Annotated in this window: 46 protein-coding genes and 1 other annotated feature (2 of these 47 running past the window's edge); of the genes, 8 read left to right on the top strand and 38 right to left on the bottom strand. The window is 43.1% G+C overall.

All coding sequences use genetic code 11. The features are described from left to right. From MKZ26_RS19920 to MKZ26_RS19875, 10 genes are all read right to left on the bottom strand, one after another. Window positions 1–82, bottom strand: the beginning of a protein-coding gene (locus MKZ26_RS19920; protein WP_340767319.1) for a nuclease-related domain-containing protein. It extends 839 nt beyond the left edge of the window; 82 of the gene's 921 nt are visible here — the first part of the coding sequence; the start codon lies at window positions 80–82; its stop codon lies off the left edge, out of view. 514 nt (window positions 83–596) lie between these two features. Further along, on the bottom strand, window positions 597–2,414 hold the full coding sequence (pepF, locus tag MKZ26_RS19915) for an oligoendopeptidase F (RefSeq protein ID WP_340767318.1): 1,818 nt from the start codon (window positions 2,412–2,414) through the stop codon (window positions 597–599). Window positions 2,415–2,468: 54 nt separating this feature from the next. Continuing rightward, entirely contained in the window at window positions 2,469–3,614 is a 1,146-nt protein-coding gene (locus MKZ26_RS19910; protein ID WP_340767698.1) for a competence protein CoiA, read from the bottom strand. A gap of 97 nt (window positions 3,615–3,711) precedes the next feature. Next, window positions 3,712–4,374 carry an adaptor protein MecA gene (gene mecA, locus MKZ26_RS19905; protein WP_338655626.1) on the bottom strand — a complete coding sequence of 221 codons (663 nt, stop codon included), beginning with the start codon at window positions 4,372–4,374 and terminating at the stop codon, window positions 3,712–3,714. Window positions 4,375–4,626: 252 nt separating this feature from the next. Beyond that, window positions 4,627–5,022, bottom strand: coding sequence for a transcriptional regulator SpxA (gene spxA / locus MKZ26_RS19900; protein WP_186669618.1), 396 nt, complete (start codon window positions 5,020–5,022; stop codon window positions 4,627–4,629). Window positions 5,023–5,569: 547 nt separating this feature from the next. Beyond that, window positions 5,570–6,493, bottom strand: coding sequence for an ABC transporter ATP-binding protein (locus MKZ26_RS19895; protein WP_067211875.1), 924 nt, complete (start codon window positions 6,491–6,493; stop codon window positions 5,570–5,572). Continuing rightward, complete coding sequence (locus MKZ26_RS19890; protein WP_340767317.1) at window positions 6,493–7,557, bottom strand: ABC transporter ATP-binding protein; 1,065 nt, start codon at window positions 7,555–7,557, stop codon at window positions 6,493–6,495. The genes MKZ26_RS19895 and MKZ26_RS19890 overlap by 1 nt, the downstream gene beginning before the upstream one ends. Window positions 7,558–7,571: 14 nt before the next feature. Then, on the bottom strand, window positions 7,572–8,591 hold the full coding sequence (gene opp3C, locus MKZ26_RS19885) for an oligopeptide ABC transporter permease (protein ID WP_067211880.1): 1,020 nt from the start codon (window positions 8,589–8,591) through the stop codon (window positions 7,572–7,574). Continuing rightward, window positions 8,591–9,520, bottom strand: coding sequence for an oligopeptide ABC transporter permease (gene opp3b / locus MKZ26_RS19880; RefSeq protein ID WP_067211883.1), 930 nt, complete (start codon window positions 9,518–9,520; stop codon window positions 8,591–8,593). Before opp3b ends, opp3C begins: the two co-directional genes overlap by 1 nt. Window positions 9,521–9,690: 170 nt before the next feature. Then, window positions 9,691–11,403, bottom strand: a complete 1,713-nt coding sequence (locus MKZ26_RS19875) for a peptide ABC transporter substrate-binding protein (protein WP_340740490.1) — start codon at window positions 11,401–11,403, stop codon at window positions 9,691–9,693. 238 nt (window positions 11,404–11,641) lie between these two features. Between MKZ26_RS19875 and MKZ26_RS19870 the strand changes: the two genes are divergently transcribed. After that, entirely contained in the window at window positions 11,642–11,986 is a 345-nt protein-coding gene (locus MKZ26_RS19870) for a DUF3899 domain-containing protein (RefSeq protein ID WP_340767316.1), read from the top strand. Window positions 11,987–12,045: 59 nt separating this feature from the next. Then, window positions 12,046–12,300, top strand: a binding site (T-box leader). A gap of 249 nt (window positions 12,301–12,549) precedes the next feature. After that, window positions 12,550–13,536, top strand: a complete 987-nt coding sequence (gene trpS / locus MKZ26_RS19865) for a tryptophan--tRNA ligase (RefSeq protein WP_340767315.1) — start codon at window positions 12,550–12,552, stop codon at window positions 13,534–13,536. 601 nt (window positions 13,537–14,137) lie between these two features. Here the strand turns inward: trpS and fabF are convergent. Together fabF and MKZ26_RS19855 are read right to left on the bottom strand one after the other, a co-directional pair. Further along, the gene (gene fabF, locus MKZ26_RS19860) at window positions 14,138–15,373 is read right to left on the bottom strand and encodes a beta-ketoacyl-ACP synthase II (RefSeq protein ID WP_340767314.1); all 1,236 of its coding nucleotides are present in this window, start codon (window positions 15,371–15,373) and stop codon (window positions 14,138–14,140) included. A 79-nt stretch (window positions 15,374–15,452) separates the two neighbouring features. Continuing rightward, window positions 15,453–16,385 carry a beta-ketoacyl-ACP synthase III gene (locus MKZ26_RS19855; RefSeq protein WP_340767313.1) on the bottom strand — a complete coding sequence of 311 codons (933 nt, stop codon included), beginning with the start codon at window positions 16,383–16,385 and terminating at the stop codon, window positions 15,453–15,455. 186 nt (window positions 16,386–16,571) lie between these two features. On the opposite strand from MKZ26_RS19855, the gene MKZ26_RS19850 reads away from it, so the two are divergent. Continuing rightward, complete coding sequence (locus MKZ26_RS19850) at window positions 16,572–16,754, top strand: DUF2929 family protein (protein ID WP_067211898.1); 183 nt, start codon at window positions 16,572–16,574, stop codon at window positions 16,752–16,754. 836 nt (window positions 16,755–17,590) lie between these two features. On the opposite strand, the gene MKZ26_RS19845 is transcribed toward MKZ26_RS19850, so the two are convergent. From MKZ26_RS19845 to MKZ26_RS19830, 4 genes are all read right to left on the bottom strand, one after another. Next, on the bottom strand, window positions 17,591–19,726 hold the full coding sequence (locus MKZ26_RS19845) for an ATP-dependent Clp protease ATP-binding subunit (protein ID WP_340767312.1): 2,136 nt from the start codon (window positions 19,724–19,726) through the stop codon (window positions 17,591–17,593). A gap of 155 nt (window positions 19,727–19,881) precedes the next feature. Beyond that, complete coding sequence (rraA, locus tag MKZ26_RS19840; protein WP_340767311.1) at window positions 19,882–20,364, bottom strand: ribonuclease E activity regulator RraA; 483 nt, start codon at window positions 20,362–20,364, stop codon at window positions 19,882–19,884. A gap of 845 nt (window positions 20,365–21,209) precedes the next feature. Then, window positions 21,210–21,518, bottom strand: a complete 309-nt coding sequence (locus tag MKZ26_RS19835; RefSeq protein ID WP_067211901.1) for a metal-sulfur cluster assembly factor — start codon at window positions 21,516–21,518, stop codon at window positions 21,210–21,212. 54 nt (window positions 21,519–21,572) lie between these two features. Continuing rightward, window positions 21,573–22,340 (bottom strand): prolyl oligopeptidase family serine peptidase, encoded by a 768-nt coding sequence (locus MKZ26_RS19830; protein ID WP_340767310.1) that lies wholly within the window; start codon window positions 22,338–22,340, stop codon window positions 21,573–21,575. Window positions 22,341–22,475: 135 nt separating this feature from the next. On the opposite strand from MKZ26_RS19830, the gene MKZ26_RS19825 reads away from it, so the two are divergent. The 3 genes from MKZ26_RS19825 to MKZ26_RS19815 are packed head-to-tail and all read left to right on the top strand — an operon-like array spanning window position 22,476 to window position 25,519. Next, a complete protein-coding gene (locus MKZ26_RS19825; protein WP_340767309.1) occupies window positions 22,476–23,285 on the top strand; it encodes a Cof-type HAD-IIB family hydrolase in 810 nt (269 codons plus the stop codon). Window positions 23,286–23,312: 27 nt separating this feature from the next. Next, on the top strand, window positions 23,313–24,179 hold the full coding sequence (locus MKZ26_RS19820; RefSeq protein WP_187045532.1) for a DegV family protein: 867 nt from the start codon (window positions 23,313–23,315) through the stop codon (window positions 24,177–24,179). 14 nt (window positions 24,180–24,193) lie between these two features. After that, complete coding sequence (locus MKZ26_RS19815) at window positions 24,194–25,519, top strand: CoA-disulfide reductase (RefSeq protein WP_340767307.1); 1,326 nt, start codon at window positions 24,194–24,196, stop codon at window positions 25,517–25,519. 203 nt (window positions 25,520–25,722) lie between these two features. Here MKZ26_RS19815 and MKZ26_RS19810 read toward each other — a convergent pair whose 3' ends face one another. The 10 genes from MKZ26_RS19810 to MKZ26_RS19765 all read right to left on the bottom strand — a co-directional run bounded on the left by MKZ26_RS19810 (window position 25,723) and on the right by MKZ26_RS19765 (window position 42,027). Further along, a complete protein-coding gene (locus tag MKZ26_RS19810) occupies window positions 25,723–27,183 on the bottom strand; it encodes an alpha-amylase family glycosyl hydrolase (protein WP_340767306.1) in 1,461 nt (486 codons plus the stop codon). Between the two features lie 1,293 nt (window positions 27,184–28,476). Continuing rightward, a complete protein-coding gene (locus MKZ26_RS19805; RefSeq protein ID WP_255428477.1) occupies window positions 28,477–28,608 on the bottom strand; it encodes a hypothetical protein in 132 nt (43 codons plus the stop codon). Window positions 28,609–28,663: 55 nt separating this feature from the next. After that, window positions 28,664–29,038, bottom strand: coding sequence for a YisL family protein (locus tag MKZ26_RS19800; protein WP_187045534.1), 375 nt, complete (start codon window positions 29,036–29,038; stop codon window positions 28,664–28,666). Window positions 29,039–29,111: 73 nt separating this feature from the next. Continuing rightward, window positions 29,112–30,011 carry a fumarylacetoacetate hydrolase family protein gene (locus MKZ26_RS19795; RefSeq protein ID WP_340767305.1) on the bottom strand — a complete coding sequence of 300 codons (900 nt, stop codon included), beginning with the start codon at window positions 30,009–30,011 and terminating at the stop codon, window positions 29,112–29,114. A 43-nt stretch (window positions 30,012–30,054) separates the two neighbouring features. Continuing rightward, window positions 30,055–31,251, bottom strand: a complete 1,197-nt coding sequence (locus MKZ26_RS19790; protein WP_340767304.1) for a DUF418 domain-containing protein — start codon at window positions 31,249–31,251, stop codon at window positions 30,055–30,057. A gap of 2 nt (window positions 31,252–31,253) precedes the next feature. Further along, on the bottom strand, window positions 31,254–34,961 hold the full coding sequence (addA, locus tag MKZ26_RS19785; RefSeq protein WP_340767697.1) for a helicase-exonuclease AddAB subunit AddA: 3,708 nt from the start codon (window positions 34,959–34,961) through the stop codon (window positions 31,254–31,256). Continuing rightward, window positions 34,939–38,436 (bottom strand): helicase-exonuclease AddAB subunit AddB, encoded by a 3,498-nt coding sequence (gene addB, locus MKZ26_RS19780; protein ID WP_340767303.1) that lies wholly within the window; start codon window positions 38,434–38,436, stop codon window positions 34,939–34,941. Before addB ends, addA begins: the two co-directional genes overlap by 23 nt. Window positions 38,437–39,170: 734 nt before the next feature. Next, the gene (locus MKZ26_RS19775; protein WP_340767302.1) at window positions 39,171–40,145 is read right to left on the bottom strand and encodes a sensor domain-containing diguanylate cyclase; all 975 of its coding nucleotides are present in this window, start codon (window positions 40,143–40,145) and stop codon (window positions 39,171–39,173) included. A gap of 20 nt (window positions 40,146–40,165) precedes the next feature. Beyond that, window positions 40,166–40,975 (bottom strand): alpha/beta fold hydrolase, encoded by an 810-nt coding sequence (locus tag MKZ26_RS19770; RefSeq protein WP_340767301.1) that lies wholly within the window; start codon window positions 40,973–40,975, stop codon window positions 40,166–40,168. A 428-nt stretch (window positions 40,976–41,403) separates the two neighbouring features. Next, window positions 41,404–42,027 carry a TVP38/TMEM64 family protein gene (locus MKZ26_RS19765; protein ID WP_340767300.1) on the bottom strand — a complete coding sequence of 208 codons (624 nt, stop codon included), beginning with the start codon at window positions 42,025–42,027 and terminating at the stop codon, window positions 41,404–41,406. Between the two features lie 157 nt (window positions 42,028–42,184). Between MKZ26_RS19765 and MKZ26_RS19760 the strand changes: the two genes are divergently transcribed. Together MKZ26_RS19760 and MKZ26_RS19755 are read left to right on the top strand one after the other, a co-directional pair. Beyond that, a complete protein-coding gene (locus MKZ26_RS19760) occupies window positions 42,185–42,910 on the top strand; it encodes an AzlC family ABC transporter permease (protein WP_340767298.1) in 726 nt (241 codons plus the stop codon). After that, window positions 42,910–43,218 (top strand): AzlD domain-containing protein, encoded by a 309-nt coding sequence (locus MKZ26_RS19755; RefSeq protein WP_340767297.1) that lies wholly within the window; start codon window positions 42,910–42,912, stop codon window positions 43,216–43,218. Before MKZ26_RS19760 ends, MKZ26_RS19755 begins: the two co-directional genes overlap by 1 nt. Before the next feature lie 480 nt (window positions 43,219–43,698). On the opposite strand, the gene MKZ26_RS19750 is transcribed toward MKZ26_RS19755, so the two are convergent. From MKZ26_RS19750 to hpf, 12 genes are all read right to left on the bottom strand, one after another. After that, the gene (locus MKZ26_RS19750; RefSeq protein WP_067211939.1) at window positions 43,699–43,950 is read right to left on the bottom strand and encodes a CsbA family protein; all 252 of its coding nucleotides are present in this window, start codon (window positions 43,948–43,950) and stop codon (window positions 43,699–43,701) included. Between the two features lie 38 nt (window positions 43,951–43,988). After that, window positions 43,989–45,158, bottom strand: a complete 1,170-nt coding sequence (locus MKZ26_RS19745) for a PDZ domain-containing protein (RefSeq protein ID WP_340767296.1) — start codon at window positions 45,156–45,158, stop codon at window positions 43,989–43,991. Window positions 45,159–46,203: 1,045 nt separating this feature from the next. After that, window positions 46,204–47,652 carry a S41 family peptidase gene (locus MKZ26_RS19740; RefSeq protein WP_340767295.1) on the bottom strand — a complete coding sequence of 483 codons (1,449 nt, stop codon included), beginning with the start codon at window positions 47,650–47,652 and terminating at the stop codon, window positions 46,204–46,206. 73 nt (window positions 47,653–47,725) lie between these two features. Continuing rightward, a complete protein-coding gene (locus MKZ26_RS19735; RefSeq protein WP_340767294.1) occupies window positions 47,726–48,307 on the bottom strand; it encodes a redoxin domain-containing protein in 582 nt (193 codons plus the stop codon). Further along, window positions 48,300–48,947 carry a hypothetical protein gene (locus MKZ26_RS19730; protein ID WP_340767293.1) on the bottom strand — a complete coding sequence of 216 codons (648 nt, stop codon included), beginning with the start codon at window positions 48,945–48,947 and terminating at the stop codon, window positions 48,300–48,302. The genes MKZ26_RS19735 and MKZ26_RS19730 overlap by 8 nt, the downstream gene beginning before the upstream one ends. A gap of 121 nt (window positions 48,948–49,068) precedes the next feature. Further along, the gene (locus MKZ26_RS19725; RefSeq protein ID WP_340767292.1) at window positions 49,069–50,382 is read right to left on the bottom strand and encodes a murein hydrolase activator EnvC family protein; all 1,314 of its coding nucleotides are present in this window, start codon (window positions 50,380–50,382) and stop codon (window positions 49,069–49,071) included. Between the two features lie 34 nt (window positions 50,383–50,416). Next, the gene (ftsX, locus tag MKZ26_RS19720; RefSeq protein ID WP_340767291.1) at window positions 50,417–51,301 is read right to left on the bottom strand and encodes a permease-like cell division protein FtsX; all 885 of its coding nucleotides are present in this window, start codon (window positions 51,299–51,301) and stop codon (window positions 50,417–50,419) included. Then, window positions 51,291–51,974 (bottom strand): cell division ATP-binding protein FtsE, encoded by a 684-nt coding sequence (gene ftsE / locus MKZ26_RS19715; protein WP_067211958.1) that lies wholly within the window; start codon window positions 51,972–51,974, stop codon window positions 51,291–51,293. The genes ftsX and ftsE overlap by 11 nt, the downstream gene beginning before the upstream one ends. A gap of 780 nt (window positions 51,975–52,754) precedes the next feature. Continuing rightward, window positions 52,755–53,096 carry a cytochrome c551 gene (gene cccB / locus MKZ26_RS19710; RefSeq protein ID WP_340767290.1) on the bottom strand — a complete coding sequence of 114 codons (342 nt, stop codon included), beginning with the start codon at window positions 53,094–53,096 and terminating at the stop codon, window positions 52,755–52,757. A gap of 326 nt (window positions 53,097–53,422) precedes the next feature. Further along, window positions 53,423–54,524 (bottom strand): peptide chain release factor 2 gene (gene prfB / locus MKZ26_RS19705; protein WP_156476176.1). Its coding sequence is split into 2 segments (ribosomal slippage): window positions 53,423–54,451 and window positions 54,453–54,524, totalling 1,101 coding nucleotides; the frame shifts between segments, so codons are not numbered across the junction. Window positions 54,525–54,562: 38 nt separating this feature from the next. Continuing rightward, window positions 54,563–57,070: a preprotein translocase subunit SecA gene (gene secA / locus MKZ26_RS19700; RefSeq protein WP_067211966.1), complete on the bottom strand. Its 2,508-nt coding sequence runs from the start codon at window positions 57,068–57,070 to the stop codon at window positions 54,563–54,565. Window positions 57,071–57,293: 223 nt separating this feature from the next. Then, window positions 57,294–57,671 carry the 3' portion of a ribosome hibernation-promoting factor, HPF/YfiA family gene (gene hpf, locus MKZ26_RS19695; protein ID WP_067211968.1) on the bottom strand. Its footprint extends 189 nt past the window's final position, so 378 of the gene's 567 nt are visible here — the last part of the coding sequence; the start codon falls outside the window, past its right edge; its stop codon occupies window positions 57,294–57,296.

Raw genomic sequence — 57,671 nt, 5'->3', positions numbered from 1 at the left:
CAGAATAGCCTGCACTGATCCGATAAAGTTGTTCTTTTAAATGCTGAACTTTCCAATGATCAGGGGGTATGCGGGCAATCAAGCGTGGTATTCCTTTGAGCAGAGCAGGGGTACTCCTTTTAATGGGAATCAGTATTTTATTCACCCCTTAAATATAATTGATTATTCTATTTAATTATACGAAATGCTAACTTATATGGCAATAGTCTGCCGTAAATCCTTTTTTCATCACATTCCATAAAATATTGATTTTGTCATAATTAGTGACCCATTACGCGACTTCCCCTACTATCCATACAAAAGAAAAGAGCATTCGCTCCTGGGGGGGAGGGAATGCTCTTATTCAAAGGGAATGGGAGAAATGTTCACGTTCAAACAAAAGGGGTGTATGTTTGGTATGTGATTTATTTCACATCCTTACCTTATCACAAAATAATAGTAGCATCAAGAATTCACAATGATTTTCACATGACTGTCACAATGATGATTTCACCAATACGCCTTACTTTATATTTATATAGTAATATGTATAGAAGAAAAAGCCCTATCTCGACCAGAAATATGGCGGATAAGGCTTTTTGCTAGGTCAATTTAATTTATTTTTTCAAAAGAAGTGATTCAAGTTCGTTCAACTTTTCTTCGAAGACGCGGCATGCTTCTTCGATTGGAGCGGCACTAGTCATGTCGACGCCTGCTTTTTTCAGTACTTCGATTGGGTAATCGGAAGAACCGGCTTTCAAGAAGTTATTCACATAGCGTTCAACTGCCGGCTCTCCTTCTGTCAAGATTTGATTGCTTAGTGCGACTGCTGCACTATAACCTGTTGCATACTGATAAACATAATAGTTATAGTAGAAATGTGGAATTCTTGCCCATTCCAAGCCAATTTCCTCGTCGACGACTAGATCTTCACCGAAATATTTCTTATTGAGTGCATAGTACTCTTCTGTCAATTTTTCAGCAGTCAGCGCGACACCTTGCTGATCAAGCTGATGAATAAGGTGTTCGAACTCAGCAAACATAGTTTGACGGAAAACAGTACCTCGGAAGCCATCAAGCCAATAATTCAGCAAATAAATTCGTTTCTGCTCATCATCAATCGTTTTCAAAAGATGATCATTCAAAATAGCCTCATTCACAGTTGACGCGACTTCAGCTACGAAAATGGAATAACCGCTATAGACGAATGGCTGGCTTTTCCGTGAATAATAACTATGGACACTATGGCCGAATTCATGCGCGAGTGTGAACAAGTTACTGACGTTATCTTGCCAGTTCATTAAGACATATGGATTTGTTCCATAGGCGCCTGAAGAATAAGCTCCTGAACGCTTCCCTTTGTTTTCACGGACGTCTACCCAACGATTCTCAAGACCCTCTTTTACGATCGATACATACTCTTCACCTAGTGGGTGGAAACTATCAAGCATCGTTTGTTTAGCTTCGTCATATGGAACTTCCATGCCTGCATCTTTCACAAGCGGTGCATACATATCCCACATATGAAGTTCTTCCAATCCGAACACTTTTTTACGGAGCGCCACATAGCGCTGTAGCAAGTGGACGTTTTTATTGATTGTCGAAACAAGATTTTCATAAACCTGTTCAGGGATATGATTATTTGACATTGCCGCCTCGCGCGCAGATGAATAATTGCGGATACGTGCATTAACGTTATCGCCTTTTACATTACCTGAAAGCGTGGATGCGAAAGTATTTTGGAATTCGCTGTATTTCGAATACATTGCTTTGAAAGCATCCTCGCGAACACGCGGATCATCACTTTCCAAAAACCCTACATAACGGCCATGTGATAATTCTACTTCTTCACCTTTTTCATCTTTCACCATTGGGAAAGTTAAATCAGCATTGTTCAACATACTGAATGTTTCTGAAGAATTGCCCGTGACTTCTGATAGTTGTGCAAGCAAAGCTTCTTGTTCAGCAGGCAGCACATGTGGCCGCTGCGTGTTAACTTCTTCGAATTCTTGTTTATAAAGAGCTAGTCCCTCATGCTCAGTAACCAGCTTGTTCAAATCTGTTTCATCAATGGCCAGAAGCTCTGGCAAGAAGAATGATAATGCAGTTGCTACTTTCACGTAAAGTGATTTCACACGGCTATCCATCGCCTGATAGAAGCTGTTTGTCGTATCCTGGTCAGTCTTCAAATGCGCATACGTGTAAAGCCTGCGCAGTCTTTCAGAGAGGGTGTCACGGTATGTCAATGCAGTGTAAAGCGCATCTCCACCACCCGAAAGTGTCCCTTTGTAAGAATCTGCTTTACCGGAGAATTCCTCAACTTCAGCGAATTCTTTTTCCCATGCTTCATCAGTTGCAAATATGTCTTCGAGACGCCAAGTCTCCTCTACCTTTACTTCACCACGAGTTAATACTTTGTTCTTAGTTTCAGCCATCGTCACTTATCCCCCTTCTCCCATTACTTCGGGAAACGAATCAATCCTATTTTCTCAATTTTCATAACGCTTTGCAAGCAATCTTTCTGAAATTAGTTGAATTATTTTTTCTTCGTCAATAACTGTTCTGTTTTGACAAGAATCTACAGTCACGGAAATAAGGAAATCGCGGTAGGCTATGCACGCTTTGCCCTTTTCTTCCGATGGCTCTTCTAACCGAGAGACATATTTTCTAACCTGGCTGCGGGATATAGTTCTAACACTAATCCCCTTTCTTCTCAAATAATAAAGGAATGCTAATTGCCATTCACAGTCATGCTCGCGGAATGACTCGCCGAAAAGGACGGGCACTCCAATCCATTTTGGAAGACTCGTTGGTATCACGCGCAGTTCATAGCACATTCTTAGAAAAGGATTGTTCACCCCCCTTTTATTCAATAAAATACGGGATTGAATAAATTGATTGCGAATGGATAAATAAAGGGTTACATAACGGTAAATTTCTCGCTCTGTCGGGGTTTTTGGCCGAGCAAAAGGAAATATCTGCATCGATAATGGCAAAGTACGATGGATACCAATATAGCGCTTACCTGCGACATGAATAAGACTCGTAAAATAATGGAATCGTTCCGTTTGGGGGTTATATGTGAGTAAGAAATAGCCTTCAGGGGATGTATGTGTCAAGAAGCTTTCGTGGAATCTTGAAAAATCGAATGTACCGACACCTACAGGTAATGAACTAAATTTTGCTGGGGTATGCAAAATCCAGATGGGTTTCATATCTATACTACGATAACCTGCGGATCTAGCCTCTACGTCAGTAATGGGAATCGTACTGCACTGGAATTCAACGGCTAACGATTCAGATTGTGTCGTTATTAGGATATCAGGTCGTTGAGATAACATTCTTAAAAATGGTTCAAGTTCGACAAGCTCGGCATGTTTTTGAAAAAAAGCATACAATTGTTGCTTACCTTGAAGATGGCTGTAAGATTCACCTTCTGAGAATAAAGTAAGACAGGTAGAATCCTTCAGATGTGCGAAATGTGGGATGATAATATCTCCAACTTTCAACTGAACCGGAAAATTACATTGTGGGCAAAAGAATGATCGCAACTTTCGCCATTTGCGCAACCGTTCTCTTTCTAATTCCGGTGTAAGAACAACAAGTTTTCCTTCCTCTGTTTTTGCTGTGAGAATAATATTCAGCTCCTCCCTACATTAATAATACAAATATTCAGATACTAAAGCAAGTAAAAAAACAGCTACCATTTAAGATAGCTGTTTCTACTGTCCTTTATTTTGCCCCAAAGTATCGCTCTATTGTCACGAAAACATCTGAGTCCATGATAAGTTTGCCGTACTCTTCAATTCGATGAATCGTCATGTTTGACGGTTGACCGAATTCTGAAAGTACGCTAAACAGATCTGTCTTGCGAGAATCATCCATAATTTCATCGTCATATAACAAGTGTAAATAAAAGTTATTTTCAAACGAATATAGAGATGTCTTCACTTCATAATCTTTCATCTTCCCTGCTAGAGGAATAAGATCATCAAATTCGCTAAAGACAAACATATTGTCAAGCCATTCAAATGCTGCATCCCCTATACCTGGCATAGTATCATCATCATCGTCGTCATACATTTTGCCATGCTGGAACAGTTTTCTTGGATCATCGTTAGTGAATGGTGATTCAAGTGGTTCACCATCCTCAGACATTTGCGCACGTGTGACCGTCACTTCAATGCCGCCGCTCATCGCATGTACTTGAATCCATAATGGCCCCTCGACTTCAAACTCAGACTCGTCACTGACTTCGTCCATCATCTCCCAGAAGAGTTCCTCGCTCTTGTCGCGATTATACCAAACTTCCTCACGAGTAAAGCCACGCTCTTCGATATCAATATATGAAAGAAAAAACTTAACTGTATTTTCATTAATACGCTCTATTTCCATCCCTTTTCTCTCCCTTCCTATGGAACAGGATTTGTCCGGTTCCCTTCGATGTGTGAAAAAATCCTGCAATGCTTATACTTACTATATGACCGTCCTCTACGTTTTGAAAGGGTTCCGCCTTAGGACGTATAATTTTGATAGTAATAGCATTGTAGAGAACATCCACCCGGAAAGCAAGAGAAACACAAAAAGCCGATAGGTGTACGGCATTTTGCAATGTCAACCCCTATCAGCTTCACACTATTTTACGGATTAGTTTACCATGCGCCGCGCTTCAAGCAGCTGATAGGCTCTTACTTTTCTAGGTAGGAATCGACGAATTTCATCTTCATTGTATCCCACTTGAAGTCTTTTCTCATCAAGAATAATTGGTCTTCTTAAAAGACCCGGATGTTCTTGGATTAATTCATATAGGCGTTGTAATGGAAGACTTTCCACATCAACGTTTAATTTTTGGAATATTTTCGAACGAGTTGAAATAATTTCATCTGTTCCATCTTCAGTCATACGAAGTATTTCTTTTATTTCATCAATATTCAATGGTTCTGAAAAAATGTTACGTTCAGTATACGGAATCTCGTGTTCCTCTAACCATGCTTTCGCTTTTCTGCATGATGTACAGCTAGGTGAAGTAAATAATGTGACCATCATATGCTGACACTCCCTTTCAGTCGGCTCGAATGTTTTGATTTATATTTTTACGTTTAGATTAGAATTATTTTAAACTGTCTGCTTCTAATCCCTATTATACACATTTTCATTACAGATGAATACACTTTTTAAAAATTATTCGTTATCCCATACACTATTGTCACAGTTCCGCAACATAAGCGACTTTCATGAGTATGTGCATGTTCTCTATACTGTTATACCCGATGCAAGAATTAATTAAACATCTGCTTTGTCAAATAAAAAACTTTCTCATTTGGGTAGCTGCTAATTGAAAATAATTTAGTGTCTACATTATATAGTACGTCTAAATACGAGCAAAGGTTTCATATTAATTTAAAAAAATTCAGAAACATAAGGCTCACCACTGAAATTCTTTATCTATTTTGGTTTGTAATTAACATTTAGGGAATTCCTATTACCATGAATCCATGAATTTCACCGCATACTTACCATTATCTATATTCAAACACACAAAAGGACTGGTTCTCTTATCGAAAACCAGCCCAGTTGCTTCTATTTAAACTTACTTTGCAAAAGAATCGAATTCGCGCTGTGAACAAAGGACAAAATGCCCTGGTGTCACTTCACGCATGATTACTTCTTCATCCTGAAGATACTTATGTGACGTTGAATCGTAGCTTTTTCGTACACGGCTACGCTCATAAGCTGGATCTGGCAACGGAATCGCAGATAATAGCGATTGCGTATAAGGATGTAAAGGCGCCGTATAGATCGTTTCGGCTGGTCCAATTTCGACAAGTTTACCGAAATGCATAACACCAATTCGATCTGAGATATATTTCACCATCGACAAGTCATGTGCGATGAATAGATATGTCAGTCCTCTTTCTTCTTGAAGCTCTTTCAACAAGTTGACGACTTGCGCTTGAATAGATACGTCCAAAGCTGAAATCGGTTCATCTGCGATAATGAATTCTGGTTCTACAGCAAGCGCACGTGCAATTCCAAGACGCTGACGTTGACCACCAGAGAATTCATGTGGATAACGATTGGCATGCTCACGGTTCAATCCTACCGTCTCAAGGAGCTCATGAACACGTGCAGTACGTTCTTTCGTATTCTTCACAAGACCATGAATATCGAGGCCTTCAGCGATGATATCAAGCACTTTCATACGCGGATTTAATGATGCATATGGATCTTGGAAAATCATCTGCATTTTCCGGTTGAACGCTTTTAGTTCTTTTTTCGATTTTTTCGCATGGACATCGACGCCATCATAAATGACTTCCCCGCCTGTCGCATCGTAAAGACGGATGATTGTACGACCGGTTGTTGATTTACCGCAACCAGATTCACCAACAATACCAAGCGTTTCGCCTTTATAGATGTCGAATGTTATATCGTCAACAGCACGTACTTCATTCTTTGTTCCCACATTGAAATACTGTTTCAAGTTTTTGATTTCAAGTAATTTTTCAGCCATTATCGAACACCTCCTGCATTGCCTTCATAATACCGGCTGCCAGGGAATCTCTTCATTCGCTCTATGACCGCTATCGGCGGATCCACTTGAGGTGCATCCGGATGGAGTAGCCACGTCGCCGCATAATGTGTTTCACTTACTTTAAAGAGTGGCGGAACTTGTTCCAAATCAATCTTCATCGCATATTCACTACGCAGTGCAAATGCATCTCCTTTCGGAGGATCCAACAAATCGGGTGGCGTGCCTGGAATCGCATATAGTTTCTCTGCAGATGTATCCAGTGACGGCATTGAACTTAGAAGCCCCCACGTATACGGATGCTGCGGATTATAAAAGACTTCATCAACCGTTCCCACCTCGACGATTCGACCGCCGTACATGACCGCAACACGGTCTGCAACGTTAGCTACGACTCCAAGATCATGTGTGATGAAAATGATTGCCGTATCAATTTTCTTTTGCAAGTCTTTCATCAATTCTAAGATTTGCGCTTGAATTGTAACATCCAAGGCTGTCGTCGGCTCATCCGCAATGAGAAGCTTTGGATTACATGCCAAGGCAACAGCAATGACGATACGTTGACGCTGTCCACCAGAAAATTGGTGAGGGTATTGTTTCAATCGCATTTCTGGTTTAGGCATCCCAACCAGAGTCAACAATTCAATAGACTTTTTCCGAGCTTCGGGTTTACTAAGTTTTTGGTGTTTTAGCAGTGGCTCCATAATCTGGTTACCAATCGTCATTGTCGGATTAAGTGAAGTCATCGGATCTTGGAAAATCATCGAAATGTCTTTTCCTCTTACTTTTTGCATTTCTTTTTCAGAAATCTTCAGAAGGTCTCTTCCTCCGAATAAAATCTCACCATTTTTGTACTCGGTACTAGACTTCGGAAGGAGCCGCATAATCGATTTCGTCGTTACCGATTTACCTGAACCTGACTCACCAACTATAGCGAGCGTCTCCCCTTTAAATACTTCAAAATTAACCCCTTGAATCGCTTTCACTTCTCCTGCAAATGTATGGAAGGAAAGCTCCAGGTTTTTCACTTCAACAATTTTCTCCATTTCGCTTTCCTCCTTTAATCTTTCATTTTCGGATCAAGTGCATCACGTAGTCCATCCCCAATTAAGTTGAACGCAATCATAAGTAAACTTATGACAACCGCCGGGAAGAACAAAATATGTGGCTGATACTCAATGAATTTATAACCATCATTAATTAGTGTTCCAAGAGAAGCATTCGGCGCTTGAAGGCCAAGTCCTATAAAGCTTAAAAATGCCTCGAAGAAAATTGCGGTAGGAATTGTGAACATCATATTTATGACAATAATCGCCATGATATTCGGCAATAAGTGCTTGCTGATAATTCGTGTATCGCTTGCACCTAAAGTTTTAGCTGCCAAGACGAATTCCTGAGTTTTATATTTAAGAACTTGTCCGCGTACAATACGGGACATTCCAATCCATCCTGTTATCGATATGGCTATGATAATGGACAATATGCCCGGATCCATGATCATAATCATAAGAATAACGATGACCAGTGTCGGAACTCCAATTAGCACTTCGACAATTCGTTGCATGACATCGTCGGTTCGACCTCCGTAATAACCGGAAATTCCGCCGTAGATGACGCCTATCACAACATCAATGATAGCGGCTACAAATGCGATTAACAGTGAGATTTGCGTTCCTTTCCAGAGACGTGAAAACAAATCGCGCCCTAGGCTATCCGTGCCGAACCAGTAGTTAACTTCTACTTTCTTTAACTCATACAGATTAACTGTTTTAGAACCCAGTTTACCTTCGCCATCAAAAATACCTAATTTTTCAAGCCCTGGAATTTTAGGCGGCAAGCTTGCATGCGCAACTTTTACATCCTCTGGATCATGTTCAACCATGAAAGGACCTGCAAATGCCATAAATACAATAAACACAAGAATGAACATACTGACGATAGCCGCTTTGTTTTTACGGATCCGAAGCCAAGCATCCTGCCAGAAACTCAAACTCGGTTTCGAAATTTTTTCGGCATGCGAGCTATCGATTGTAATCCGCTCAAACGAATCTTTTGGTAGTTTCTTCATGTTAGTAGTCATTACTTGGAACCTCCAGACAAACGGATACGCGGATCAATGACCCCATAAAGAATATCCACTATTAATATAATCACAATTAGGAATACCGAGAAGAACATTGTTGTACCCATGATGACAGCGAAGTCGTTCGAGTTAATTGATTTAACGAACTGTTCACCTATACCTGGGATTGCGAAAATCTGCTCAACTACAAGTGATCCTGTTAATAGTCCTGCTGCAACTGGTCCAAGGACTGTGATTAGCGGAATAAGCGCATTACGGAATGCGTGTTTGAAAGCGATTTCAAACCAATTTGCGCCTTTCGCTTTTGCTAGCAAAATATAGTCTGAGCTTAATACTTCTATCATTTCTGTTCGGATGAATCTTGCTGCGATAGCAATAGGTCCCATCGCAAGTGCGATTGAAGGTAGTATACTGGACTTCCAACCTTCCCACAGGCCAACTGGTAGCACTCCAAGCCATACTGCAAAGACATATTGCAGCAATACTGCAAAAACAAAGGACGGTATGGAGATACCGAGAATTGCGATAATGGTACTACCATAATCCCAAACTGTATTTTGTTTCAACGCGGCAATCATTCCGAGAATAATTCCGATTAAGGTCCCGAAAATAAGTGCCTGAGATCCTAAAATCGCCGAGTATTTCAGTTTTTTCACAATAAGTGTTGTGACATCTGCATTTTTATATTGAAACGATACACCAAAGTCACCTTTTGCAAGGTTCCCCATATAGCGGGCGTACTGTACGGGAATCGGATCGTTCAATCCATACTTCTCATAAACGACTTCCCTTTGCTCAACGGATAATTTTGCTGCGGAAGCTAACGGGGACCCTGGAAGCAGTTTCATTAGAACAAATGTAAACGATGCTATCAAGAATAGTGATAGGAACATATAAATCACACGTTTAGTGATATACTTTGCCATTTTCGCACCTCCTATATTTCATAGATGAATTTAATTAAAAAACTATTAATTCTAGCAAATAATACAACGAATTTTTAGTTAGTTTAACCTCAGTGAAAAAGAGAGTACATGGTCATAAATGCCCATATACTCTCTTTTCTATAAGATTTTAAGCTAACAAGTTATACTTCTTACTTTTCTGCAGCTTCCATATACGTCCATTTGTAGCTATAGTCGCCACCGAATGGATGTGTAGCAAGACCTTTTACAGCAGGGTTCATAAGAACCATTCTTCCGCGTTGATACTGAGGTACAAGACCTGCATCATCTTCAAGAAGAATTTTTTCAGCTTTTGCAAATGCTTCAAAACGAGCTACTGGATCAGTTGCAATTGTAGTTTTTGTAGATTCAATAAGCTTGTCATACTCTGGGTTAGAGTAATTCATTTTGTTTTGTGGACTTCCCGTTACGAACAATTCCATGAACGAGATTGGATCCTGGAAGTCAGGGCCCCATCCTGCTGATTGAACATCATAATCACTTGTATCATCAAGTTCAAGACGAACAGCAAAAGGAACTTCTTTCAGCTTGATTGTCAAACCTGGAAGGTTTCTTTCAAATTCCGATTTGAACCATTCTTGTTGTTTTTTAGCGTTTTCAGTGTCGCCACCGAGAATTTCAATTTCCACTTTGTCTGTTCCAAGTGCTGCCAGACCTTTTTTCCAATATTCTTGTGCTTCTTCAACGTTATATGCAGAGAATTCACCGCTGTAATCACGGAAATCTTTACCGTCTTCATCAAATGTAAAGTCATCTGCAACTAGGAAGTTAGCAGCAATAGATCCATTAGCAAGTATTGCATCTGCTAACTCTTCTTTGTTGAAGGCTCTTGCGAATGCTTTACGAATGTCAGCATTTGCAAGTGGCGTAGCTTTACCGTTACGTTCTTGATTCAGTTTAAAGTAGAATACAGATGTTTCAAGCTCATTGATGATATTTGGATCATCAGCAAATTGCATTGCATATTCAGCAGAAAGTAGTACACGGTCTTTCTTGCCTTGTTCATATAATTTTACACCTGTTGCAGTTTCTTTAACAACGTCAACAATGATTTCTTCAAGTTTTACAGTATCAGCATCCCAATACTTGTCGTTTTTAACATATTTCCAGTTACCAGTACCATCCCAATCAGCTAATGAGAATGGACCGTTATAGATCATTGCTTCAGAGTTAGTTGCATATTTATCACCCTGAGCAGTTACGAATTCTTCGTTAAGTGGGTAGAATGTACCGAAAGACATAAGTGATAGGAAGTAAGCAACTGGACGTTCAAGTTCAACGATAAGTGTTTTATCGTCTTCTGCTTTAATTCCAAGATCTGCAATTTCTGCAGTTCCTTCACCGATTTCAGTTGCGTTTTTAATCATGCCTGCCATCAAATATGGTCCGTAAGGTGAACCAGTATCCGGATCAACTGCGCGCTGCCAAGCATATACAAAGTCATTCGCAGTTACAGGTGTTCCATCAGACCATTGTGCATCACGGATTTTGAATGTGTATGTCAATCCATCTTCACTGATTTCAGGTTCTCCATCTGCCATAGCAGGTACTGGAAGACTGTCTTGGTCAAGACGGTAAAGTCCTTCCATAATGTTGTTCAGTACGTTGAAACCTACAGCATCTTCTGAAATTGATGAGTCAATAGAAGGAATCTCTGCTGTTTCAATCAGATTCAGAACTTGCGCCACTTCTTCATTAGCTGGTTCTTCTGTAGTTCCTTTGTCCTCTTCTTTGTCTTTTACCGGTTCAGTAGTGCCTGCTTCTTCTTTGTCGCCGCACGCTGCTAAGAACACGCTAAGTACAAGCATGATACTAATTAGCCACATAAATTTGTGGTTTTTCAAATCGATGACCTCCTCAAAATTGTCTGAAAACTAGGTACATTTATATTATACAATGATTCTCACAGTTGTACATACCTTTTTGAAATTTTCTAGTGTAATAGAACAGCGTTATATAGACAAAGCCTGCATTGACAACGCTTACAACGATAAATTAATTCATATTTTTTATTGATATACTTCTGTTATATTGATTTTTTCTTACCAATACTTTACTATTACTTTGGAACGGGGTGGAAATATGAAGAAAATAGTTAGGAATATTCTGATTGCACATGTAATAATTATTCTGCTTATTCTACTCTATTTTAAAGAGCTCACTTTACTCTCTTATATAAACGCATCTTTCATCGTTGGTGGCGTTCTAACATTTCTTGGTCTGGTCTCTTTCGTTTTTTCAACCGGATTTTTCGATGTATTTACCGTTAGCATGAGAAAAGTAGTTACACCTAAACGTCGGATGGATGATGTTATGGCGATGCGGAAGCCTTCAGAAATTTTTTCAGGAAACGTAAGTCCAATGCTCGGAAGCGGTACACTCATTCTTATTATGATGGGAATCGCGCTCCTTATTTTTTATATTTAAGGAGCAAGCCTATTGCATTTTTCCAGTGTAAGATTTATAATTATTAGAAACATTTAGAGCGAATGGCAATGACGGAAAAAAGTATTTCAGTATCAGTCTTTCAGAGAGCCTGTGGGTGGTGCAAACAGGTAGACTGAACCGAAAGAATGGGATCCCGAGCTTGATAAGCGAACCTTTTGAGCTAATTCAAAGTATATGGACTTTTTGAATTAGCCCTAAAGAAGCTCGTCACGTCCCCCGCGTTATGGGAATCAGAGTGGCCTTTGGGCAATTCGGGTGGTACCACGGTTGATCAAACATCAGTCGTCCCTTTTTTTACGGGGACGGCTGATGTTTTTTTGCGTCTACAGCATGTAGGTGTGCAACCATTGCCGGGGTCTGCAGGATGCTGATCATGTAGTCGTTGCGACAGGACGTCGCGTTCTTAGACTACCTTCCGTTATCGGCGAACTTTGGTTGTCTTCCATAGTGGCGAACTTAAGCCGCCTTCCATCGGAGCTTTTTCATCATATTAGGTAGCCTAACAATTTATTTTATCCATCAAACAGGAGGAGTTTTTCAAAATGAAAACCATTTTTTCAGGCGTACAGCCGACAGGAACAGTAACACTTGGCAACTATATCGGTGCCTTCCGTCAATTTACAGAGTTACAAAACGACTATCAATGCCTATTTTGTATTGTCGATCAGCATGCTATCACAGTTCAGCAGGATCCAGTGGAATTGGCAAAAACAATCCGTTCTCTTGCTGCAATCTATATTGCAAGTGGAATCGATCCAGAGAAAGCGGTATTGTTTATCCAATCAGAAGTCCCTGCACACGCGCAAGCAGGCTGGATGATGCAATGTATTTCGTATATCGGTGAACTTGAGCGTATGACGCAGTTCAAAGATAAATCAGACGGGAAAGAGGGCGTTTCTTCGGCACTTCTGACATATCCACCACTTATGGCTGCTGACATCCTTCTATATAACACTAATATCGTCCCGGTTGGCGATGACCAAAAGCAGCATCTTGAATTGACGCGTGATCTAGCAGAGCGGTTCAATAAAAGGTTCGGCGGTATCTTGACGATTCCTGAAGTCAGAATTCCAAAGAATGGTGCACGCATTAAGTCACTCCAAGATCCGTTAAAGAAAATGAGTAAATCTGATCCTAATAAAAAAGGGACTATCTCGCTACTTGATACACCCAAAGAAATCGAGAAAAAGATTAAAAGCGCAGTAACAGATTCTGAAGGCATCGTGAAATACGACATTGAAAATAAACCAGGTGTATCGAATCTATTGACAATTGAATCAGCGTTAAGTGATGTTTCAATTGAAGATCTTGTTTTGAAATATGATGGACTTGGATATGGCGCATTTAAAGCTGGCGTAGCCGAAGCCGTCATCAACCATCTATCACCTATTCAAGAGAGATACTACGAACTTTTGGATTCGCCTGTCCTAGATGAAATTTTGGATGAAGGCGCAGTGAAAGCAAATGCGATTGCCGCTGTCACTCTCGGGAAGATGGAAGTCGCGATGGGACTCGGACGTAGACGGTAAGAATAATCATGATTGTTGCTACGACGAATAACGCAAAATCTGCCGTATGTATTATAAAATAAATGATTTGATACCAGTCGTAGCCGAATGATCTGTAATTAAAATAAAATATTATTTGTGAAACAGTAACAACAATTAGCCCATAACTAATTAGAAATAAAAATATGCGTGTCATTAGCATCGTCCTTTTGATTTTCTTTGATTATATGACAGCATGGCCCCCTTTTAGACGAAGGGGGCCATTTAATTTGAAAAGATAGTACTTTGAATGTGTCGGGGTGGGTTGGCGCATTGCGGAACTCTGAGGACAAAATTCCGCACTGTGAGGGCAAATCATCAAACTGTCAGGGCAATCCAAGAAACTGTGATGGCATCGCGAAACTCTGAGGGCAAACTTCCATACTCTGAGGACAAATCGCCAAACTGGCAGGGCAAGCCGCGAAACTGGGAGCGCATCGCGAAATTCTGAGGGCAAACTTCCGTACTCTGAGGGCAAATCGCCAAACTGTAACGGCAAGCCACGAAACTTTCTGTACAACCCCAAAAACCGCATAAAACAAAAAGACGCCCCAGTAAACTGGAACGTCCTGCTAACTTAAACTTATATTTTTTTGAATACGAGTGATGCATTATGTCCGCCGAAACCGAGTGAGTTGCTCATAGCGTACGTAATGTCCGCTTTGCGCGCACCTTCTGTTACGTAGTCGAGATCACACTCAGGATCTGGATTCACAAAATTCATTGTCGGTGGCAGGATTCCTTCTTCTAATGCCTTCACCGTGAAGATTGCTTCCAGTCCGCCTGCAGCGCCGAGCAAATGGCCTGTCATTGATTTCGTTGAGCTCATCGTGAGTTTATATGCGTGCTCGCCGAAAACTGTTTTCGCTGCCATTGTTTCGAATTGATCGTTATATGGCGTGCTCGTTCCGTGAGCATTAATATAATCGATTTTATCTGGACTGATACCACTTTGCTCAATCGCCTGTTGCATCGCGCGTGCGCCACCTTCGCCCCCAGGAGCTGGAGCTGTAATATGGTGCGCATCACCTGTTGCACCATAGCCGGTTAGTTCAGCGTAAATTTTCGCACCGCGTGCAATTGCATGCTCGTACTCTTCAAGGATTAAGATACCAGCTCCTTCTCCAATTACAAAACCGTCACGTTCTTTATCAAAGGGACGTGATGCGGTTGCAGGGTCGGGGTTTAACGACAATGCTGTATTCGCACAGAAACCAGCAACTGCCATTGTTGTGATTGGCGCTTCTGCTCCGCCAGTAATCATAACGTCAGCATCACCGCGGCGAATAACTTCAAATGCATCTCCTATCGAGTTCGTGCCTGATGCACAAGCTGTTACGGTACAAGAATTAATGCCTTTTGCTCCATGATAAATAGATACTTGGCCCGCTGCCATATCGGGAATCATCATTGGAACGAAAAACGGACTAACGCGTCTATAGCCTTTCTCTTGGAACGTTAGAAACTGTTGCTCATGCGTTTCCATACCACCGATGCCTGAACCAATCCAGACACCCGTGCGAAGAGCTAAATCTCCTTCAAGTTCAAGATTTGCATCTTTCATTGCCATAATCGATGCCGCAAGTGCGTAATGCGTGAATCGATCCATTTTACGCGCGTCTTTCCGAGAGATATATTGTTCTATATCAAAATCTTTCACTTCTGCTGCTACTTTTACAGGAAACTTATCACTGTCAAGTCTTGTTAGTGGTCCGATTCCAGATTTCCCTTCCAAGACCGCTTTCCATGACTCCTCCGCTGAATTCCCGACTGGAGAGATTGCCCCAATACCTGTTACTACTACACGTTTTATTCCCATATGTGAAAACTTCCCTTCTATTCTATAAAGACTGACGCTACTTGTCACTTTTCATACACCACAAAACATGTGTACTGTTTTATTTTCCCCACTTAATGCATATTGCGCCCCAAGTAAGACCTCCGCCGAATCCAACCATGACAATAACGTCATCATCTTTCACCCTGCCTTCAGCTAAATCATCGACAAGTGAAATTGGAATGGACGCGGCAGATGTATTGCCGTATTTATGGATTGTCTTGGACATTTTTTCTACTGGTAACCCTAGTCGTTCACGAGAAGATTCCATAATTCGTATATTCGCCTGGTGCGGAATAAGGAAATCGACGTCTTCCTTCATTAGACCCGCTTTTCTAATAACGCTTTCTGCGGATTCGCCCATTTGACGGACTGCGAATTTGAATACTTCACGGCCATTCATAACGAGTTTTTCATCCTGATAAAGGTGTTTGCCACCGCTACCGTCTGCACCGAGTTCGAATGACAGGATTCCCCGTCCTTCACTTACTTTTCCTATAATAGCTGCACCCGCTCCGTCTCCGAAAAGAATAGCGGTATTACGGTCTTCCCAATTGGTAATTTTAGATAACTTTTCTACTCCGACAACAAGTACATAATCATATGTGCCCGATTCGACAAACTGTTTCGCCGTTATGACACCATACATGAACCCTGCACAAGCCGCTGAAATGTCCATTGCCGCCGCATTGGTTGCGCCGAGCTGTTGTTGAAGCATTGTCGACACTGAAGGAAAAGGTCGATCAGGTGTGACTGTAGCTACAAGAATAAGTCCGATTTCTTCTGGTTTGATCCCTGCGTTGTTGATTGCTTCCACTGCAGCGTTATATGCCATATGAGACGTATCCGTTGAATCGTCTGCGATGCGTCTTTCTTCGATGCCTGTCATTGTACGAATCCATTCATCCGATGTATCCAAACGCTTTTCAAGGTCAGCGTTCGTCAAAACGTGTGATGGTACGTATTTACCCATGCCGATAAATCCAGCAGTCATTCCGCATCCCCCGTTCTTTATCATCTATTATTAGTACCTGCTCTTAATCATAAAAGAAATGGGCTCACTTTTCAACCTGTTGACACTTTTTCGCCAAATAAAGTTCCGTTTGCATGGAAATTAGTTTCTCCAATGTAACCACTGTGATATGATTAAATATGAAATAGTAATGTAGAGGTGAATTCAATGAAATACGTAATGACATTTTTCTGGTCTTTCTGTTTAATCACTATGTTGAACTATGTTTCTGGAGCAATTGCTAACTTGCCATTTGACTTCATGCCAGGCGTATATGTTTCGCTTGTCGTTTCTGTAATCGTTATCTTACTGGCTGAATCTTTCCCAGAAGGCGAAATTGCAGATCATTAATCAACAAAAAACCATCTCCCTCGCTGGGGATGGTTTTTATATTGGATACTACTTGTGTTGATTAACCAAAATAACCTGTAAATAACTGAATTAAACACTAGGCGCTTCGTGTACAGGTTGTTTGGATTGCTTTGAATTGAATGCCCTCTATACGTTTACCGAGATGTCTTGATGTGTAGGGATGCGACTTTGTCGCATCCCTACACATTTTTTCGGTAATCGTATGGTGCTTATTCATCCGTCGCGCTCCAAATTCCTAAGTACACAAAGTGCTAACTTTTTTTTGGACGAAAGAATAGCGGGGCTTCTTAATCTAGATAATAGCTGCCAAAGATACAATTTTGGCGGCTGAAACCTTCTCCATAGTCTTGTCTTTTTTAGTTAAGAAAGAGTCACTTTCTTATAGTCCATCGCATGATAAGATGCATACCCTTTACTAAAGGTAAACAAGGAACACATTGTACAAAGTACTAGGATGCCCGAAATTGTATCTTCGGGCACTTACAACATGTATAAAAAGTCATCTATTCTTTTATTCTAAAGCAGCTGTATTTTTCACTTTACCGTTGTAGGAACGCGATAGGAAACGATTCGCAACAGGGTTACTGAAAAGGGTGTGGCTAGGAATGACGAAGTCGTTTCTAGCCACACTTGCCCCTCGGTAAGGTTGTCGTGAATAATTCTCTGAAAGCGGATCGGAAATGATCCAGTGAAAATGGCGTTTTTTAAGCCTTTCTTACCTGCTCTTCATGTAAGAATATGGTTAATCAATTGACGTGATTGGATACTATAGAAAAAGCCGCAGGAAGTTCAAACTTCCTGCGGCTTTTTCTATTTTAATCTGTTTGAATAACTAATTTCCCGTTTTCCATAGCTAGAACGAGTTTATCATTTAGTTTAAGATCGCCTTTAATAATTTCTTTTGCAACCATCGTTTCAACATGTCGTTGGATAAAACGTTTCAATGGACGAGCTCCGAAATCGGCATCTGTTCCTTCATTGACAATCCAATCGAGCACATCTTCACTATATTCCATAATGATTTCTTGTCCACGTAATCGTTTAACTAGGTCTTCAATCATTTTCCGTGCAATCTTGCGGAATGAATCACCTGTCAGTGAATGGAAAATAATGATGTCATCCATTCGATTTAATAACTCTGGTTTGAAATGATTTTTTAATTCGGCCATGACTAGATCTTCTGCTGCATGGTTTTCTGTATCGTCTAGCCCATGAAGCAAGTAGGCAGAGCCGATATTCGAGGTCATAATGACGACAGTATTGGTAAAGTTGACGAGTCTGCCTTGGCTATCGGTGATTCGGCCGTCATCTAATACTTGCAATAAGATGTTTGCGACATCCGGATGTGCTTTCTCGATTTCATCTAACAGCACCACTGAATACGGATTGCGTCGTACTGCTTCCGTCAATTGACCACCTTCTTCGTAACCGATGTAGCCTGGAGGTGCGCCAACAAGCCGCGATATACTATGCTTCTCCATATATTCCGACATGTCGATGCGGATGAAATGATCTTCTGAATCAAACAATGTCGCAGCGAGCGTTTTCGCCAGCTCTGTCTTCCCGACCCCAGTTGGTCCCAAAAATAGGAATGAGCCGATTGGTTTGTCTGGATCTTTAATGCCCGCACGTGCGCGCCAAACCGCTTCCGTCACAAGTTGTACAGCATCATCCTGCCCAATTACACGCTCTTCAAGTGTTTCACGCAGACGAAGTAGTTTTTCACGTTCACCTTCAACAAGTTTCGTTACCGGAATACCCGTCCAACGCGCGACAATTGTCGCAATTTCTTCTTCCGTCACTTCTTCACGGAGCAGTCGATTTTCCTGTCCCTCTACAAGCGCGGCCTCAAGTTCATGCAAATCCTCCTCTAGATTCGGGATTTTTCCATAAGTAAGTTCTGCAGCTTTATTCAAGTCAAACCGATTTTCAGCTTCTTCTAGTTCACGTCGGAAACGGTCTAGCTTTTCTCGCTTATCCTGGATTCCACGCAATGTTTCTTTTTCAGAATCCCATTGCTCCCGCATGCCTGCAGACGATTCTTTCAGCTCTGTCAGTTCATCACGAAGTACTTCAAGACGATTTTTACTAACCGCGTCTTTTTCTTTACGTAACGCTTGCTCTTCAATTTCAAGCTGCATAATCCGGCGTGTCACCGCATCCAATTCGGATGGCATTGAGTCGATTTCAGTCCGTATCATCGCGCTCGCTTCATCTATTAAGTCAATTGCTTTATCCGGCAAGAAACGCTCTGTCAAATAGCGGTCTGATAATGTTGCCGCCGCAACAATTGCACGGTCATGGATGCGCACACCATGGTGAAGTTCATAGCGTTCTTTCAATCCCCGTAAAATCGACACTGTATCCTCGACGGACGGTTCACGCACGAGTACTTGCTGGAAACGGCGTTCAAGCGCAGGATCTTTTTCGATATATAACCGGTACTCGTCAAGTGTCGTTGCTCCGATACAGTATAATTCACCGCGTGCTAGCATTGGTTTCAGCATGTTGCCAGCGTCCATTGCGCCTTCTGTTTTCCCCGCGCCGACAATTGTATGGATTTCATCAATGAATAGAATGATCTCCCCAGCACTATCTTTCACCTGTTTCAGTACGCCTTTTAAACGCTCTTCAAATTCACCACGGTATTTTGCACCCGCGATAAGTGAACTCATATCAAGTTCAAAAATTTGGCGATCTTTCAATCCTTCTGGCACATCGCCCTTCACAATTCGTTGCGCAAGTCCTTCAACGATTGCCGTCTTGCCGACACCCGGTTCCCCGATTAAAACAGGATTGTTTTTAGTCTTTCTTGATAAAATCCGAATGACGTTACGTATTTCCTCATCACGACCAATAACGGGATCCATTTTCCCTTTTTTAACTTCTTCAACGAGATTCCGTCCAAATTGTTCAAGAGGTGTACGCTGGTCTTCTTGCTGTCCGTCCATTCGCATATACATCCACCTTTCTATAAGTCAACGTCTGACTTTGACTATCTTTGATTAATTAAATTATAAGATGAATTTGATGGAAAGTAAAGCGATTTGCACGGCGATTAATGATAAGAAAAGACCTCTACAAAGGAGCATCTTAGGGTTTGTCATTAGCTGTACAGATTACGAGTGGCTACTACTACGCCGTCTTCGTCCGCATATACAAAGTGATTGGGATTCCACTCTACATCTCCGAAAAGCAGTTTACTATCCTGTTCCCCTTTCCCCTCTTTTGTACTCTTCAACGGATGACTGCCTAGTGCTAGCACACCAATATTTTGTTCGATTAATTCTGCTGTATCGCGAACACATCCGTAGATAATAACCCCTGCGAGTTTACGGGTTTCAGCGATAACACCTAAATTGCCGCCCATTAACGCACATCTTTTTGAACCTTCGCCATCGACAACAAGAACACTACCTTCCGGAATAGTCTGCAGCGCTTCTTTCACAAGAACGTTATCCTCAAATACTTTCACAGTATAAATTGGGCCTGAGAATCGTTTGTTTTTTCCATACGATTTAAACACCGTTGAACACACTTGCAATTCGTTTGAAAAATCATCACATACATCCGCAGTTTTAATCGACATTTGAACACTCTCCCTTATTGGAATTCTTTCTCATATCTATACCATTCGACATTATTTCGATATTCCTTTTTAAGTGAGAAATATAATGTCTGTTGATGAACCACTTTTTCACATGGAGCACTTGTAAGAAATGCATAAAAGTCTGCATTTGCACGTGTACATTTCCGGCTTGCTTTGGACGAAATAACCACAATACTATTACCGCGGGTTCAATGTGGTTGGAAATGACTTCGTCACTTCCAGCCACATTTTATTCGGTCATCCTGTTGCGACTATCTGTCCGTCGCATACCTACAATGATCAAGTAAAAAATGCAACTACTCTTGAAGATGAAAGAATAACTACCTTTCTTGAGAGGTTGCAAGTGCCCGAAGATGAAATTTCGGGCACTCTGCTACTTTGAATAATGCCTTCCTTACTTACTTTTGCAAGGATCAGACAAGTAACAGTGTGCCGCTAGATAGAAAATAACCCTGCCTTAAATTTGAAAAGGAAATACTATAAAGAAGGAGTAAGCAGCCAAAATTGCATCTTTGGCTGCTCCTTTATTGGATAGCAAAGTGGCTATTCATTCATTCCCGAAAGCTTTGGCACTTGGTGTACCGGTATTTTTGGAGAGCGACGGACGAACTACCGCCATACGATTAACGAAAAAATGAGTAGGGATGCGACATTGTCGCATCCCTACTCAGCAAGATATCCCGATAATTGTATAGTAATCGTTCAGTCCACAGCGATCCGAAAGCACCTGTACGTAAGGATAAGCTGTTGTGAAGATTTACCCGCGAAAACCACAAAAAAACCGCACAACTTATCTCTAAGTCGCACGGCCTAATTGTTTTCTATTATCTTACGCCTAACGCTATTTTAGCATAACGAGACATATTATCTCTTGACCATGGTGGACTCCAAATGATATTAACATCTACGTTTTTCACTTCTGGAAGTTCCATCAGTTCTTGTGTAACGTTAGCAACGATTTGTGGTCCCATTGGACAACCCATCGATGTTAGTGTCATTGTCACTTTTGACGTTCCTTCTTCGTCAAGCTCTACATCATAAACTAGACCTAAGTTGACGATATCGACTCCAAGTTCCGGGTCAATTACGTTTTCAAGTGCCCCCATCATGCTATCTTTCATATCCTGGCTCATCTTCATCCCTCATTCCTTATTTTTACTAGCTTCATCATAGCAGAGTTCGGCTGTTCATTTCAAATGGCAGGCAAGCCAGTCAGCCGCCTGAAGCATTCCAGCTCTAGAAACGGCATGCCCCGAGGTAGCGCTTGAAACAAATTCAATTCGCTCCGGTTCAGTAGCATACTCCTTCTTGATGGCCTGATAGAAGTTATGTGTCGGTTCGTATGGCACAACCGCATCCTGCTTACCATGCCAAAAGTAGACAGGTCTATTGTTCAATGCCGATGGATGTTTCGTTAAATCAAACGTAGATAATGTGGCGAGTAATTTCTTCTTTTCATCTTCAGTAACAGGCAATGTAAAACCGCGTCGTTCGAACTCAGACATTTGTGCTTTCGCTAACTGGACAAAGCCTGGAGCTCCCATCATAACAGCGGCAACATCGACCCAATCATAGACCGCAAGACAGCCGAGCGTCGTAATGCCGCCCATCGATGTGCCTCCTAAACCAATTTTACCTGTAGTAAGAAGTCCGCGTTGCACTAGCTCTTCACGAATGACACTCACTTCTTCAATTGACGTCAAAACGATTTCCCAAAAACGTAGACTCAGTTGGACTTCATCAAGATTATCTTCCCGAGCGCCGTGTAGATGCGCGTCAGGTAAGAGAACTCGGATGCCTTTCTTCGCCATATTATAGGCATAATGCAAATTATGTTCTTTAGCACTCATGAATCCATGAATAAAAATAACAACTGGAACTTGTTTGTCTTTAAACTCATCCTCAACTATATGTAATAAGGGGATATCGCCCCATAACTCTTCAGTAACATTCATTGAAATCACACCTTTTCCTTTTCACTTGAGCGTACCAAAGTTTTTCTAAAAAAACAAAAGGCACGATTTCATGACTGGATTTTTTGACTTGATTCATATGTTAACGATAGACTATTTATAGAAGGAGGCGTTTTTTTGAAGCCACATTTAATCGTCCTCGATCTTGATGGGACATTACTTACAGACGAAAAAGTAATTTCAGATAAAACCAAGCTAACACTGAAAAAGGCAGAAGAAAAAGGTCATCACATTATGATTGCGACCGGAAGACCCTACCGAGCAAGTGAAGTGTATTACCGTCAACTCGGGCTTAAAACACCGATTGTCAACTTCAACGGTGCGTTCGTTCACCATCCTGATAATCGTTCTTGGAAAACAATCCATGAAACGATCTCTCTTCCCGTGGTGAAAGATGTCATTGATGCTATGCAGCAATTTACATTCCATAATATTGTTGCAGAAGTGATGGATGATGTATACATGCACCATCACGATGAAAAACTGCTCGACATTTTTGGATTTGGTGATCCTAAAATAACGCAGGGAGACATTCGTGAATTTTTGCAAGTCGATCCTACAAGTTTACTGATCCATGCACCTGACGATAAAGTTGATGCAATCAGACGCCATCTTGGTGATGTACACGCGGAAGTCATTGATCATCGTCAATGGGGAGCACCGTGGAAAGTCATTGAAATCGTTCGGCATGGCTTAAATAAGGCTGTCGGACTTTCACACGTCTCGAAGTGGATGGATATTCCAAAAGATCGAATTATTGCTTTTGGTGACGAAGACAACGATCTTGAAATGATTGACTATGCCGGAATCGGAGTGGCAATGGGAAATGGAATTGACAGGTTGAAATCAATTGCGAATGAAGTGACAGACACGAATAATGAGGATGGCATTGCACGAGTGCTCCGCGAAAGGTTACACTTGGACTAACTACAATTATCCAACGGAGGGGTCTATATGAAAATATTTGCGGACAGTGCCAGTGATTTACCAAAGTCATTTTTCGAAGACAACGATGTAACGCTCTTCCCATTACGCGTCCTCATCGATGACAAAGAGTACGACGATATAATGACGATCGATTCAAAAGAAGTCTACCAAGCAATTCGCAACGGCAAGCAACCTAAAACATCACAAGTATCACCTGAACTGTTCCTTCGAAAGTGGAAGGAACTCGCATCATCAGGTGAAAGTGGGATTTACATCGCTTTTTCTTCAGAGTTATCCGGTACATTCGACACCGCAATCATGACCGGAGACCAAGCAAAAGAAACGAATCCAAAAATGAACCTTATTATTATCGATTCAAGATGCGCTTCGCTTGGTTACGGTCTTCTTGTAAAAGAAGCAGTTCGGTTACGCGATGCGGGAGAAGACGATGTTCGAACGATTGAGCGTAAAATCCGATACATGGCGGCACATATGGAGCACCTCTTCACCGTGCAAGACCTTGATTATATGGCACGCGGCGGTCGCGTATCTAAAACGAGTGCATTCATCGGCGGGCTGCTCAACATTAAGCCATTACTCCATGTCGAAAACGGCAAACTCGTTCCTATCGAAAAGCACCGTGGACGCAAAAAAGTATTGCGTCGTATGGCTGATCTTATGGCGGAGCGCGGCGATAATTTAGCTGAACAGACGATTGCAATTTGCCATAGCGACGACGAAGGAATAGCACTCGAATTAAAAGCCATAATAGAAGAGTTATTTCATCCAAAAAATATCGAAATCCATATGATTGGATCTGTTATCGGTGCACATGTTGGTCCTGGTACAGTAGGCGTCTTTTTCCTGAATAAATTTAATCAGGAATTGATTTAAAGGAGGATTTGTTGATGAAAGTACTCATTGTCGGTGCAATCGCGGGTGGTTCCACTGTCGCCGCACAAATTAAACGCGCAGTTCCAGATTCTGAAATCATATTATTTGGACGTGATTCGGTACTTGGCTATGGGACATGCGGTATGCCATATGTCATCGGAGGATTAATTGAAGATAAATGGCAGCTAGTTGGCTCGTCTCCCGAAAAGTTCAGCGAGCAACGAGATATAACCGTCAAGTTAGGGCATGATGTACTGGCCATTAATCGGGAACAGAAAACGGTTGAAGTACGTAATATGGAAACAGATCATGTCTTTACAGAATCCTACGACAAACTTATTTTATCGCCCGGCGGAATCGCCCGTATACCTGACTTAAAAGGTCTCGGTGATTTGCCATTATTTACGCTGAAGAGCTTTGGGGATATGGAAGAAATCATCGACTATATAGAGCGTGAAAAACCGAAGTCGTGCGCTGTTATTGGAGGCGGATTCATCGGGATTGAACTTATTGAGAACTTCATCCATAGAGGATTACAAACAGCGCTTATTGATCGCAATGAACGCGTCATGACATTAATGGATCCTGAAATTTCACAAGTGCTTGGCAAGGAAATGCAAGATAATAAGGTCGACTTCTACTTTGAAGATGCCATCGAACGCATTGAAGGCAAGCGCTTGATCATGAAAAATGGGATGAACTTTGACGTTGACTTTATCGCGGCCAGTATTGGAATCGATCTTGATACGCAACTCGCGATTGAAGCTGATTTACATATCGGGCCGACGACAGGGATCGTCGTCAACAGCTATATGCAGACAAATGATCCTGACATTTATGCAATTGGTGACGCGGCAGAATGCAAAGACTGGTTCACCGGCAAACCGAAAAACGTGAAACTCGCTTGGCCAGCACATAGGCAATCATTCGTCGTCGCACGCCATCTGGCCGGCAATCCAATCGAAATGAATGGGCTCCTCGGCACGACGATTACAAAATTGTTTGCGCTGACTGCAGCTATGACTGGCCATTCGGCGAAAAGTTTAACAGATGAAGGTATCAAGTTTGGCACGGCAGTCTATGAAGGCCGAACGAATGCAGGCTATTACCCTGACCATGGGCGGATTTTACTGCGTGTTCATTATGATGAACAATCCCGGCTCATATTGGGTGCACAAGCGGTCGGTGACAAAGGAGTCGACAAACGAATTGACGTCATTGCAACTGCAATCATGGGCAAAATGACTGTCGATGACCTTGCAGCCCTTGAACTCGGCTACTCCCCACCCTATTCATCGCCGAAAGATCCCGTAAATATGATTGGTTATAAAGCGCGATAACAAGAAAAGCGTAAGGCGCTGTTTAGCCCCGAAAAGCGCTGGCCGACTAAATTCGCCACGTCCTGTGGCAACGTCGGCACTAGTACGTCCTGTACGTCGAAAGGCTTGACGACAAAGGCGCTCTTTGCCTTTTCGGCAAGACTGAAGCTAGACATCAAAAAACACCAGCATCGGCAACTTTGCCGATGCTGGTGTTTTCTGTCTTACTTCGCCTTCGTTTCAGCTTTTCTATCTTTTCTGCCTTGACGTCCTTTTCTCCAAGCCATGAATAGGAATCCAAAGAACAGGACATAGATTAAAATCGATGCGATTAGATAAGGCGTATTGAATCCTTTGTCTTCATCAGCGATATAAATCTCTGCAATTTCACGTTCTAGTACGACGCGGTAAATTCCATCCTTACCTTCCCGTACCGAATCACCATCAAGTAGACCACGTAATTTTTTATTGTCCCCGATTACTTCTTTCGGAATTTCTACATTGGCTGTCCCGGTTGTATTATTAAGTGCGACAATCCATGTCTCTTTATCATTTGAAAGCTTATACACTGTAAATCCATTCTCGTTGTGCAACATCTCAAAGTCACCGTTACGGAAAGCTTCTGATTGGTTGCGCAACTGGTTAAGGTCACCGATATGGTCAATTAACTCCTCATCGATCTTGAAATTCATGATCTGATGACTTTCAGGAGCAGATTCTCCATTTACCGCAATTTCTGTACCATAAGGCATAATCGGTACGCCTGGCATTGAAAATAGTGCCGTAATGGCTAGCTTCCACCGTGTCGGCGGGAACATTCTTGCTTCCACGATATCATATGTAAAACGTGGTCCTGTTAATTCATCGAACTGGATTAATTCCTTTTCGGTTGCATTTGACACTATCGATAGCGGTGAAGAATCTACGTCATATTTAACGAATGAATTTCTCATTGCGTTCATTTTTTCGTTATTCGGAGCAGAATCGAAGTCAGCATCACTTTCTTCATTCGTCAGTACATATGCTTTTGGTTTAACCGTTTTTACAGCTTGAATGATTTCATTCAAAAACGCCGTATCGATTTTATCAATCTTCGTTAAACGGATTCCATCTAACTTATACGTTTCCATGAAATCAACGATGGCTTCCTTCAATGCTTTTTGTGTTGCTGCATCCGAAGTATCCCAATCGATTGTTCCGTCAGCAGTAGGAAGTGCTTTGACAGTTCCCTCTTTTACCCAAACATGATTCGAACTCACTCCCGCAAGTGGGAAGTCAGCAATCACGGACATATCCTGCTTATGAATTGCTTTGATCATCTTGCTAAATTCTTCTGAAGTCCCAAAATGCGGGTCAAGTTTCGCATAATCAAGCACTTTACTTCCATCATACGTTTCCGTTTCAAAGACGGGTCCAAGTGAAATAAGCGTGAAGCCCATTCGGACAATATGCTCAAGTCTCGTAGCCACACCTGTGAAGTCTCCTCCACTGAATGCCGACAAATCTTTCGTATTTACGTCAAAGTCGTTCTTGCCATCGGCGTTATTAAACCGGTCCACAAGCAAATCATATATACTTTCATCCTCTATTGTTCTTTCCGTTTCTGCAAAAACCCCTGCTGGAGATAGGGTAGATACCAGTAATAGAAAAGTTGCAATAAGTCCAAACCATTTATTCGCTTTCACAAAATTGCCTCCTCAATACGAGCTGTCACTCGTCATTTTACCAAACGCCGCCACATGTCGCCATTGTTTACGCCAAAAACCTCATCCTTCCCAATGAAATAGGTCGATATTGTGAAATTAGAAAAGTCGATGCGGCGTTCTTGCCACACAGTCAGACTTACTTATGACCCCGAGCGTCTGGCCGCCTGAGACTAGACATAAAGAGTGGAAACTCTATACCACATTTTAAGTTATCAAAACACATGTGTTAATTATCCAAAAACAACCAGTAAATAACTGAATCAAACACTAGATATGTTGAACAAATGAATATGGCGTATGTGCATTACAAGGGCTTTTGGGAGGTCGACGAAAAGTCCTAACACTTGGAACAAATTGGAATTCCCGATAATACCGCTTCGACGCTTTGTGGATGCCTCCCATGATAAGCCAGAAAGAAGACCGTTTTCAGTCTTATCGCTTCGGCTACCACGAAGTCGCGTCTTCGCTGGATGTTCTATGTGAGAAAGAGCTTTTCGTTATCGAGGATGAGACCGACAACCTGGAGTGCTATAAATCGATCGAATGTGATCAACTAATGTCCCAATGCATGAGGAGTGAATTAGAAATCCTGCGAATACCGCTTCGACGCTTTGTGGATGCCTCCCGCGATAAGCCAGAAAGAAGACCGCTTTCAGTCTTATCGCTTCGGCTACCACGAAGTCGCGTCTTCGCTGGATGTTCTATGTGAGAAAGAGCTTTTCATTATTAGTGATGAATCCGGTATATATACTGAGCGAAGGCGCCTTAACAGGGGTAGCCAACCGAACAACGAAGAGTTCGGTTGGTATAATTTCTGCGTTCTTTGCAGAAATTATACAGTTAATGCCAAGAGGTTATTCCAGATAGGTTAAAGAATACCTCATCTGGCTTATGGAGGGAGGCATCCCCTAGCGCCATAGCGGTTCAATGGAATTCTATATTTCAATTTATATAGTATCAACTAGTAATCACCTTACAACCTCGGCATATACATCTCAAAATCATATTTCTCTCGATAATGAACACCCTAGCGCAGGCGCGGCAAAGGGGTCGCCGAAGCCGTAAGACTGGATGCGTAGCGCTAATCCAGGCTTACGGTGAGAGGCATCCCCGAAGCGCCAAGTGTTCTACAATCCACACCCCGAAGTTCCAGTGAAAATGGCGTCTTTCAAGCCTTTCTTACCTGCTCCTTATGCAAGAAAAATGGTTAATCAACAGACATGTTATCAAATCAATAAAAAACACCCGCCAGCACAATCGCCAGCAGGTGTCTCATTCATCAAACAGTTCATCGTCATCAGTAGATGATCGCTTTTTGCGGGAAAACAGGATGACGGAAACAGCAAAGAACGCCATTAACATCAAAACAACGATAAGTAATATCGGTCCGATACTAGATTCCATCTTCATCCCCCGTTTGCATAAAACAGCGCATTTTCAATAATCGTTTCCGTAAAAATTATGCGAACCAGTTAATACCCATTGGCAATTTAAATCCTAGGAACATCGTCGCCAATACGAAGACGAAAAACAGGATCCATACTACTTTGACACTCTTATTCTTCGCAGAACGGACGAGCACCATTTCCATCATACCAATTGTCAGAAGACCCAATAAGAATTTGACGCCATACAACGCGCCATCAAGCGATGAATATTCAAAGAATAGCGCCGCGCCTGTAATTACAATCAGCACGTAGAATAGACGTGCAATCATATGAAGAATTTTTCTACCTTTTGACTCTGTGTCCATACTTGCAGCAACGAGGAATAAGATAATTCCAACAACCCATGTGAAAATATGAAGATGTGTAGCGTTTGTTAATACGTCCAAATTAGTCACCTCATTTAATTAGTAATACTAAATAATCGTATCACAATTGACTAATTCGCAAAAGGGAAACTGCTCAAACAAACTTATTTACGAGAGTTCCGATGCTTTCAATGGACACTTTTACAGTATCGCCTTGTTTTAAAAATGTCGGAGGTGTCATGCCTTTGCCAACGCCAGCAGGTGTCCCCGTCAAAATGACATCGCCTGGTTCAAGCGTCACATAACGTGATATTTCAGCAATCAGTTCATCGATTTTGAAAATCATCGACGCTGTATTGCCATTTTGTCTCACTTCATCGTTCACTTTTGTCACAACTGATAAATTATGTGGATTCGGTATTTCATTTTTCGTCACGAGATACGGTCCCATTGGACACGATCCATCGAGACTTTTTCCTAAGAAGAACTGACCATGTGCCGCTTGCACGTCACGCGCCGTCACATCGTTTGCAATGGTGTAACCGAAAATATAATCATAGGCCAATTGTTTCGGGATATTACGTCCTCCCTTGCTAATGACAACCGCCAGTTCCCCTTCATAATCAAGGCTATCCGTCACATCGGCATGGACTGAAACGTCTTGTTCATCCGCTGCAATAGCGGTTGGTGATTTCGTGAAAATCATCAACTTTTCAGGTGGTGCATCTGCGCCCATTTCCGCCGCATGGTCAGCGTAGTTTTTGCCTACACATATGATGTTTTTAGGCGTTCTCGGAATTGGCGAAAGCCATTCTATAGCAGTGAATGCATATTTGAAACGATCCGAATTTTCATCAGCTCGCGCCTGTTCAGCAAGTTTCCGTACTTTTTCAACGAAATCCAGACCAGATGCAATACCTTCCGTGATTGTTTGCGGAAAATCAGTATCCTCAAATGCTTCTGCAATCGCTAACATATCCCATACTGCATCTTCCTTCTTCACTTTAGGTCCAAATAACGTCCTGCCTTCGTAACGGAACGATAATAATTTCATCTGTCAGCCCATCCCTTCATTAGTAAAACCCTTATTCTGATTACTACGACAAAGGCCGATCCTTTTCCTCTTTATTCGGCAAATTCTTTCCGTATGTTCCTTTGCGCCACAACCACTCTAATGGACCCATGCGGAATTTCGACAACCAAAATTCAGCAAATAGGACTTGAATGACGAACACACCGACTGCAATACCCACACCCGTTGCCAAGTCTACTTTGCCATACATGCCAAAACCGTAGGCGTAAAAAATGAGTGTCGCCACAATCGATTGCGTAATATATGTCGTCAATGACATCCTACCTACTTTTGAAATAGGACGGAATATCGCGCGGAAAAACGGTAGTTGGTAGAGTAAGAGCAACAAACCTATATAACCAATTGCTAAAACAGGACCGCCGAATTGCTCTTGCAATACAAGTGCATCCATTGAAGGACCACTAGTATGTGGTATAGCTTTCATCCATATGCCCGCAGCAAGTGACACAACAGTCACGACTGCGATGCCCACTTTCAATTCTGCGGCGCGCTCAATTACTTTCCATTTAGACAACCCTGCCCCAATCATAATGAGTGGCAATACGACGAAGATACCCAGTAACGAACTCGTCAATCCCAAAGTTAGCCATTCAGAAAAGCGAAAGCTAAAGATTTCGCCATAACTACCGTAGGCATACGCTTCAAGCGAGCGTTCAATTTGATGAATATCTGCGTAGCCTTCCATTATTGCATTCGAATCCAATTTACTCAGAAAATAAGTGATTCCATAAATGACTCCCGAAGGCACAATATAGACGAAAGCAGCAATCGGTAACATCCACTTCTTCGGAATTCTAACACACGCAATCATCATAAAGCCCATTAACGCGTACGTGAACAAAATGTCACCCATCCAGATGAACAATACATGAAGCAAACCGAAGACGAGCAAAACGCCCATACGACGTGCCATGACTGGCGCAAATGACATCTTATTTGCCATTGATTTTTCATATTGCATATTTAAACCATAACCGAACAGCATGGCGAAAATCGGGTAAAAACTCGCTTCCACGAAGATATCAACCCATTTAAAGACCGCCATATCACTCGATGCACTAAACCATGAATACGGATCCATATACAAATACGGTGAATGGAATACGAGCATATTCGCGATGAATATCCCGAGTAATGCAAACCCGCGCAGCATATCGAGCGCCTCAATACGATTTCCAAGCGTTGTTGGTGTTAATTTCAATTTTATTCCCCCTGAATATTTATAGTCCTCTGTCCGTCAAATAAATAAAGGACCATCTCTTTAATGTCGATTTCCACAATTTCTTCAATCGCTTTCTTGTACAAGTTCAACTGGATGCCATACCGGACCTGCATTTCTGCGTCGACTTCTTCATCCGAACCAAAGCGCCCGCTGACTCGGTCGGTTTTATAATCTAGCAGGACCCAACCATCTTGCTCTTCGAATAAACAATCCGCGATTCCTTGCAATATTTGGTAATCCCCGTCGTTATCATCAAAAGCGTACGTAAACGGCAATTCGCGCTCCACTTTCTCAGCTTTCATAAGCCGTTTCGCAATCGGCGTTTGGAAAAATTGTGCAACTGTATTGGCATCGACTGCAATCGCTTCTTCTGTAGTCAGTAACTGGCGGACCGTCAAATCTGTTAGGAGCTTCTCAACATCAGTGACACTACTTTCTTTCTGGATATCGATATGCTGCATAATCGTATGCATCGCCGTCCCGACTTCCGCTGCAGTTAGTGTCCGCGATTGCATGAAGGCCGGTCGATTATGGAGATATGCCGTACTGACATCCGCATTCGTAGACACAAACAAATCATCTTCCGCCTGCTGTTCTAGAATCGACAGCCGTTTCAATTCACTGACCGTCTGCTTAGACCGTTTCGTTACCGATGAAAGATGCGGATATGTCGCGTCAAACCTGCGTTTCACTTCCAGCAACATCCCTGCGTCGACTTCTTCAATTGGAACTACATCCAATGATTTCACTGGTTCCTCATCACTATCTCCAAGCTTAGTAAACAATGCGGAAACAGGCAGCGCATCTATCTGCCAAACTGAAGCATCGATTACAGACTGACCTCCCGGAATGCTACCGAATTTCGCAAATGCCGGATGTCTCGCGACTGCTGGACCAATCCAGTCTAAATAACCGTTTGCACGTGACCTCGTATACTCAGGCAACATCAGTTCAGGGGCGATCAGCTGGGCATCTTGCCATTTGACAATCGACTTTTCAATATCTTTTACGGAAGCAATAATTTCAAGATGTTCTTTCGCCCGTGTCATAGCAACGTATAAAACACGCATTTCTTCCGCACGCATTTCAAGTTCTTTCTTTTCTTTCATTGCAAGAAACGGCAATGATGTATAGGTAATTCGGTTGTCCGGATCAATCGCTTTCACTGCCAGACCAAAATGCTGATCGAACAAATACGGTTCATTGAAATCCATCTTATTAAATTTCCGACCTGCCCCTGCGATGAAAACGAAAGGAAACTCCAGTCCTTTTGATGAATGGACGGTCATGATACGGACAACGTTTTCCTTTTCAGTAAGCGAACGTGCGGCACCGAGATCATCGCCCCGTTTTCGCATACGGTCAACGAAACGTAGAAAACGGAACAGCCCACGGAACGACGTTTTTTCATAATCGATTGCACGATCATGTAGCGCACGTAGATTGGCCTGGCGCTGTTTACCATTCGCCATTGCACCGACCATTTCATAGTAATGCGTATCGGAATAGACTTGCCATATCAATTCGGACAACGAACCGCGTCGTGCCAAGTTACGCCAATCCTCGAACTGATTGAAAAACCGTTGCAATTTTTCCTGCGTTGCTGCTGCAACACCTGCTCCGCCTGTTGTAACGAAACGCTTCAACGCTTCAAAGAACGGCTCGCTTTTTCCGGCAAGACGAATTTGTGCCAATTCATTTTCCGTCATGCCGATAAACGGTGCACGGAGAACGGACGCAAGTGGAATATCCTGATAGGGATTATCGATGACACGCAATGTATTCAACATAATCATTACTTCTAACGCATCGAAATAACCGCGTTTTAGTTCAGCATAGATTGGAATTTCCGCTAGTTTAAATTCCTCTGCGATTTCACCTGACCATGTCATCGAACGCATCAAAATAACAATATCCCGGTATTCAAGCGGACGTCTTTTATCGCTAAACGCATCCGTCACTTCAGCACCAGATGCGATCAATTCTCGGATTTTCTTAATCATGAATCGTGCTTCCGCCTGCGAACTCTTCAAGCTTTGGCCTGCTAATTCCGTCGCATCGTCTAACTCCTGCTCATCTTCCTCTTCTTCATAGAGCAACGTCAAACCAGCTGTTACGGCTTTTTCGGGATAGTTAGCGCCATATTTCAACGCCGCCGCATCATCGTATTCTATTTCTCCGACACGCGCGCCCATCACTTGTGAAAAGACGAAGTTTGTCGCATCGAGCACTTCTTTCCGACTTCTGAAGTTGGCATTCAAATCGATTTTCAAGCCTTGATGGCCATCCGTTGCCGTAAATCGATTGTATTTGCCAAGAAACAGCATCGGTTCAGCAAGACGGAAGCGGTAAATGGACTGTTTTACATCGCCAACCATGAACAGATTGCCATCCTCTTCCCCGCCGCGCTTAACGAGCTGGATAATCGTCTCCTGCAACATATTGACATCCTGGTACTCATCGACAAGAACTTCTGAAAAGCGATTTTTGTAGTCAACTGCGATATCAGAAGGCACCAGTTTCCCGTCCTGAACATTCGATAAAATCCGTAGCGCATAATGCTCTAAATCTGAGAAATCGACAATCCCTCGGTCAATTTTCACTTGTTCAAAACGCCTTCCGAAGTCGATCACTAAGTCAATGAGCGTATGCATGGTCGGCGCCATCAAGCGAATTTCATCCAATAAACGGGCTGGTGTTCTCGTGAAATAAGATTCTTTCAACGTATTAATAATTTTCTTCACCGCATCACGCAGCGCTTTCGCTCGTTTTGCAAGTTCTTCATCACACGAATCTTTGCGGATTGTCCCCGCCTTTGCCCATTTGAGCGAACCAAAAAACGCGTACATATCTTCCCATGTACCATCCGTGATGCGCCGAATTGCTTCATTAATCCACATCAAATCTGCTTCAGCCGTAGCAGCAAGTGGTTCCGGCCCATCCACCATCAGCGCAATATTTCGCATATCGCCAGTTAACGCCGCCGCTTCTTCAAGCGTATGGAGAATGGCCGTTTTCAGCGGTTCGATAAATTCAAGATCATCGATAGAAGCTTGGTCACTAATCTCATATTGCATGGGAATTTCGCGCAACCATTGTTCCGGTACCGGATGAACGCGGGAATAATCATATAAGCGGTCAATCAGTGTCTCGATGGACTGATCGTTGCGGTCAGACGTAAAACTATCTGCCAGCCGGTACATCGCTTCCGGATTTTCCGCACTATAGGCATCTTCAAGGACGGCTCCAATTGTGTCGTCACTTAACAGTGCGGCTTCCGTACTATCCGCAATCCGGAATCCCGGGTCGATATCGATTAAATAAGCATATTGTCGAACGACATTCATACAAAATGAGTGCAATGTAGAAATCTGTGCTTTGTTCAATAAATTCAACTGCCTGCGCAAGTGGACGGATTCCGGCCTTGCAGCAATCGCTTCTTCCAATGCTTCCGCCATCCTGTGTCGCATCTCTGCAGCAGAGGCATTGGTAAATGTCACAACGAGCAATTCATCGACATCGATTGGATTCTTTTCATCCAGTACTTTTTCAATCATTCGTGTGATTAACACTTTCGTTTTCCCCGAACCAGCGGCAGCGGAAACGAGAATATCTTTCCCTGTCGCCCAAATTGCTTTCCACTGGGCATCAGTAAATGTTAGTCCCTCAGGTTTCACGGGTATGTGCATCATCCCCCACCTCCTTACGCATTTTATCGAGAGACAATTCTGGGTCCATTTCGGCATAAGACCGATGCTCTGCTGAGGGATCTGTTTGATCGAACTGACAAACAGATCGATACGAACAAAACTCGCATGGCATTTTATTTTTTAATTTATAGGGATAGACGCGGGTATCTCCCGCAAGCATGGCATCTCCGGCTTTTTGATGGCGCGTTCTGACAAACGACCGCATCATCTGCAAATCATCGGATGACAATACTTTTGACGTTTTCGCAAAAGTTCCATCCGTTTTAATCGAGGCTGGCACGATTGAAGAGGATCTGCCAATATCAGCATCCATGCCGATGACAACTTCCTGATTATCGAGCAAATAGCCTCTCATCTTATAGGATTTCGCGATTTCCGCTTCAAGGAGTGCAGGTGTTAATTCGGAACCGGAGCGAATCATTGGGTTATGAATATGCATATACAAAACGCCCGCCGGATCCGCATGTATGCCGAGCCATTCGTCTGCGTTTTCTAGCGCTACGTCAAGATAGGTCATCATTTGCAAGGACAAGCCGTAATAGACTTCTGTTAAATCAAGGCTTTTGGCGGATGATTTGTAATCGACAACACGGACATAGTTTTTGCCACCAATTTCAGTCGCATCGACACGGTCAATTCGGCCACGCAGTTTCATCGAATCTCCACGGCGCAATGGAATTTCAAGCGCTGGCAATTCTTCGCCAGGTCCAAATCCTGCCTCAATAGCCACAGGTTTAAATACCGTCGATTTTGCCTGTGTACTAAGTGAATAAATGGTTCGCTGAATAATATGCATGAGCTTACGTTTAATATAAACATAACGATTCGTTGATAATAGTATTCGATTAAAGAAGTAAGGAGAAATATCTTCCACCGCTGCTCTCGCAAGCTTCCAACATTCTTCGCGCGTCAGCTCTGCCCACGACTTATCTAGACGCATTGTTTCATCGGACACCCATTTTAGAGCCGCGTGAAATAAATCCCCGATAGCCGGTGCTTCCAATGTAAATTCTGTCCGTTCGCGCAAACCAAGTCCAAACGAGGCGTAATGCTGGAACGGGCAGCTGTAATAGGATTCAATGCGTGACACACTGGAAACAAATGATTCCCCGTATAGCCCTTCCGTTATTTCTGGACGCAACCGTTCCGCCCCATTCTTCGCGTTCATCGGGCGGATGATATGACTGATGACAGACGACCAATACGGATCCTCGTCGTAATACGCCATCACTGCACGCCATTCACGTTCCAACACACCAGACTGTTCCGCCTCTTTCAACTTCATTGACACATAAGGAAGTGCAGAACGCGGGTGGCTAATGTAATCGAATTGATTGGCTTCTAGCGGCAATTCAGACGGATCCGTGACCGCTATTTTAGTTTCAGTTCCTGGCAGCATTTGCGCAATTCTCGTAATATACAGCGACGGAATAAGTGCTTTCCCTTCCTCGTCTGCAACCGGATACGACACGTATAATTTTTCGCGCGGTGCCGTAAATGCGCGATAGGCCATATACGTTTCATCCATCAATTTCATCTTCGACGTAGGAGCTAGTTCAAAGCCGATTTCCGAGAACCATTCACGGTCGGCATCCGACAGAAGCCCTTCATTGTCAACCCGCTTCGGCATGACGCCATCGTTCACCCCAAGGACAAATACAGCGTCAATATCCATTAAACTTGAAACTTCGACAGTCGACACCGTCACTTGGTCGAGCGACGGCGGAATGCGAGCAAATTCGAGTGAATCAAATCCTTCATCCAAAATCCGAGCTGCTTCTACAGCATCCATTTTTTTATCGCCGAACATCAGGACAAACTGATCTAGCACATTAATCCAGCCGTTCCAAGCTTGTTCATGTTCCGTCGCACCAAGTAATCGTCCCGCACGCTCTTCTTCCGCGCGCAGATCGATGATTTTATCATAGATATTTAAGTTTTCCATGAATAAAAACAGCGCTTCCGCGACATCACGTCCCGTTTTGGACCGTTTCAAACGCTTTTCAAAATCAGTAAGCGGATCCCGAATTTCATCACGAATCACATGCAGTTCTTGCTCCAACGCGATTTCTTCGTCGGTTTGTACATTTGAATGCAATTCAAGACCGCGGTATTTTTTCACGCGCCAGCGGCTGTCATCGAACCAACGCTGTCCGTAAATCCCATGTGCAAGAACATAGTTTTCGAGTCTATCTGCGCGATCACGCCATAATAACTTGGTTTCTCGGTGTGGGAAAAAGAGATCTGTTTTGACTGCGCGGAACACCGATTCATATGACCAACCCGTTGTCACCGCTTCTAACACCGAACGTGAAAACTCGATAAGCGGATGATGCAACATCGGTTTCTTCTGGCTGATGAACACCGGAATATCATAATGTGGAAAAATGGTTTCAATGAGTTCATCATACTTTTCAGGCTGCCTGTACAAAATTGACACGTCTTTGTAGCGCTTGCCGGCAATCATTAACTCACGGATTGTACGCGCCACGGAGTGAATTTCCGCACGACGGTCCGCTGCTTCAATCAAGACAACATTGCCAGTTGACGTTTGTTGCATCGCAGGATAGTGGTCGAATTCCGCTTCAAAATGTTTTAAGTCTTCATTTTGATAGCGTGGCGAATTCGCCAAATGGATATCTTCCTCTACTTCCACCGATTCAGCACGTGCCAGTTCACGTAATTTAAGGGAAGTCCGAACAGGATTAAAAAATAATTCATGGTCCGCAAACCCTGTGAGGGCGCCTTCCATCGGCAACACAACCGTCAGTCGATTGGCGTGTTTCATCAGTTCCGTGACGATTTCATATTCCCGCGTCGTGAAATTTTCGAACCCGTCGATATAAATATCTGCCCCTTTTAACAGGTCTGAATGGGTAATTTGTGATGCAAGTAGAGCCAAGTGTCCTTCACTATCGACATACGTCGTACCCAGTTTTTCTTCGATTTTTGTCAATAATAATGACAAGTCTTCCGCTTTGTCGAGCAATGTGCGCGGTGCACCTGTTGAAGCCAGCGCATCATGGAGATTGCTCATCGTTTGGTGGTCGAGGCAATAGCGACTAAACTCCTTCAGCAAGTCCCCAATTTGTTCCGTGAATCCACGTTTATTAGCCGCTTGCCGAAACAATTTGAACTGGTCCCGATTGTCTTCCAGGACGCTTCGTACAAGCATCCGATACCCGAAACCATCTATTTCCTTACGCGTAATGCCGCCAGTTTCCTGCAATACACGCCACGCCAACCGTTTGAACGTCAACACTTGTGCACGGATAATCCCTTTTAACCCGAAGTTAACGGACAAGCTATGCTCCATCGAAAACGACATCTGGTCAGGCACAATGACAATAACAGGCGCTCCCATTGGATCTCGTTCCAGTTCAGCAGCCATCTCCCGCTCAATGAACGTCGTCTTTCCAGCGCCCGATCTACCGGTGATAAAACGCAGTGACATTTTGTGTCCTCCTTTTTAATGAATGTAGGTTATTTATTTCTATCCTGGTTGAACATTTAGTGTAGAAGCGCGGCAACTAGGTTGATATAGATTTCCCATCATACCGCTCCGGCGCTTTGTGGTCTATGTAGAAAGCGCATTTCGTTATCTATCCTTGCAGAGAAAATTTATAAAAGTCCATTTGCAACGGATAGAATTAGAAATCCTACTAATACCGCTTCGGCGCTTTGTGGATGCCTCCCGCGAAGACGCGCCTTCGCTGGGTGGTCTCGATCTTAGAAAGCGCATTTCATTGTCGGGGATAAGACCTAAAGTGCGTCTTTCTTCATTGAAATTAATATCAAATACTAATCACATTATAATTTCAGTCTATACTTTTTAAAATAAAAACTCCCCCGATAATGTACACTCTAGCGCAGGCGCGGTAAAGGGGTAGCCGAAGCCCTGAGACTGGATGTGAAGCGCTAATCCAGGCTCAGGGCGAGAGGCATCCCCAGAGCGCAAAGCGATCTATAATCCACACTCCGAATCACAACTCTCTCATTATTTCGCGCCACAGCAGATTCAACAGGATTCTTTAATTAAATATAACTAGTTAAAATTCCCTGTAACCCTTTCTTTCTATTGTACAGAAATAGTAGGACTTAGCATAACGATGTCTACGGCTTCTATTTATCAAAAAAACCCAACCTATTGAGCGGTTGGGCTGCTTCTTTTTCGATTGGCTGTCCATGTTACAACTGAAGTGCATGTGTGACCTGATTGCGACCGCTTTCTTTGGATGAATAAAGTGCTTGATCCGCTTTGGATTGGAGAGTGGTTTCAGTGTCTCCTTTTTTCATAGTTGCTATGCCGATACTAATTGTAATTGGGATTTCTCCCAAAGAAGTACTTTCGATATATGATCGAATCCCTTCTGCAAAAGTTAGCGCACCATGTTCGTCCATGCGCGGAAGAATTAATGCAAATTCTTCCCCTCCATAACGGGCAGCGATATTGCCTCCTTCGCATGCAGTCTTCAGACGTTGCGCCAACTTCTGCAGGACCCTGTCACCCCTCAAATGTCCGTACGTATCATTAACCTTCTTAAAATGATCAATATCAAGTAGCACTAGTGACAGTGGTTGTGCTGTTATTGCACTTGCGGCGATGTTCGTAGCCAAATCTTCTTGATAACTACGCCGATTTTTAAGACCGGTTAATTCATCTGTCTCGGCTAAAATCTGCAGCTGGGCGTTCAGTTCTTGAAGTTCTGTTTGCTTACTTTTCAAATCCTTTTGTAGCTGATTAAGCTCAGCAATGGTCTCACTTTTTATCTTAACGGCCTCTTCAGAAGCTTTTTTAGCTTCAAGTAGTTGGAGCTCATACTCGGTGCGACGATGCATTTGAGTAATAATAATGTCATTTACCTGCATCCCGCTTCGATTCTTGCGCAAAGCATTGATGAGCACAGGAATCTCTTGGTCGCTTTTCGACTTGAGGGTGAGATACATTTCATCCACCTTTTTATGTAATCTGATCATCGGAAAAAAATAAAGTTGGTAAAAGAGCCGGCTAGGGACTGTCAAGATTAAGTTGACATGCCTTCCCTGTACGTCGACAAGGTCACCCCCTAGTAATTGAAGTAAGGTTTCATTGATCGTCAATATTGTTCCGTCATCGGCAAGTGACAGATAGCCGCACGGTGCATAGTTCAATTGTTCATCCATACGAAAATCTACTCCTTAACTCATCTGCTAGCTGATAAATACTCGCAAATCAGGCGAATCGTTTCTTTCGGATGGCTCATATGAGGACAATGCCCCGTCGCCTGCATTAGTCTCAATGTACTTCCTGACAGATGGCGGTGAATATAGTCACCGACTTCAATTGGGGCAATTGTATCTTCTGAACACATCATAATTAAGGATGGAACCACCACTTTCTTCAAATCTTCCCGGTTATCAGAGAAGAAGGTGGTCTTTGCAAACTGGCTAGCGATAATTGGGTCCGTTGAACAAAAGCTTTCTTCCAATTCTTTAAACAGCTCCGGACGTTCAGGGTTTCCCATAATAACTTGCGAAAAATTGTTTGCCCATCCAATATAATTCATATCCATCATGTCAAGTAATCCCTCAAGATCCACCTTCTCGAATCCTCCCATGTAATCAGGAGGATCATTCAAATAACAAGGCGAGGGGCCAATCATGATTAGACGCTCAAAATACTCGGGTTTTTGAATAGATGCCAACATGCCAATCATACAGCCAACTGAATGTCCTACTAAAACTACATTTTTTAACTTTAATGTTGCACAAATGTCAAGAACATCTCGTGAATAACCATGAAGATCGCTATATTTACTAGAACTGTAAGCATTCGTATCTGACTTCCCCGATCCTACGTGATCAAAAAGGACAACCCGATATTCCTTTTCAAAGAAAGGTGCCACAAACCTCCAAATATTTTGGTCACATCCGAATCCTGGAACAAAAATGATTGTCTTTGTACCTCCACCAGTAACATTCACATTGTTACGCTTGAGAATATTTTCTTCCATAAGATAACCCCTTTTATCTGAAAATCAATATAAGCAAATAGCATAGATATTGTTTTTCTATCGAGCGACAAATTCATTACATGTAAATAGTATGATATAACCACAATAAAGTCATTCCCTTTATAAAACAAGTTATAAACACCTACAATCAATTTCCTTTAACAAAACAAAAAATAGGGGACGTCCATTTGTAATCAGTTACTTTGTGTCAACTTCAATTCTTGAACGGCCTCGATGGTAGGTCGGAACCTAAATTATTGTCGTCTAACTCAAATTGATGAACACATTTTATCTCCCCGAACAACGTATTGGCTAATACTGTTTGGATGAAATTCTGTGATTCATACCACTAAAAAAACCTATCATTCCCACTTTACTTGATGTCTAAGATAGGGATGACAGGAATCATTTCACATAATAGGGTGCGATTACTTATCATTACGCTGGGCGACAGATGCACGGAAATCGGCCTCCACTTTTGAATTCAGCCTACGCTCAAAGTATTTGCCTACGAGCCATAGCAAAAAGATGACGACTACGACTATTGCTGTTCGAACTGGATTCGTGAATAACGCTTTTATGTCATAGCCAATATAGCTAATCATGAAAATCATGACAAACTTTCCAGCCATCAATGTGATTAGATAATTCTTTTTCTTCATATCAGATAGACCTGCAACAAGATTGACGAGTGCGGACGGTGTAAACGGGAAACATAGGAATAAAAATAAGGGTCCGAAACCGTTTCTCTCCACCCACTTGATTAACCTTTGAATACGTGCGCTTTTAGTCAAGAAATTAAGTAACCGATTGCGTCCATATTTTCGGATGATCAAAAATACAGCATAAGAACCCACTACAGTTCCCGCCCATGATAGAAGGAATCCATACCATAGACCGTAAGCGCCTGCATTCGCCAGAACAAATGCAAAGAGCGGAAGAAACGGTAGAAATGACTCGATAAATGGCAGTAATAGCCCAAGAAACGGCCCAAGTGATTTATAGTGTTGTGCTAATTCGATTATTTTATCAGGATTCATCCACTCATTCATTAGTAACAACCTCAATTCAAAAACTTTTTTCGTCAGGCTTTCTACTTTTTGATTACATAAAAATACCCCGTATTTAGAGTTTTCCTTTAAATATGAACATTTAAACCCTGAAGTATAGTATAATCGCTTAAATATACTTTGGGAAGATGTGAATACAATGAAGAATAACCAATTTTCAGCTGGTCTAAAAGCAGGGACGAGCATTGCAATCGGATATTTCCCCGTGGCGCTCACATTTGGACTGCTCGCAAAAACTGCCGGCTTGTCCATTATAGAAGCCACGGCGATGAGTATATTCGTCTACGCCGGTGCCGCACAATACATGTCGCTCAGCCTAATTACATTAGGCATCGACCCGCTATTGATCGTCATGAATACATTCGTCGTCAATATTCGACACTTTCTTATGACGGCTTCGCTCAATGAAAAGATGCAGCCCGCCCGAAAATGGGTCAAAGCGATCTATGCATTCGGCATTACAGACGAATCATTTACAGTACTCGCAACAGGGAAGAAAGGAAAGATTTCGACCGCATTCGCATTCGGCGTATCGTTAATTGCGTATGGCAGTTGGGTCATCTTCACCGTTATCGGCCACATTATCGGCGCTAATCTACCCCAGTTTTTACAAGCCGCAATGTCGATTGCACTCTACGCTATGTTCATCGGATTACTCGTTCCTTCGATGAAGGGCAACCGCAAAGTTGTCATGCTCGCTGCACTTGCGGCGGTCATCCATTGCGTCCTGTACTTTACAGAAGCCTTGTCCACGGGCTGGTCCATTCTTGTTGCAACACTTGCATCTTCTATTCTAGTAGAGATTGTTTATTCGCGGCGCGGTAAAACGGCTGAAGCGATGTTCAAACGAGAGGAGGAAGTTTAATGTGGCCTAGTTATTGGTGGATGCTTCTTGGTATGGCACTTGTGACGTACATTCCGCGTATGATTCCGCTGACTGTTTTAGACGGTAAAGAGCTGCCGCCGGTTGTGTCAGGTGTCTTGCGTAACATTCCCTATGCCGTCCTAGGCGCACTCATCTTCCCAGCAATTTTATTTGTACAGGAAGGGAATATATTGTTTGGGGTGCTTGGAGCAGGGGCCGCGTTTTTAATCGCCATTTTTGGCGGCGGGGTGATGTCCGTTGTTCTTGGCACGATTGCTGTGCTGGCTGTTTATAGTTTGTTTATGTGAGGGCCGCGGGGTTGCGGTCTTTTTTTATTGTGGGATGGGGTTGTTTGGCTGCGGATATGATCGGTTGGGCACGGGGTATGATCGGTTGGCACGGGGTATGCTCGATTGGTATGGGATATGCTCGGTTGGCACGCGATATGCTTGGTTGGCACGCGATATGATCGGTTGACACGAGATATGATCGGTTGACACGAGATATGATCGGTTGGCACGGGGTATGATCGGTTGGCACGCGATATGATCGGTTGGCACGGGGTATGCTCGGTTGACACGAGATATGATCGGTTGGCACGGGGTATGCTCGGTTGGCGCGGGATATGCTCGGTTGGCCGTGGGTTATGATCGGCTTACGGCGGATATGCTCGGTTGGCCATGTGTTTTGATCGGTTCACGACGGATATGCTCGGTCCAACACTTTATTTGCCCCACTATTTCATCCCACAAAAAAACCGCTCCTTTAACAGCGAGCGGCTCCATTCGTCAATCCTCTTGTTCATGCTGCCTTGCAATCTTCATCATACGTGTCGCATACCAAAATCCGACCGTGAGCGATAGCGCATCCGCCCCGTAAAGTAGCCAGTTATGCGTATAACCGGCGTATACCGAAGCTGCAATCAACGCAACCGTCAAAATAAGGCCGACGACGTGGTGAAATGTCACACGGGTGAATAAAATAACAAGTAATCCTGGCAAAAGCAAGGCAAGTAACAGTTTAGTATCGAATGAATCCATTTTCAACATTCCTTCCAGAGTAATCGTTCACTCGATGTTTACCGAACGACGAGAAGTCCTAGGCGATGGTGGTCATGTCGATAAATAACCTGTTGCATAAGCCGAACTTCCCCGTTACGATCAATCACTTGCAAGCGACAATGTGCAGCATTAAGCTGAATCGCATCATATAGTTCTTTCTCGTTGCTTACCTGAAGACCATTTACAGCACGAATGTATTCACCCGGCAGAAGCCCCATTTTTTCTCCTGGAGATCCTGGTACAACGCCCGCGATGACAACCCCCGCTGGACGCGGCGCAACAGCGAATCCGCCTTGCCTGTCACGTACCGAAGCCGTAATCGAAATAGCTACCCGACACACTACCCCTAGCAGTAAAGCTACCCATCCTAAAATCGGAAGCCATAATGCAGCAAGCCCTACGATAACGACAATACCGCCTGTCCAAACGATAGCGCGGCCAATTTTCGGGAATAAAACATCTGGATACAGCGAGCGAGCCACTTGTGAAAATCCGATTATAACAGGGACCGGAACAAAACTGAATGCACTCTCTCCAAATGTGAATTGCGGCCAATATGGTACGAAAGCCGAAATCATATCCCCTGGCACCAGAAATACAACCGGCAACAGCCATAGCCGCTTCGTCTTGAAGGCTGCAGCACGCAGTCCACGGTTTGTATGCATCAAGGACGGCGACGCATACCGGATCGTATGACGTCTAATAAGAAGTCCTTCAACAATTAAGAATAACCCAGCGATGACTGGAATCGTTACCGCAAGATCGCCAAGTAAATCCGCCTGCCCTGGTGTCCAGCCACGAAACGAGAAATTCCCCATATACTTTTCTATGAAATAAAGAGCGAAAAAAGCTGCAGCCGCAAAATAAATCGGTGAAGTCACTTTATAATAGAATGTCAGCAGTGCAATAAGTGCTGACGCAGAAAATAGCACAAGCCAACCCGGATCTGCTAGCAAACCTGCCCCGGAAATCAAAACGGACAGTACGAGCGCATAGGGCCATGACTCCGCCAATAGCCGCTTTAATTCTGTTAACCCCGGCAACAATCGGACTTTAAAACTCCGACGCTCCTTTTTAACACGGAAATACCCAACTCCAACTGCTGTAAAAAGAACCGCTATGAATAATGGATTCAGGAAAAACAGCGCAACCGCTTCTACTATGTCAAACATCGTTTTCTCGGACACGAACCGTCACCATCCAATCTTCGTTTACACTATCATGTTTCTACATTGTAACAAAAGAATCCTGCTCTATGTGAAACGGTATTGAATTATTCATTAAATGGGAAAAACCGCTTATAGTTTTGGGGTGGTGTAGGCGATAGTCATGGCTCTTCCCCTTGAAGTCACGGCTATCTCACGCGAAGTCATGGCAATCCCACGCGAAGTCATGGCCGACAAGGTTAGTAAGGGCAAATTCCGACTTTGTCATGGCTAGTCTCCTTGAAGTCATGGCAATCCCACGCAAAGTCATGGCCGCACCTGTTAGTAAGGGCAAATTCCGACTTTGTCATGGCTAGTCTCCTGGAAGTCATGGCTATCCCACGCGAAGTCATGGCCGCACCTGTTAGTAAGGGCAAATACCAACTTTGTCATGGCTATTCTCTCTGAAGTCACGGCTATCCCACGCGAAGTCATGGCCGCAAAAGTTTGTAAGGGCAAAACCCGACTTTGTCATGGCTAGTCTCCTGGAAGTCACGGCTATCCCATGCGAAGTCATGGCCGACAAAGTTAGTAAGGGCAAATATCGACTTCGTCATGGCTCTTCCCCTTGAGGTCATGGCTATCCCACGCGAAGTCATGGCTGCACTGTTAGTAAGGGCAAATTCCGACTTTGTCATGGCTAGTCTCCTGGAAGTCACGGCTATCCCACGCGAAGTCATGGCCGCACCTGTTAGTAAGGGCAAATTCCGACTTTGTCATGGCTAGTCTCCTGGAAGTCATGGCCATCCCCCGCGAAGTCATGGCCGCACCTGTTAGTAAGGGCAAATTCCGACTTTGTCATGGCTAGTCTCCTGGAAGTCATGGCTATCCCACGCGAAGTCATGGCCGCACCTGTTAGTAAGGGCAAATGCCGACTTTGTCATGGCTAGTCCTCTTGAAGTCATGGCAATCCCCTGCAAAGTCATGGCTAGTCTCCCCAAAGTCATGGCCACCTGCCATCCACCTCATCCAATAAAACAAATAAAAACCAAAAAACTCCCGACATCATAACGTCGGGAGTCATCTTTTACTTTCCAGCTACTATATGATGGATATAGCCAATTGCCATTTGCAGCTGATCGTCATTTTTACGGTCGTTTCGGAATTCTTCCACTTTAATTTTTACAGTTGAGAAAAATAATCGATCCATGGTTGACCCTACTTCTACTTCAGCATCTTCACGAAAAGCGCTAACTGCACGGGAAGTTGATTCATCAAAAAATCCGTCGTTGCGGGCGACGCTATATCCTAGGCCTGTCAGCAACTTCTGGCCATAAGCGATATCGTCGTGATAATCGCCTTCCGTATAGACTTCTGTGACGAGTCGGATATGCTCGCCAAACAATTCACTTTGAACAACTTCAAGGTCTTCTTTCACACCTTTTCCATGAATCCACTTTTCTTTTGGTGTGAGCCATTTATGCGTCGACAATTTCATCTCTCCACCGTTTGACAAGTCCAGTGTTTCTTGAACCGTTCCTTTTCCGAAACTCGTTGCACCGATGATGTAGCCCCTTTTTAAATCTTTCAATGCAGCGCTCATCACTTCACTTGCGGAGGCACTGCCTTTATCCTGCAGCAAAACAATCGGCATTTTTTGCAGCTTTTCATCATATGGAAACTTGTCGGTCTTTTCCGTAACGAGCGGTTCCAGCGTTCCAGCCGCATCTTGCATATAAGCAAAAGTCGTATCTTTCTTCACTAAACTGCCCACGATACCGCCAACAGTATGCAGGTAACCGCCGGGGTTGCCGCGCACATCGATTATCAGTGACTGTGCCCCGTCCTTAATGAGCTTATTTGTTGCATCCAGCCACTCTTGGCGGCTCTCATTGCCGAACATCGTAATCGATATGTAACCGATCTTCTGTCCACGCTCTTCAATTATTTCAGTGGATACAGTTTTTACAGGAATACTGTCCCTCACGACCGACACTTCGATATGCTTATCCAAATCAGGCCTGAAAATCGTCATGGAAACCGTTGTCCCTTTCTTGCCGCGGATTCGCTGTACAACGTCTTGCAGTGATTCCCCTTCAATTCGCTCGTCGTCAATACGAACGATTTCGTCATACGGCTGCAAACCCGCTTTTTCAGCTGGAGACCCTTTCACTGGAGCCACAATGATGTATTTCCCATTCGAGCGCGTAATTTCAGCGCCGATCCCGATTCGCTCTCCTGCCAGCGATTCCTTATGGGCGGCCGCCTCTTCCTGCGACAGATACGTCGAATACGGATCGCCGATGACATCCGCCATTCCGCGCAGCGCCCCTTCAATCAACCTGTCCTTATCTACTGGGTATACGCCTTGTTTCTTGATGACGTTGAACGCTTCATCGATTACCGGAAACGACGCACTTAGCGTCCCCTCTTCCTTCTTGGCACTTCCTTCTCCTGCACAACCATCCAACAGAAGAAAGACGACCGTCGCCAAAGCGGCCAGTATGACGAATAACATAAACCGGCTTCTCTGCATAATGCAATGTCCCCTCCTCCGTCCACTATATGAACGAAAAAGGAACATTACGACAGTAGAAAACCGGCTTTCTTCAATCTAAATTCTTAACAAGGCTCCTCAATGCTTTTTCATCCATCGGCCCAACAATTTTCTGACTGATCTTACCGTCCGTGCCAATCATAAACGTTGTCGGAATTGGGATAATCCGGTAATCATCGATAACGGTACCTTCTTTATCCAGCGGAATTGGGAACGTTAATCCATAGAGTTTGATGAATTCCTCAACGCCCTTAAGGCCCCGCCTTTCCTCCGTCGTCAAATTGACCGCAATAATTTCTACATTATCGGTATCCTTATATTTCTTATAGTATTTCTGCATATGCGGCATTTCCGCCTTACATGGACCACACCACGAAGCCCAGAAATTTAAAATTACCTTTTTGCCCTTCAAATCTGATAACTTCACCACATCGCCAGACATCGTAGACAGTTCAAAGTCAGGCGGAACCGAACCTTTTTCTAAACCAGGCTCATCCTCTAATGCACTAAAATCAGCACCAATCAGAAATTCATCAATTGGTTTCGGTTTATCCAAATTCGATTTCACCATAATGACCACCATCGATCCGATAAGCAGTACAGCAATGATGAATCCGAGTGTTTTCTTATTCATAGATATCCCTCCAATCTAACTTTCGTATAAACACAATCACAAAAAATAATCCCATGACTACAGTCGTAATAAGCGGTGTCTGCATAAATTCATTTGGTTGGACGGCAGCCACAAAAACATGAACCGCCATAAACACAAGGGCAAGTTGAACCGGCCAATTATCCGCCTTCCCGCTATTCATCCAGAAAAATACCACGAATAACCCAAATACAACTACCGTTACTACTTGCGCAATCATTTCGCCTTCATTCAATAAAACCATCATCACCTGATACACAACTTGAACTAAAACTGCACCCGTAAAAAGTACCCGAAATCCATTAGCATCAAGCCGCCCTCTCTTCATGTCCCATAAGGCCTTCCCGGCAATAAATAGCAGCCCCAAATAAAAACCAACTGCCCCACCGTGGAAATAAACAATCGCAAGTGGTGACCGAAGAACCGAATTGAAATCAGTGAGGACTATACTCAATTTCCAAACAATCACCAAGTAAAAGAACGCATCTCCTATGATTTCCGCCTGCTTCTTCCCATATCGGAACCGAACTGCACTATATGCAACAACAAATGCTACCATGAGGGCAATCCAAGACGAGGGAACACTAAGGCTTCCTATTGTGAAAAATGAAGTGACTGGCATTCGCATTTGCCCCCTTCAACACCTAATACCATAATCGTATCCAAAAATAGCATCGAAAGCCATCATTCTAGTTGAAAGAAACAAAAAAAATCCGCCTCAGTCTTGAGGCGGACACAATTAGTTAGAATGATACATAACGTAATGGATTCACGGCACTTGGTCCAGATGCAGACCAGTTTCCGATATGCATTTCAAAATGGAGGTGAGGCCCGGTCGATGCGCCTGTGGTTCCAATCTTGCCGATGAACTGGCCTTTCGCAACTTGCTGACCAGCGCTTGTATTAATGCTTGACAGATGTGCATAAACTGTTGTGAAAATCTGCCCATCAATTGAATGTGTCACCATGATAACATTGCCGTAAGTTCCCATTGGTCCGGCGTGGGAAACAACACCGTCACCCGCCGATACAACAGATGTTCCAGTGCTATTCGCAATGTCGGCTCCACGGTGCTGCCTTTGAGTGCCGTAGATTGGATGCGTTCTCCAACCGAATGACGACGTGTAAGTTCCGGAAGCTGGTTTCGTCCATGTCCCATTTGAGACGGGTGGAAGATAAGAAGATGAACCACCACTACCACTACTATTTTGTCTGTCTTTCGCGGCTTGAGCTGCCGCTGCTTTACGTGCAATTTCAGCTTGACGCGCAATTTCAGCGATACGTTTTTGCTCCGTCACAATTTTTGCTTCAAGATCTTTACTAATTTCATGTGTTTCATGCAAATCATCTTCTAGCTTTTCTTTTTCGTTGGCTAATTTCTGTTGTTCAGCTTCTAGTTTATCGATTAACTTATTCTTATCACTTTTCTGTGCTAAAAGAGATGCTCTCAAGTTTTGAAGTTCTTTTTTAGCGGCTTCCTGCTTGGCAAGTTTTGACTCGACAAGTGCTTTTTCTTCTTCAAGCTGCGCAATATCACTCGCTTGTTGCTCCATAATACTTCGATCTGCATCCATTAAAGAATTGACAGCCGAAAAACGGTCTATGAAATCTGCAAAACTATTGGCTCCGAGAAGAACGTCAAGATAGCTAACTTGTCCGCCTTTTACTTGCATAGCACGAACACGTTCACGCAATACCACGTCACGCTCTTCAATTTTCTTTTCAAGATCAGCAATTGAAATGCGTAACGCATCAATTTCTTCGGTTGTTTTATTTATTTGTCCGATAACACGGTTAATCTGTTCATTGGATTCGTTTATTTTAGCGTTAAGTGCTAAAATTTGATCCGTAATTTTTTCGATAGTCGTTTTTTTGCTTTTAATTTCAGTATTCTTTTTACTAATTCCCGTATTCAATTCACTTTTCTTCATATCAAGTAATTTCTGTTCTTTTTTCAGGTCATCCAAAGGACTCGCTAAAACTCCCGCTCCACTAATAATAGTGGACAGGAAAACGATTGCAATTGTACCTGACAACAGCTTTTTATATCTATTCAACTTCCCAGTTCCCCTCTCACACTCTATCTATCACTTACACTTTAAGAAATTTACGCACAGACATAAAGCTGCCCCAAATACCAATAAAGATCCCCATAAACAGAATCAGTCCGTTCAGTTGGATTATAAATGGTGTCGTGTTTAGTAATTGGAACAATTCTCCTTGTAGCTTCGGTTCCAAAAGCTCGAATAGTTTGTAATAGGATATAGAAATGATGAGCATTGGAGCTAATGCCCCCAAAATGCCAAGCCACATTCCTTCCAACAAAAACGGAATACGCACGAAGTTATTCGTCGCTCCGACTAATTTCATAATTTCAATTTCAGTTCTTCTAGCAACGATAGTTATTCGGATCGTGTTCGAAATAAGGAACATCGCCGTGAATAACAGTGCCAATATCAAAACAAGACCGATATTCCGGCTCAGGTTAAGTACATTGAAGAGTTTCTCCACTTTTTCTTCGCCATACACGACCTCATATGTATAGTCGTATGTATCAATTTTCTTGGCAATAGTAGCAGTCTGTTGTGGATCCTGCGCTTTTACATAGAGTGCATCGCCAAGCGGATTGCTCTGTTTATATAAACTAAGTTCGTCACCAAATGATTTTATCATCTTGTCTAGTTCAGCATCTCTCGACGAATAGACCACTTCGAGAACGCCATCTGTCGAACGAACTTTTTCTACCAGCTCTTTAATTATCAACTTATCTGCAGCTGGATCCGCAACCACTTTAATTTCCACGTCATTCTCGATACTTTGCGCGAGATGATTAAAATTCATCATAATCACGATGAATACACCGACAAGCAGGAGGGTGACAGTAACAGCACTGACTGACGCAAATGTCATCCAGCTGTTACGGCGAATACTTTTGAAGCTTTCGCGTACATGCCGACCGAGTGTTCTAGCCTTCATAGTACTCACCTCCGTATTCGTCACGGGTAATGAGTCCGCCTTCTATTGCGATAACACGGTGTTTTATAGCGTTAACAATCTCCCTATTATGGGTGGCCATGACAATCGTCGTTCCACGAGCATTAATCTGTTCGAAGATCCTCATGATCTCCCATGATGTTTCAGGGTCAAGATTTCCTGTCGGTTCATCTGCAATGACAACTTTCGGTACGTTGACGATTGACCTCGCGATGGAAACACGTTGCTCTTCTCCACCTGATAATTCGTTCGGGAACATCCGCGCTTTTTGCGTAAGTCCGACAAGCGCAAGAACATCGTTCACTTTTTTTCGTATTTCTGCTGGCGGTGCTTCAATGACTTCGAGCGCAAACGCCACATTCTCGTAAACATTCAATTTAGGTAATAATTTAAAGTCCTGAAAAACGACACCAATCTGCCTGCGCAATTGGGGTACTCGTTTGTTACGCAATGTTGCAAGATTTATACCATTAATAAGAATTTCTCCACTTGTTGGTCTTTCTTCACGATACATCATTTTAATAAATGTCGATTTACCTGCACCACTCGGACCGACCACGTAAACAAATTCTCCCCGGTCGATTTCGATGTTAATGCCATTTGCTGCTACGACACCGTTCGGATACTTTTTGTAGACATTTTTCATCACAATCATTCTAAAACCACCTGAATATTTTTGTCTCTCTTTTTTTCCAACAGCCCCATTATAACATGATTCACCTTTCTAAGTATTACAGTTGTGTTTCAATTAAAACTTGAATATAATGTCGATAAACACAGAACGTAGTACTATTATACAATAGAGCTAGTAGACCAAAAGTCTAACTCACTTGTTTGTATTCGACCTTTAGGAGGTAACTCCTCTTTTTATTGACAATAATATTTGAACTAGCGGATGGTTTTATCAAATTATGAAGAGTACCGTTGAACTGTGGGGGAAAAGCGGGAGCTATGTCTAACTGTCAAGGTATTTCTGCTAACTGTGAGGGCTTACCGCAGAACTGTCACCGCATTTCGACATACTCTAAGGGCAACGCTAAACTGTCATGGCTTTTCTGCTAACTGTGAGGACTTACCGCAGAACTGTCACCGCATTTCGTCATACTCTAAGGGCAACGCTAAACTGTCATCGCATTTTTGCTAACTGTGAGGACAAATCGCAGAACTGTCATGGCAAGTCGACATACTCTAAGGGCAACGCTAAACTATCATCGCATTTTTGCTAACTGTGAGGACAAATCGCAGAACTGTCATGGCAAGTCGACATACTCTAAGGGCAACACTAAACTGTCATCGCATTTCTGCTAACTGTGAGGGCTTACCGTAGAACTGTCACGGCAAGCCGACATACTCTACTACCCAACCCCACCCATCCCGCCAATAAACAAAAAAACCGCACCAGGCATATCGCCCAGTTGCGGTTTCATCGTAAAAATTATTTTTTCTCAGCAAGCCATTGTGCGACAGCAGTTGCTTCTTCGTCACTAACTTTAATCGCCGGCATTCCACCGCGGCCGTTGATGATTACGTCATGGATTTCTGTTTCAGACATATGGTCACCAACTTTTGATAGATCGGGACCCACGCCGCCTTTAAGTTCAAGGTTACCACCGTGACAAGCGATACAGCTTGTGCTAACCACTTTTTCAACGTCTACTGATGCTGTTTCAGTACCAGTACCTGTTGTACCCTTATCTTCTTCTTTTGCTTTGTCGCCGCCACATGCCCCAAGGACAAGAACAGCTCCCAACATAATTGCTAAAAACTTAGTTTTCATTTTCTTACCTCCATTTATGAATTATTGTACTGCCTACCTAAGTATACCAAAACAACGTGCATTAAAATCACCTAGGGATTACCCTAAATTCATCAAACCGTCGACAAATAGCGTCTTCTCAACCTCCACTACAGTTTGTCTCAACTTTGTGAACTCCATTATTAGACGTGCCAAACGACTAATAACATTAAAATTACGTCTGTATTAGTTAATATACACATAATCCATGCTTCCAAAACCTCTTTATAGGACTATCCATTTTTTTCATTAAAGATGTGGGCAAATGAAAAAGCGCACCGAAGTGCACTCCTTTTCATTTCATATTATTAAGATATACGTGAACGTAAGTAAGCATTGATGAACAGGTCGATATCGCCGTCCATTACTGCACTGACGTTTCCTGTTTCTGCACTCGTCCTGTGATCTTTTACCATGGAATACGGGTGGAAAACGTATGAACGGATCTGGCTTCCCCAACCGATTTCTTTTTGATCTCCCCGAATTTCAAGAAGACGTGCTTCTTCTTCTTCGACTCTGATCTGGTAAATCTTCGCTTTCAATAAATTGATTGCGCGATCACGGTTTTTAATTTGTGAACGTTCTGTCTGACATGTAACAATTGCGCCAGTTGGAAGATGCGTCATACGGACTGCTGAATCTGTCGTATTGACGTGCTGTCCACCCGCACCGCTTGAACGGTACGTATCGATTTTAACATCTTCCATTTTAAGGTCAATGTCAACTTCGCCTTCAAACTCCGGCATTACTTCTATTGAAGAGAATGACGTATGGCGTCGGCCTGATGAGTCAAACGGAGAAATCCGAACGAGGCGATGAACGCCTTTTTCTGCTTTTAAATACCCATATGCGTTATGTCCTTTAATTGCCAATGTTACGGATTTCACGCCAGCTTCGTCTCCGGCTTGATAGTCGAGTGTTTCGACTTTGAAGCCGCGATGTTCAGCCCAACGTGTGTACATGCGAAGCAACATAGAAGCCCAGTCCTGGGATTCCGTACCGCCTGCACCCGAATGAAGTTCAAGAACCGCACTATTCGCATCAAATTCATCACTGAGTAGCATTTGCAGTTCAAATTCATCGAGCTTCTTCTTGAATCCCTTCAACTCTACGCCAAGATCTTCTTGCATCTCTGCATCGTTTTCCTCGCGTAATAGTTCAAGCGTCATTTCAAGGTTTTCCTGTTCATCAGTCAACTCCGTGTACTCGCCGACAACGTCTTTCAACGCATTCGACTCGGAGATTACTTTTTGTGCACCTTCCTGGCTATCCCAGAAACCTGGCTCCAGCATTGCTTCATCTAACTCTTGAATTCGTGCCTCTTTGTTTTCTAAGTCAAAGAGACCCCCTAAAGTCCGCTAATTTCTTAGCTGATTTGTCGAGCTCGTTGCGTACATCGGATAATTCCATCATAATAGTTTCCTCCTGAATTTGGGTTGCCCGGTAACTTATGCATTACCGTGGCAGTTTTTATATTTCTTCCCGCTGCCGCATGGGCATGGATCGTTACGACCGATGTTTACTGCGCGACGCACTGGTTTCTTACGCACTTGCTCGCCATCCTCTTTCGGATTAACGGCCTGTGCTTTAACAACTTCTTCACGTTCAAGGTTGTTGCGGATTTCTGCTTTCATCACATACTTCGCTGAATCGGCTTCAATCGATGCGACCATTTCCTCAAACATTGCAAATCCTTCCGCCTGGTACTCACGAAGCGGATCAGTTTGACCATATGCACGTAAATGGATACCGTGACGCAATTGATCCATCGCGTCTATATGATCTGTCCATTTCGAGTCAATGGCACGAAGCAAGACGACTTTTTCGAATTCACGCATGCGCTCTTCCGACATTTCTTCTTCCTTCTCATCGTACCGTTCAGTAACAGCTTCTTGGATTAACGACGTCAATTCCTCAACCGATTTCTCTTCCATAGCCACAGTTGTTATACGACCGTCTGGGAGTATATTTGCGCCCAAGAAATCTTCGAGTCCTTTTAGATTCCAATCGCTTTCTTTTTCTTCCGTCGTATGAATTGCCACAGCATTTGCAATTACATTCGACAGCATTTTCTCTAGTACGCCACGAATATTTTCTGACTCTAGAATTTCATTACGTTCTTTGTAGATGATTTCACGCTGCAGTCGTAATACATCATCATACTGCAGCAAACGTTTCCGTGCATCAAAGTTATTTCCCTCTACCCGTTTCTGAGCAGATTCAACTGAACGCGATACCATTTTCGATTGAATTGGCGTCGTGTCGTCCATACCAAGTTTCGTCATCATCGACTTCATTTGGTCCGAACCGAAACGGCGCATTAATTCATCTTCAAGCGATAAATAGAACTGCGTTACACCCGGATCCCCTTGACGACCAGAACGTCCACGTAGCTGGTTGTCAATTCGACGCGACTCATGTCGTTCTGTACCAAGAACCGCGAGACCGCCAAGCTCCTGCACGCCTTCTTCAAGTTTAATATCCGTACCACGGCCCGCCATATTCGTCGCAATTGTAACAGCGCCTTTATGACCGGCTTCCAAAATAATTTCCGCTTCACGACTGTGGTTTTTCGCATTTAAAACATTATGCTTCACACCGTATTTTGTCAAATGCTTCGAAATAATCTCAGACGTTTCAATCGCAACTGTACCAACAAGAACTGGTTGCCCTTTGTCATTCCGTTCTTTGATGTCCTCCGCAACTGCCTGGTATTTACCTTCCATTGAAGAGTAAATAAGATCTGCACGGTCATCACGGATTAGCGGACGATTCGTCGGAATAGCAATGACGTTCATGTTGTAAATATTACGGAATTCTTCTTCTTCCGTTTTCGCTGTCCCAGTCATACCAGACAGTTTGTCATACATACGGAAGTAGTTTTGGAATGTAATTGTTGCAAGAGTCATTGTTTCATTCTGAACTTCTAGGCCCTCTTTTGCTTCAATGGCTTGGTGAAGTCCATCACTGTAGCGACGACCTTTCATAAGACGTCCTGTAAATGAATCGACAATGACGACTTCGCCTTCTTGAACAACATAATCGACATCAATATGCATACTCGCATGTGCTTTCAACGATTGGTTAATCGCATGATTAAGTGTCGTGTGTTCCAAATCGAATAAGTTATCAATACTGAATGCAGCTTCCGATTTCTCGATACCACTTTCTGTCAAGACGACACCTTTCGTCGACTCATCATATGAATAATCTTCTTCTTTTTTGAGTGATTGTGTAAATTTATTTGCCAAGCGATACAATTCTGCCGCTTTCGCAGCTTGCCCTGAAATGATTAGTGGTGTACGCGCTTCGTCAATTAAGATCGAGTCAACCTCATCTATAACTGCGTAGAACAGCGGACGCTGCACTTTATGTTCATTATAAAGCACCATGTTATCACGTAAGTAATCGAAACCGAGTTCGTTGTTTGTGCTATACGTAATATCCGCACTGTACGCTTCCCGTTTCTCTTCTTTCGATAAACTATTTAAGTTCAGACCAACTGAGAATCCGAGAAACTCATAAAGTAGCGCCATTTCCGTCGCATCACGACTTGCAAGGTATTCGTTCACGGTTACAACGTGTACGCCTTGACCCGCAAGTGCGTTCAAATAAACCGAAAGCGTTGACGTCAACGTCTTCCCTTCACCGGTTTTCATCTCCGCGATATTGCCCTCGTGTAAAGCAGCAGCCCCAATAATTTGCACACGGAATGGATACATGCCAAGAACACGTTTCGACGCTTCGCGAACGACTGCAAAAGCCTCAGCTTGAAGATCATCAAGCGTTTCTCCTTTTAAGAAACGTTCTTTGAATTCAGTTGTTTTTGCTGTCAGTTGTTCATCCGTAAGCTGTTCCATTTGTGTTGCAAGCGCTTCGACCTTGTCCGCAATCTTGTCAAGACGCTTCAAATCTCGTTTATTCATATCAAACATTTTATTCAATACGCTAAGCATTTAGGTCACATCCTCATTAGGTTCACCCTTCATTTTAACACTGTGAATTGCACGGTGCAAATGGTCTAGCCAAAACACATTAAGGAAATTTTGTATTGCGTGATGGGAGGACCATAATACGCGGGTATAATAGGTTTTTCCGCTCGTCCCCCACTATTGGAAATCAAAAGAAGACCCCTAAGCAGTATTCCCGCTTAGGGGTCTTCCAAACTCCATTATCTATTCAGCTTGTTTCAATTAAGCCATATTTACCATCGCTACGTTTATAAACGATGTTTGTGCCGTCAGAATCGGAATCTGTGAAGACGAAGAAATCGTGGCCAAGCATGTTCATTTGAAGAATTGCTTCTTCTTGGTCCATCGGTTTTAGATCAAAATTCTTAGTTCGGACGATCGCAAATGCCTGATCTTCTTCCCCATTTGCATCACTGTTTTTCTCTTCACTTTTATTGACGGATGCGAAGAATGCTGCAACGCCTTCACGTTCACGGAACTTACGGTTTACTTTTGTTTTATATTTTCGAATTTGACGCTCTAACTTGTCAACGATCAAGTCGATAGCTGCATATAAATCGTTATGACGTTCCTCTGCACGAAGCGT

This window comes from Sporosarcina sp. FSL K6-6792 (genome assembly GCF_038004885.1).
Classification (GTDB): Bacteria; Bacillota; Bacilli; order Bacillales_A; family Planococcaceae; genus Sporosarcina; species Sporosarcina psychrophila.
Note: the sequence above shows the minus strand (reverse complement) of the source record. Positions and strands in the feature narration are given on the sequence as shown.

Coding starts and splice junctions, on each gene's coding strand:
- MKZ26_RS19795 (WP_340767305.1), bottom strand. CDS start 30,011: ATGAAATTATTATCGTTCCGTTACGAAGGCAGGACGTTATTTGGACCT.
- MKZ26_RS19760 (WP_340767298.1), top strand. CDS start 42,185: ATGAAGAATAACCAATTTTCAGCTGGTCTAAAAGCAGGGACGAGCATT.
- MKZ26_RS19765 (WP_340767300.1), bottom strand. CDS start 42,027: ATGAATGAGTGGATGAATCCTGATAAAATAATCGAATTAGCACAACAC.
- MKZ26_RS19820 (WP_187045532.1), top strand. CDS start 23,313: ATGAAAATATTTGCGGACAGTGCCAGTGATTTACCAAAGTCATTTTTC.
- secA (WP_067211966.1), bottom strand. CDS start 57,070: ATGCTTAGCGTATTGAATAAAATGTTTGATATGAATAAACGAGATTTG.
- MKZ26_RS19735 (WP_340767294.1), bottom strand. CDS start 48,307: ATGAATAAGAAAACACTCGGATTCATCATTGCTGTACTGCTTATCGGA.
- MKZ26_RS19805 (WP_255428477.1), bottom strand. CDS start 28,608: ATGGAATCTAGTATCGGACCGATATTACTTATCGTTGTTTTGATGTTA.
- ftsX (WP_340767291.1), bottom strand. CDS start 51,301: ATGAAGGCTAGAACACTCGGTCGGCATGTACGCGAAAGCTTCAAAAGT.
- MKZ26_RS19895 (WP_067211875.1), bottom strand. CDS start 6,493: ATGGCTGAAAAATTACTTGAAATCAAAAACTTGAAACAGTATTTCAAT.
- MKZ26_RS19755 (WP_340767297.1), top strand. CDS start 42,910: ATGTGGCCTAGTTATTGGTGGATGCTTCTTGGTATGGCACTTGTGACG.
- mecA (WP_338655626.1), bottom strand. CDS start 4,374: ATGGAAATAGAGCGTATTAATGAAAATACAGTTAAGTTTTTTCTTTCA.
- MKZ26_RS19775 (WP_340767302.1), bottom strand. CDS start 40,145: ATGGATGAACAATTGAACTATGCACCGTGCGGCTATCTGTCACTTGCC.
- ftsE (WP_067211958.1), bottom strand. CDS start 51,974: ATGATTGTGATGAAAAATGTCTACAAAAAGTATCCGAACGGTGTCGTA.
- trpS (WP_340767315.1), top strand. CDS start 12,550: ATGAAAACCATTTTTTCAGGCGTACAGCCGACAGGAACAGTAACACTT.
- MKZ26_RS19870 (WP_340767316.1), top strand. CDS start 11,642: ATGAAGAAAATAGTTAGGAATATTCTGATTGCACATGTAATAATTATT.
- MKZ26_RS19890 (WP_340767317.1), bottom strand. CDS start 7,557: ATGGAGAAAATTGTTGAAGTGAAAAACCTGGAGCTTTCCTTCCATACA.
- MKZ26_RS19750 (WP_067211939.1), bottom strand. CDS start 43,950: ATGGATTCATTCGATACTAAACTGTTACTTGCCTTGCTTTTGCCAGGA.
- pepF (WP_340767318.1), bottom strand. CDS start 2,414: ATGGCTGAAACTAAGAACAAAGTATTAACTCGTGGTGAAGTAAAGGTA.
- MKZ26_RS19845 (WP_340767312.1), bottom strand. CDS start 19,726: ATGGACGGACAGCAAGAAGACCAGCGTACACCTCTTGAACAATTTGGA.
- rraA (WP_340767311.1), bottom strand. CDS start 20,364: ATGTCGATTAAAACTGCGGATGTATGTGATGATTTTTCAAACGAATTG.
- MKZ26_RS19770 (WP_340767301.1), bottom strand. CDS start 40,975: ATGGAAGAAAATATTCTCAAGCGTAACAATGTGAATGTTACTGGTGGA.
- fabF (WP_340767314.1), bottom strand. CDS start 15,373: ATGGGAATAAAACGTGTAGTAGTAACAGGTATTGGGGCAATCTCTCCA.
- MKZ26_RS19815 (WP_340767307.1), top strand. CDS start 24,194: ATGAAAGTACTCATTGTCGGTGCAATCGCGGGTGGTTCCACTGTCGCC.
- MKZ26_RS19855 (WP_340767313.1), bottom strand. CDS start 16,385: ATGACTGCTGGATTTATCGGCATGGGTAAATACGTACCATCACACGTT.
- MKZ26_RS19850 (WP_067211898.1), top strand. CDS start 16,572: ATGAAATACGTAATGACATTTTTCTGGTCTTTCTGTTTAATCACTATG.
- addB (WP_340767303.1), bottom strand. CDS start 38,436: ATGTCACTGCGTTTTATCACCGGTAGATCGGGCGCTGGAAAGACGACG.
- opp3b (WP_067211883.1), bottom strand. CDS start 9,520: ATGGCAAAGTATATCACTAAACGTGTGATTTATATGTTCCTATCACTA.
- spxA (WP_186669618.1), bottom strand. CDS start 5,022: ATGGTCACATTATTTACTTCACCTAGCTGTACATCATGCAGAAAAGCG.
- cccB (WP_340767290.1), bottom strand. CDS start 53,096: ATGAAAACTAAGTTTTTAGCAATTATGTTGGGAGCTGTTCTTGTCCTT.
- MKZ26_RS19740 (WP_340767295.1), bottom strand. CDS start 47,652: ATGCAGAGAAGCCGGTTTATGTTATTCGTCATACTGGCCGCTTTGGCG.
- addA (WP_340767697.1), bottom strand. CDS start 34,961: ATGCACATACCCGTGAAACCTGAGGGACTAACATTTACTGATGCCCAG.
- opp3C (WP_067211880.1), bottom strand. CDS start 8,591: ATGACTACTAACATGAAGAAACTACCAAAAGATTCGTTTGAGCGGATT.
- MKZ26_RS19830 (WP_340767310.1), bottom strand. CDS start 22,340: ATGAATGTTACTGAAGAGTTATGGGGCGATATCCCCTTATTACATATA.
- MKZ26_RS19835 (WP_067211901.1), bottom strand. CDS start 21,518: ATGAGCCAGGATATGAAAGATAGCATGATGGGGGCACTTGAAAACGTA.
- MKZ26_RS19730 (WP_340767293.1), bottom strand. CDS start 48,947: ATGCCAGTCACTTCATTTTTCACAATAGGAAGCCTTAGTGTTCCCTCG.